This window comes from Streptomyces sp. LMG1-1-1.1 (genome assembly GCF_040815545.1).
GTDB lineage: Bacteria > Actinomycetota > Actinomycetes > Streptomycetales > Streptomycetaceae > Streptomyces.
Genome location: NZ_JBFPNH010000043.1, coordinates 166334 through 222945, shown reverse-complemented (window position 1 = coordinate 222945; position 56612 = coordinate 166334). Strand labels below are relative to the sequence as shown.

Genomic DNA, 56612 nt, shown 5'->3' with positions numbered 1-56612 from the left:
CCACCGCACACCGCGCCGAAACGGGCGGGGAAGCCTGCCCCCGGGACGTCCGGTACCCGGGCGGCCACACCCCGTACTCCGCAGCGGAACCGCACCGTTCCCTCGGGCCGTCAGCAGCGGACGACCGGCCTGCCGCCCGAGATGCGCCGACTCTGCCGTGAGGCCGAGGGCATCCAGGCGCCCATGGGCGCCGCCGACCTCTGCCGCGGGATGTACGGCCGCTGACCTCCCGGGCCGAGAGGCTCAGCGCCCGGCGAAGCTCCAGGAACGGATGTCCCGGTAGCGGATCGGCCCGGGCCCGCGGCCGAAGTCGCTGCCGACCAGGTGGAGGCGCTCGGTCGGCCAGGGGCGGCCGGCGAAAGCGGAGAGACCGGCGGCGGCCGCCACCACACTCGTCGGGTCGTCGCGGCGGGCGCGGGCCAGCGTGAGGTGGGGCCGCAGGGGACGCTCCTCGAAGGGGATGCCGCACTCCCTGACCACGGCGCGCACGCCGGTGGCGAGCCGGTGCAGCGCGTCGAGCTCTCCGTCGATCCCGCTCCACAGCACCCGCTCGTCGAAGTGCCCGCCGCCGCGCAGCGACAGCTCGACCGGGGGCAGGGACGCGGCGAGGCCGGCCAGCGGTGCCTGGAGCCGCGGTACGACCTCGACCGGGAGCTCCCCGAGGAACGCCAGGGTGATGTGCCAGTCCTCGATGCGGTTCCACCGCATCCGGGGGTACGCGTCGTAGGCGGGGCGCAGCGCCCGTGCCAGCTCGTCCTTCGCCTCGTCGGGCGGGGCGAGGGCTATGAACACGCGCGCGGTCGACGCCCGGGGGTCCTCACCCGGGCGGAGATCCTGGCGGACGTCGGGGCGGACGTCCGGGCCGAGGGCGGTGCGACGCTCCGTGTCGCTGCCCGGCAGATCGGTCATCGTCCGTTCCCTACTCGCGGTGCCACCGGCACCGTGCGCGGTGAGCCGTGATGAGGCGAGCGTATGCCGTGGCCGGAGGGGGCCGTGCGCCGGGGCGCGCATCGGCCGACCGACGGGGCCGGCCGGCCGATGCGGTGGAGCAGGCGCCGGGGGCGTCAGCGCCCGGTACGCCCTCAGGCGATGTCGAACCGGTCCAGGTTCATCACCTTGTCCCACGCCGCTACGAAGTCCTCCACGAACTTCTCCTTCGCGTCGTCGCTCGCGTAGACCTCGGCGACCGCGCGGAGCTCGCTGTTCGAGCCGAACACGAGGTCGGCGCGGGTGCCCGTCCACTTGACCGCGCCGGTGGCGGTGTCGCGGCCCTCGAAGGTGCTCTGGTCCTCGGAGGTGGACGTCCACTCCGTGCCCAGGTCGAGCAGGTTGGCGAAGAAGTCGTTCGTCAGCCTGCCGGGCGTCTCGGTGAGGACACCGAGCGAGGACTGCTGCTGCGTCACGCCGAGGACACGCAGGCCGCCGACGAGCACCGTCAGCTCCGGGGCGCTCAGGGTGAGCAGGTTCGCCCGGTCGATGAGCAGGTACTCGGCCGGGAGGCGGTTGCCCTTGCCCAGGTAGTTGCGGAAGCCGTCCGCGGCCGGCTCCAGGGCGGCGAAGGACTCGACGTCCGTCTGCTCCTGGGAGGCGTCCACGCGGCCCGGGGTGAACGGGACCTCGACGGTGTGGCCGGCGTCCGCGGCGGCCTTCTCGACGGCCGCGACGCCGCCGAGGACGACGAGGTCGGCGAGGGAGACCCGCTTGTCGCCGGTCTGCGCCGAGTCGAAGGAGTCCTTGACGCCCTCGAGGACGCGCAGCACCTGCGCCAGCTCGTCCGGGTTGTTGACCTCCCAGGCGCGCTGCGGCTCCAGGCGGATGCGGCCGCCGTTGGCGCCGCCCCGCTTGTCGCTGCCGCGGAAGGAGGACGCGGCGGCCCAGGCCGCGGAGACCAGCTGCGTGACCGTGAGGTCGGAGGCGAGGATCTTCTCCTTGAGGGAGGCGATGTCCCCGGCGTCGACGAGCCCGTACGTGCGCGCCGGCAGCGGGTCCTGCCAGAGGAGCTCCTCGGACGGGACCTCGGGGCCGAGGTAGCGCGCCACCGGGCCCATGTCGCGGTGGGTGAGCTTGTACCAGGCGCGGGCGAACGCGTCCGCGAACTCCGCCGGGTTCTCGTAGAAGCGCCGCGAGATGGGCTCGTAGACCGGGTCGAAGCGCAGCGACAGGTCCGTGGTGAGCATCGTCGGGAGGTGCTTCACAGCCGGGTCGTACGCGTCCGGGATGACCGCCTCGGCGTTCTTCGCCACCCACTGGTGGGCACCGGCCGGGCTCTTGGACAGCTCGTACTCGTACTCGAAGAGGTTCTTGAAGAAGCCGTTGCCCCACTGGGTCGGCGTCGTGGTCCAGGTGACCTCGAGGCCGCTGGTGATGGCGTCGGGGCCCTTGCCGGTACGGAAGGAGTTCTTCCAGCCGAGGCCCTGCTGCTCCAGCGGCGCCGCCTCCGGGTCGTCGCCCACGTTCTCCGCGGGACCGGCGCCGTGGGTCTTGCCGAAGGTGTGACCGCCCGCGATCAGGGCGACGGTCTCCTCGTCGTTCATCGCCATGCGGTGGAACGTCTCGCGGATGTCGCGGGCCGCGGCGATCGGGTCCGGGTTGCCGTTCGGGCCCTCGGGGTTGACGTAGATGAGGCCCATCTGGACCGCGCCGAGCGGGTTCTCCAGCTCGCGGTCGCCGGAGTAGCGCTCGTCGCCGAGCCAGGTGGTCTCGGGACCCCAGTACACGTCCTCGTCGGGCTCCCACACGTCCGCGCGGCCACCGGCGAAGCCGAAGGTCTCGAAGCCCATCGACTCCAGGGCGACGTTGCCGGTGAGGATCATGAGGTCGGCCCAGGAGATGTTCCGGCCGTACTTCTTCTTGACCGGCCACAGCAGTCGGCGGGCCTTGTCCAGGTTGCCGTTGTCCGGCCAGCTGTTCAGCGGCGCGAAGCGCTGCTGGCCGGCACCGGCCCCACCGCGGCCGTCGCTGATGCGGTACGTGCCCGCGCTGTGCCAGGCCATCCGGATCATGAACGGGCCGTAGTGGCCGAAGTCGGCGGGCCACCAGTCCTGCGACGTGGTGAGGACCTCCTCGATGTCCCGCTTCACGGCGGGGAGGTCGAGGCTCTCGAAGGCCTCGGCATAGTCGAAGTCCTCGCCCAGCGGGTTGGCCACGGCGGGGTTCTTCGCGAGGATCTTCAGGTTGAGCCGGTTGGGCCACCACTGGCTGTTGCCGCCGCCCTGGGTCGGATGGGCGGCGCGGTCGTGCGCGACCGGGCAGCCGCCCCCGCCCTCCGTCTTCGCGTCTACGACGATTGCGTCGTGGTTCTCAGCGTTCTCAGACATGGGAATCCTTCCGGACCAGCCGCGGCCTCGTCGACGCGGGACCGGTCGTATGGGTGGGACCAGTCGTATGGGGACGGCCCGTCGCGCGGGCGGGGGCCACTCCGAGGGATCGGTCCTTCACGTCTCCGTCTCCCGCCGTGCTGGAGTCTTCCTGTCCCTTGGCCATCAACGAAACCGATCCTACGATGGACGTAGTCCAAGTCAAGAACCACGCCAAACTCCTGTCCGAGAACCGCCGAATCGACGAGGTGAACCGACGTGAACGACTTGCTGGAGCGACTGCGCGCGCGGGGCTGGCGGATGACGTCCCAGCGGCGGGTCGTCGCCGAGGTGCTCGCCGGTGACCATGTGCACCTCACCGCGGACGAGGTCCACGCGCGCGCGGTGGCCCGCCTCCCGGAGATCGCGCGGGCGACGGTCTACAACACCCTCGGTGAACTGGTCGCCCTCGGCGAGGTCGTCGAACTCGCCCTGGACGGGCGCGCCAAGCGCTACGACCCGAACGCGCACCGCCCGCACCAGCACCTGGTCTGCTCCGGCTGCGGGATCATCCGGGACGTCCACCCGGCGGGGGACCCGCTGGACGCGCTCCCGCCCACCGGGCGGTTCGGCTTCGCCGTCTCGAAGGCCGACGTGACGTACCGAGGGCTGTGCCCGGCCTGCGTCTGACGGCGGGAGGCCCAACACGACGCGAGGAGCCCCTCCACCGTGTGCCGGTGGAGGGGCTCCTCGCGTGCGCCGCGGCCGTGGCCGCGGGTGACTACTTCAGGACCGCGAGGGCCGCGTCGTAGCTGGGCTCCTCGGCGATCTCGCCGACCAGCTCGGCGTGCAGGACCTGGTCGTTCTCGTCGAGGACGAGGACGGCGCGGGCGGTCAGGCCGGCCAGCGGGCCGTCCGCGATCTCCACGCCGTAGTTGGTGTGGAACTCACGGCCTCGGAGGGTCGAGAGGTTCTTGACGTTCTCGAGGCCCTCGGCACCGCAGAAGCGCGCCTGGGCGAAGGGCAGGTCGGCGGAGATGCAGAGCACCACCGTGTTGGCCAGATCGCCGGCCTTCTCGTTGAACGCGCGGACCGAGGACGCGCACGTCGGGGTGTCGACGCTCGGGAAGATGTTGAGGACCTTGCGCAGGCCGGCGAAGTCCTTCAGCGACTTGTCCGCCAGCCCCTCGGCGACGAGCGTGAAGTCGGGGGCCTGGCTGCCGGGAGCGGGCAGGGCGCCGTTGACCTGAACCGGGTTGCCCTTCAGCGTGACCTGGGCCATGGAAATCTCCTTCGGACGGTGTAAAGCGCAACGTGGTAACCGGGGGAATCGTACGGCGTACGGACCTGCGGAAACGAAACGGGCACCACCGGAGAGTCACGGCCCCGCACGCAGAGGCGCCGGCCCCCGGGGGCGGACAGGGGTGCCGCAGCCCTTGACGCCCCTTTAATTCACTCCTTAAATCATGGGCGCGATGAAGTGGCTCGACCCGTCCCCCCACACCCCACGGAAGAGAGAGTCATGCCCTCCTCCCGCACGCGCCTGCGACCCCTGACCACCGCGGTCACGGCCCTCACCCTGGCCCTTGCCGTCGCGGCGCTCGGCCCGGGCCCGGCCGGCGCGGCAGGCGACGCCCCCGCCCGGGCGGCCGCCCCCGCCGCCGAGGCCGCCGCCGTCACCTTCTCCGACGACTTCGACGGACCGGCCGGCTCCGCCGTGGACGGCACGCGCTGGCAGATCGAGACCGGCGACAACGTCAGCAACCACGAACGGCAGTACTACACCGCCGGCAACCGCAACGCCGCGCTCGACGGGCAGGGCAACCTGGTCATCACCGCCCGCAAGGAGAACCCGGGCAACTACCAGTGCTGGTACGGCAGGTGCGAGTACACCTCCGCCCGCCTGAACACCGCCGGCCGCTTCACCACCCGGTACGGACACGTCGAGGCCCGCATGAAGGTGCCGCGCGGCCAGGGCATGTGGCCCGCGTTCTGGATGCTCGGCGACGACATCGGCCAGGTCGGCTGGCCGAACTCGGGCGAGATCGACGTCATGGAGAACGTCGGCTTCGAACCCTCCACCGTCCACGGCACCCTCCACGGACCCGGATACTCGGGCTCCGGCGGCATCGGCGCCGCGTACACCCTGCCCGGCGGACAGGCCTTCGCCGACGCCTTCCACACCTTCGCCGTGGACTGGTCGCCGGGCCGCATCACCTGGACCGTGGACGGCGCGGTCTACCAGACCCGCACCCCCACCGATCTCGGCGGCCGGACCTGGGTCTTCGACAAGCCGTTCTTCCTCATCCTGAACCTCGCCGTCGGCGGCTACTGGCCCGGCGACCCGGACGGCTCCACCGCCTTCCCCCAACAGCTCGTCGTCGACCACGTCCGCGTCACCACCACCGACGGCCCCGCCGCCTCCGGCCCGATCACCGGCATCGGCGGCAAGTGCGTGGACGTCGCCGGCGCGAACACCGCGAACGGCACCCCCGTCCAGCTCTACGACTGCAACGGCACCGCCGCCCAGCAGTGGACCGTAGCGGCCGACGGCACCATCCGTGCCCTCGGCAAGTGCCTCGACGTCACCTCCGCCGGAACCGCCGACGGCACCCCCGTCCAACTCTGGGACTGCAACGGCACGGACGCCCAGCGCTGGACCGCCACCACCGCCCGCGACATCGTCAACCCACACTCCGACACATGCCTCGACGCGACGGGCAACAGCTCTGCCAACGGCACACGCCTCCAGATCTGGACCTGCGGAGGCACCGCCAACCAGAAATGGACGGTGACGCGCTGACCGGCCGGCCCGCGGCCGGTTCACGTACGGCCGGCGGCTCCCGCCGGGGCGCCTGCACGGCGAGCCGCGCGACCCCTTCGAGGCCGTCCGGAGCTGAGCGACGACCGGGGTCTCACGCCCGGTGGGCGGTGCGGCTCGCCCCGAAGCGGGACGGGGGGAGACCGAAGGCGCGCGTGAAGGCGGCGGTGAAGGCGGCGGGGGAGGCGTAGCCGAGGCGCCCGGCGACCTCGGTCACCGACGCGGTACGGAGCAGGGGGACGGCGGCGAGGAGCCGGGCGCGGGACCGCCACACGGCGGGGCTCTCGCCGGTCTCCGCACGGAAGCGCCGGGTGAAGGCCCGTTCGCTCTGGGAGGTACGGGCTGCCCAGTCGGTGTTGGTGACGGCGGCGTCCGGCGAGCCGAGGTACGCGCGGCACAGCGCCGCGAGGTCCTCGGAGGCGGGGATGCCGACGTGGAAGGGCAGCGGGGCGCGCGCGGCGATCTCGTGCAGCAGCAGGGTCGCGACGGCGCCCTCCCGCCCGGCCACGCTGTACTCCGCCGGGAACTCCGCAGCGGAGAGCAGCAGTTCCCGCAGGAGCGGCGGGACGTCCACGACCGTGCAGCGGGCCGGCCACCACGGAACGGCGCCGGGTTCCACGTACAGACTGCGGGTGCTCACGCCCAGCATCCGCACCCGGTGGAGGGTGGCGGCCGGGATGAGCACGGCCCGCTCGGGCGGGACGGTCCAGGAGCCGTCGGCCGTGTCGACGACCATCACGCCGGTCGCCCCGTACAGGAACTGCGCGCGCCGGTGCTCGTGCCAGTCGAGGACGTGGCCGGCCGGGTAGTCCGTGCCGATCGGCAGGACGGCCCTGTCGACGTGGTCGACCTCGTCCAGCGGGATGTTCTTCACCGGCCCACCGTAGGCCCTGTCCGGAAAGTCGGCCTGGCCGAGACGCGAAGGAAGTCCGCCGACCATCGCATGCGGGCCCGACCGGTGAACTGGTGGGCTTGGCCCCATGGACACGGACATGGTGGTACTGATCGCGATCGGGCTCCTCACCGGGGCGACGACCGTGCTGTTCGGGTTCGGCGGCGGCTTCGTCGCCGTCCCCGTCGTGGTGTGGGCGGACACCGCCCTCGGCACGGACGCGATCCGCGTGGCCACGGCCACCTCGGCCCTGGTCATGCTGGTCAACGCGGCCTTCGCCACGGCCGTCACCCCACGCCCCGTCCTCCGCACCCTGCGCGGCACCGGGCCGCTCCTGCCCCTGCTCGCCACCGGCGCCTGCCTCGGCGCCTGCGCCACCCGCTTCGCCCCACCCGCCCTCGCCCGCTGGGCCTTCGTCGGCTACATCGCCCTCACGGCCCTCGACCTGCTGCTCCGCCCCGGCTTCCTGCGCCCCTCCGCCGCGCCGCGACGCGAGGCGGGCGGGGTGGACTCGGCGACACGAGCCGGAGAGGGCGGGGCGGACCCCGCGACGCGACCCGAGGCGGGTGAGGGAGACGCCGGTCGGCCGCTGCCCGCCACCGCCGGGCTGCCCATCGGCGCCGTCGCCGCGTTCCTCGGGGTGGGAGGCAGTGTCATGACGGTCCCCGCCATGCGCAGGGCCGGCCACCCGATGCGGCGCGCGACCGCCCTGGCCAACCCCCTCACCCTCGCCATCGCGCTCCCGGCCGCGCTCGTCTCCCTCGTCGGCTCCCCGCCCCTCGCCGCCACGACGGCGCACGCCGGCCTCGTGGGTCTGGTCGACCCGTACGCCGCGGCGGCGCTGCTCCTCGGCGCCGTCCCCGTCATCGCGCTCCTCCGCCGCCGCCCGCCCCGCATCCCGGACCGCACGCACGCCTGGTCCTACATCGGCCTGCTCGCCGTCGTGGCGCTCGCGATGCTGCTGCCGGACCTGGCACCCCGCGCGGGCGTCACCGGCTGAGCGGGCCACGCCCCGCGGCGTTGTCAGTGCCGTGGGCAAGGATGATCCCCATGACGATCACCTCCGCCGAAGAGGCGCGCTCCGGCCTGCCCGGCATCTCAAGCCCCGCCGCGTACGAGGCCGCCGTCGAGCGGCTGCGGGAGGCGTCCCGCACCTACTTCGGCGCGGGCTACAGCCTGATGGACGACGCGACCTACGACCGGCTGCTGGTGACGGTGAAGGCGTGGGAGGCGGAGCATCCCGACGCCGTCGCCGAGGGTTCGCCGACGGCTCGCGTGGCCGACGGTGCCGCGCCGGTCGGCGACGTCGCCCACACCACGCGCCTGCTCAGCCTCGACAACGTCTTCACGCCCGCGGAACTGGAGGCGTGGGGCGCCTCGTTCCGGCGCCGCCTCGGACACGAGCCGACGGGCGGGTTCACCGTCGAGCCGAAGATGGACGGTGCGGCGGTCGCCGCCCGCTACCACGAAGGCCGACTGGTGCGGATCATCACCCGGGGCGACGGTACGCAGGGCGAGGACGTCAGCCACGTCATCGGCTCGATCGTGGGCCTGCCCGAGCGGCTGGCGGAACCGCTCACCTTCGAGGCCCGCGGCGAAGTCCTCTTCACCCAGGAGCAGTTCGACACCGCGAACGAGGTGCGCACGGCGCACGGCGCCGGGGTCTTCGCCAATCCGCGCAACGGCGCGGCGGGCACCCTGCGGGCCAAGGACCGGCCCTACCGCCTGGAGATGACGTTCTGGGCGTACGGCGCGGTCGGCCTCGACGGCGGCGTGTTCCCGCCCGCCGGGGCCACCCACGCGGAGACCCTGGCCGCGGTCGAGCGGGCGGGAGTGCGGACGACGGCCGCGACTCCCGCCGGACTGCACGTGGTGGCCACCCTGGCCGAGGCCCAGCGGAAGGTCGACGCCGTCGCCGCGATGCGCGCCGCCCTGCCGTTCGGCATCGACGGCGTCGTCATCAAGGCCGACAGCGCGGCCGAGCAGGCCGCCGTGGGGCTCGGCAGCCGCTTCCCGTACTGGGCCATCGCCTTCAAGCTTCCCGCCGTCGAACGGCAGACCGTGCTGCGTGACGTGATCTGGGAGGTCGGCCGTACGGGCGTGCTCGCGCCCACCGCGATACTCGAGCCGGTCGAGCTCGACGGCTCCACCGTCACCCGCGCCACCCTGCACAACCCCGCCGACATCCTCCGGCGCGACCTCCACCTCGGCGACACCGTCACGGTCCACAAGGCCGGCGACATCATCCCGCGCGTCCAGGCCGCCGTCGTCGAACTCCGGCCCCAGGACGCCGTACCGGTGCCGCTGCCGGAGGCGTGCCCCCACTGCGGCGGCGAGATCGACCGGAGCCAGGAGCGGTGGCGCTGCGGAAAGGGCACCGCCTGCGCGCTGGCCCCACTGATCGAGTACGCCGCGGGACGCGACATCCTCGACATCGACGGCCTCGGCAGGAAGTACGTCGACGCGCTGATCGCCGGTGGCGAAGTGCGGGACGTCGCCGACCTGTTCACCCTCACCGAGGAGCAGCTCGCGGCCGCGTCCGGCAGCGCCAAGCGGGGCGCGAAGCTGGCCGAGCAGATCCGGCTCGCCAAGTCGCGGCCGCTCAGCCGCGTCTTCTGCGCGCTGGGCATACCGGGCACGGGACGGAGCATGTCCCGGCGCATCGCCGCGCACTTCGGCACGATGGAGGCGATCCGCGCGGCCGACGCGGCCGTCCTCCAGGACGTCGAGGGCATCGGTCCGGAGAAGGCGCCGGTCGTCGTCGAGCAGGTCGCCGCGCTGGCCCCGGTGATCGACAAGCTGATCGCCGCCGGGGTCTCGATGACGGAGCCGCGACAGCAGGGCTCCGAGGAGCCGGTCGAGGGACCCCTCACCGGGAAGACCGTCGTGGTCACCGGGAAGATGACCGGCCCGCTCGACGGCTGGGGGCGCTCCGAGATGGGCGCCCTGATCGAGAAGGCCGGCGGGCGCGTGGGCAGCGGCGTCAACTCGCGGACCACGTACCTGGTCGCCGCACCGTCCGCGAGCGGCAAGCCGAGTTCGAAGGCCGTCAAGGCCCAGGAGCTCGGCGTCGAGGTCCTCACCCCGGAGGACTTCGCCACCCTCGTGGCCGCCTGCCTGGACTGAGCCGCTGCGTGTCGCCGACGGCCTGGACGGAGTCGCTACGCGTCGCCGACGGGGCCTCGCGCCGCCCTGAGCAGGGCGGCGATCTCGGTGAAGCCGCGGCGTTCCGCGTGGTGCAGCGGTGGGACGCCGTCGGCGTCCGCGAGGGCGGCGTCGGCCCCGGCGGCCAGGAGGAGTTCCACGACCTGCTGGTGCGACCGGCCGCCGTCGCCGAGGATCACGGCCTCGAGGAGAGCCGTCCAGCCGAGGTCGTTCACGTGGTCGACGTCGACGGAGGTCTCCCGCAGGAGCGCACGGACGTACGGGACGTGGCCCCGCTCGCTCGCGGGGATCAGCGAGATGCCGCCGAAGCGGTTGCGCAGGGTCGGATCCGGGCCCGCCGGCAGCAGGGTGCGCATCATCTCGACGTTGCCGGTCACGCCGGTGACGAGCCAGGCGCTGTCGTGGCGGCGGTCCTGGGCGTCGGGGTCGGCTCCGGCGGCCACGAGGACCCGGGCGGCCTCGACGTGGCTGCCGAGCGAGGCGAGGAGCAGCGGCGAGCGCAGTTCCTCGTCGCGTGCCTCGACGGAGGCACCCGCCTCCAGGGCGGCGCGGACCTCGTGGGCGTCACCCCGGCGGGCGGCCGCCAGCAGGCGGCGGTTGCGGTCGCTCATCTCGGTCCTCCAGGTCCGTCATGCCGATGCCCGTCGTCGCCGTGCGGAGGAGCCGGCGGCACCCGTACGGGGGGACGGGTGCCGCCGGCGTTCGGGGGGCGCCTACTTGCCGAGGGTGGCGGCGCCGGCCTGGGCGAACTTCTCGTCGAGGTCGCCGGAGGGGGCGCCGGCGACGCCGATGCCCGCGATGGGGGCGCCCTTGGCGGTGACGGGGGCGCCGCCGGCGAGGAAGAGGGTGCCGGGGATGTCCTTCAGGGTCGGGGCGTTGGCGAGCCGGCCGGCGAGGACGGAGGTCGGGGCGTTCCAGGAGACGGCGGTGTACGCCTTCTTCTCCGCCGACTCGTAGGACTGCGGGCCGGAGCCGTCGCCGCGAAGGGTGACGAGGGTGTTGCCGTTGCGGTCGACGACGGCGACGGAGACGCGCTGGTTCTCCTTCTCGGCGGCGTCGAGCGCGGCCCGCGCGGCCTTGGTCGCGGCCTCGATGGTCAGGTGCGTCGACTGCGTCGTGTTCGTGTTCGTGTTCGCGGCATCGGCGGTGACCGCGGTGGGGGCGGCGGCCGGAGTGGCGGCGTTGGCGGAGACGGCGCCGAACGTTCCGGCGGCGAGGGCGCCGGCGGCGACGGTACCGGTGAGGACACGGGTGCGCAGGGACAGCTTCTTCATGGGTTTTCAGCTCCTTGGTGATCGCCCCTCGGGGCCCGGGAAGCCTCTGCGTTCCCGCTCTGACATCCATCGTGGGGCGGGACGCGGTCCGCTCCGGTCCGCCTGGAGGCTCCGTCCGGCGCGCCCGGCGGAGGACACGAGGGTCAGCCGATCGGTTGATACGGAAGAGATCATTCCGGATAACCTGGCTCCGAGGACACGGCCGGAGACGAGGAGCGAACGGTGCGGACGAACGAGCGGTCGCCCCTGGGCACGGAGGACGCCGACCCCGACGCCGGCTGGCTCGCGACCGTGATGCACGTGGCGTTCTTCGTCCTCCTGTGCTCGTCGCTGACCCGCTACCTGATGGTCCACCCCGGCGCCCCCGCCACCCCCTGGGTGGTCGTCCTCGCCGCCGCGCTGGCCCTCCTCTACGTCCTCGGCCCCATCCTCGGCCCCCGGCGGACCCCCGCCCCCGGCAGACGCAGCGCGACCCACGGACTCTGGCTGGCCGCCGTGATCGGCTCGTGGTTCACCCTGGTGGTGCTCGCGCCCAGCTTCGCCTGGTGTGCCGTGCCGCTCTACTACACGGGCCTGCGGTCCCTCCGCACCCGGTCCGCGATCCTCCTGGCCGCCCTGATCACCGCCTGCGTCGTGGCCGGACAGATGAAGCTACGGCTGCGCTTCGGCTTCGACCCCAACCTGCTGTTCGCGCCTCCGGCGGGCGCCGCCGTCGCCACGGCCGTCTTCGTGTACTCCCAGCGCCAGGCGGACCGGCTGCGCACGGTCATCACCGACCTCGTCCGCACCCGCAGGGAACTCGCCGCGACCGAGCGGCGCGAGGGCACGCTCGCGGAACGGCAACGGCTGTCGATGGAGATCCACGACACCCTCGCGCAGGGCCTGTCCAGCCAGCAGATGCTGCTCCAGGCCGCCGACCGGCTCTGGGACGGCGATCCGGAGGCCGCCCGCCGCCACGTCCGCACCGCCGAGACCATCGCCGAGCGCAACCTCACCGAGGCCCGCCGCTTCGTCCACGACCTCGCCCCCGCCGACCTCGCCGACGGGCGCACCCTCGACGACGCCCTGCGCGGCCTCGCCGACCGGGAGGCCTCCGACACGCTCCGCGTCCACTTCCACCAGGACGGCGTCCCCGTCAGCCCGCTGCCCGAGCGGGTGCGGTCGGCGCTGCTGCGGATCGCCCAGGGCGCCCTCGCCAACATCCGCGAACACGCCGGCGCCGAATCCGCCGCCCTGACCCTCACCTACCTCGACGACCAGGTCGTCCTCGACATCGCCGACGACGGCCACGGCTTCGACCCCGCCGACACCCCCGGCGGCGTCCGCGGCCACGGCCTGCCCGCCATGCGCGTCCGCGCCCGGCAGCTCGGCGGCACCCTCACCGTCGAATCCGCCCCCGGCGAGGGCACGGTCCTCTCCGCCGCCATCCCCCTCACCCCCTCGACCTGACCCGGGCCCGGCGCGGTCACCCTCCCCGTATGGACCGGATCACCAGTTCCGCCCCGCGTCGACCAGCAGATCGCGGACCCGGACGACATCGGGGTTGTCCGGCCGTCCGGGGCGCTGGACGAGATAGCCGGTGTTGATGGGCGGTTCCTCGGGCTCGTACAGCGGAACGAGGGCGCCCGAGGCGAGTTCGGCGTCGCAGAGGTAGCGCGGCAGGACCGTGAAGCCCGCCCCGGCGACGACCGCCGCCAGGACGCCGCGCAGGTCGGGCACGGTGACGGCGGCGGGGCAGGACAAGCGGCTGCCGAAGACGTGCCGCCAGTAGCGGCGGGCGATGGGCACGTCCTCCGCGTACGTGACCAGCGGTACGGCGTGCAGTGCCGCCGGCCCTTCGCCGGTGAGGCCGTGCCCGAGGCGGTCGGCCCAGACCGGGGCCGCCACGAGCACGAACTCCTCGTCCATCAGCGGGACGGCGACCAACGTCCGGCCGCGCGGCCGGAACGTCGCGATGACCAGGTCGTGCCGACCTGCCCGCAGCTCGTCCAGGAGGGGTTCCGTCAGCCCCGGCGCCACCCTCAGCCGCACACCCTCGGCGGCCAGCGGGGCGAGCGCGGGCAGCACCCGCGTACAGAGCAGCTCGGCGGGCCCGGCGAGATGGACCGGCGCGGCCCGTTCGTCACGTGCGTCGTCCTGCCCCGTCGCGGCGGCGAGCGCGTCCAGCGGCGTGGCCACGCGCGCCGCCAGGTCGTGGGCGACCGGCGTCGGCGCGACACCCCGCGGCAGTCGCGCGAACAGTTCCCGGCCCGTCTGGCGCTCCAGCGAACGGATCTGCGCGGTCACCGTCGGCTGCGACAGACCGAGCAGCCCCGCCGCGGCCGTGAACGAACCGGAGCGGTAGACCGCCAGGAACGTGCGCAGCAGATTCAGGTCCGACACGGGAGCGATGCCGGACAGTGGCACCGCCACGGTGTCATCGGAATTCATATGCGCCACCCCGTCACCCTATCGATCCCTCTATGGGTGCGGGGCGCGCGCCGCGGACGATCCGGCCGGGAGGCGTCGCCCCGGTCAGCCCAGCATCTTGACGACCTCGGCGGCGAGCGGCGCCGAGGAGGCGGGGTTCTGCCCGGTGATCAGGTTGCGGTCGACGACCACGTTCGGGGCCCACGGCTCGCCCGCCCGCACCCGGACACCGGCCTCGACCAGCCGGGACTCCAGGAGCCACTTCGCCTTGTCCGCGAGCCCCGCCTGCGTCTCCTCGGCGTCGGTGAACGCGGCGACCTCGTACCCGGCGAAGGCGTTGCCGCCGTCGGCCCGCGTCGCCGCCAGCAGGGCGGCCGGCCCGTGGCAGACGACCGCCAGCGGCTTCCCGGACTCCAGCGCCTCGACCAGCAGCCGCCCGGACGTGGCGTCCACCGCCAGGTCCTCCATCGGACCGTGCCCGCCCGGGTAGAAGACGGCCTCGTACTCGCCCAGCTCCACGTCGTCCAGCCGGATCGGCTTCTTCAGCTCCTCCATCGACGCGAGCACCGCCGCGATCCTGTCCGCCGCCTCCTGCCCGCCGTTGGCCTCCGGCGCCAGGCTCCCCTGGTCCACCGTCGGCACCACGCCTCCCGGCGTCGCCACGACGATCTCGTGCCCCGCGGCCGTCAACGCCTCGTACGGCGCCACCGCCTCCTCCGCCCAGAAACCGGTCGGGTGCTTGGTGCCGTCCGCCAGCGTCCAGTGGTCGGCACCGGTCATCACGAAAAGAATCTTCGACATGCTCTCGCTCCAAGGGAATACGGGCCCGAATGCGGGCCCTGCGGGCCCGGGGATCACCACCGCCCACCCCGACGCATCCCCTCGGGACCGTCAGCGCGGCGATGTCCTCGAACGTAGACCCGCCACGAACAACCCACCAATGGAGAACCCGATGCCCGCCATCGGGATTCCGATGGGTCGACGGGGAATACCCCTGGTCCGACCGCACCCCCCTGGTTGGCCCGGTCCAGGCGCGGTAGCCGGCCCGCGGCAGCCGTCCGCTCCTCCTCGCGACGCCTACCCCGCCAGCGCGCGGCGCAGGGCGGCGGCGAGTTCGGCGTTCTGGCGCTGGGAGACGGCTGCGGAGAGGAGGGCTTGGGAGCCGTGGAAGGTGCCGGGCCAGTGGTGGAGTTCGACGGGGACCCCGGCCTGCATGAGGCGCACGGCATAGGCGATGGCCTCGTCGCGGAGGGGGTCGAACTCGGCGGTGGAGACGTAGGCCGGTGGGAGGCCGGAGAGGTCGGTGGCACGGCCGGGCGCGGCATACGCGGTGGCGGGCTCGGAGCCCAGGTAGTGGCGCCACATGACGGTGAGCCTGTCGCGGTCGTGCCAGGGGGTGTCGGTGAAGTTCCGCTGGGACCACGTGTCCTGGCGGTCGTCGAGCCCCGGCTGGTTGAGGAGTTGGAAGCGGATCGGCGGCCCTTGCTCGTCGCGGGCCCGCAGCGCGACGCCGGCCGCGAGTCCCGCGCCGGCGCTGTGGCCGCCGACGGCGATGCGGGCCGGGTCGACACCGAGTGCGGAGGCGTGTTCCACGGCCCAGCCCAGCACGGCGTAGGCGTCGTCGAGGGCCGCCGGGTAGCGGTGCTCCGGGGAGCGGCGGTAGTCGACCGAGAGGACGACGGCGCCGGAGGCGGCGGCGACGCGGGCGGCCCAGGGATGCTCGGTGTCCAGGTCCCCGAAGACGAAGCCGCCGCCGTGCAGCCAGACGACGGCGCCCTGGGCCCGGCGCGGCCGGTAGATCCGTATCGCCACGTCGGGAGCGGCGGGCACCGTGCGGTCCTCGATCTCCAGGTCCGTGGTGTCCGGCGCGGGCCGCGCGGCGGCCAGCGCGGCGAACGTCCTGCGGGTGGCGACCGGGTCGGTGGGGTCGGTCTGCGGGAGGAACGGGATGAACGGTTCGAGTTCGGGGTCCATGACGGACATCCTCACCGGCCGCCCCCGGCGCGTCACCCGCCGACCGTCGCGCGTCCCCCACCGATCGCGCGCCGACCGGCGCCCCCGAGCCAAGCCGCGGAACCCTATTCTCCTGGCATGGAGGCACTGGCCGAACGACTGTCGCAACTGGACCCGCACAGCGAGGGCGCGATCCGCGTCGTCGCGTTCTACGACACCCTGATGCGCCGCCGGGTGGACCTGCCGGCGCTCGCCCGCGCCTCGGCGGGTCTCGCCGAATGCGTCGCCGGCATCAGGCTGCACGGCACGGGACGGTCGATCCGCGTCGCACCCGACGGCAGGGACGCGCCAGGACCGCAGACGGCCGCGTCGGCGTCGGTGCCGATCACCCTCGACGACGAGGAGATCGGCACGGTCTGGGTGGAACGCCCGGGCCCACCCGGCGTGTTCGACGACGTCCTCCTCGACCGTCTCGCCCTCGCCGCCGCGGCCGTCGTCGAGCGCTACGGCCCCGCACGGACCACCATGGCCGACCCGGCCCTCGTCGAACTCGTCGTCAGCACAGGCTGCGACGAGGCGGGACGGGCACGGGCCCTCCGCCTCCTGGGCTTCGCCCCCGACCTGCCCGTCCGCGTCGTCGCCGTACGCTCACCGCTTCCGCTCGACCGGATCGGCGCCCTGATCTGCCCCGCCCGCCCGGTGAAGGCGGCCCACGTCGCCGACGTGGGCGTCATCCTGGCGACCACCGTCGCCCAGGACGCCTTCCCCTCGGGTGTACGCGCGGGCATCGGCGCCGCCGAGACACCCGACCGCTCCTGGCGGCAGGCCCGCACCGCCCTCCGCTTCACCACTCCCCGCCGACCCGTCGTCCCCCACGACGCCCTGGGAGCCCTGGCCCTCCTGGCCGAGGTCCCCGAGGCCGCCATGCGGGCCAACCCCGACGTGACCGCCCTCGCCCACCTCGCCCGCAACCCCGAGGACCTCGAAACCCTGGAGGCCTACTGCGCCACCGGCTCCCTCCGCCGCGCCGCCGACTCCCTCCACCTCCACCACAGCACCGTCGCCCGCCGCCTCGACCACATCGGCTCTTCCCTGCGCATCGACCTCTCCGACCCCACAGAACTGACCCGCGCCAGAGTCGCCCTGACGACCTGGCAGCTCCTCGACGACGGGGGGTGACCGCGGCGGCTGCCGCAGGTCGCGCTGTCGCGGCGTCGTGACGTCGTGGCGAACGCTGCCGGGTCAGCGGCGCACGGACCAGGTCAGCGGCGCACGGGCGCCGGGTCAGGAGCGGGTGGACACCGGGTCAGGAGCGGGCGGGCCGCTTCAGTCGCACATCGCCGTCCGGTACAGCGTCCTCAGCGCGCCGTCGATGGGGTGGGGCTGCGGGCGGCCCGAGGCGTCCGGCTTGTTCCAGCGGATGAGATTGATGGCCACGGACATCTGGCGGGTGCCGTCCGGGCTGGTCATGGTCATCGTGCCGGCTCCCCAGACGGTTCCGTCGTGGCCCCAGAAGGTGCCGCAGCCGGGGAGGGTGAACCGGTGGATACCGAGGCCGTAGTCGACCGTCGATCCGTCGAGGGCGCGGACCGGGATGGTGCGCTGCATCTCCGCCAGCGATGCCGGCCCGACGATGCGCCCGGCGAGCAGCTCGGCGTAGAAGCGGTTGACGTCCGGCATGGTCGAGACGAGGGCGGCACCCGTCCCCACCCAGGACATGTCGTAGACGCTGAAGTCGCGCGGCGGGTCGATGACGCCGTAGAAGGCCTCGTACATCCGCGAATGCGGTCCCTTGACGCGGGGGCCGGTCGGGAACTCGGTGTGGCGGAGGCCGGCCCGGGCGATGACGTGCCGGGTGATGTACTCCTCGGCCGGGGTTCCGGTCACCTGCTCCAGGAGTTCGCCCAGGAGGAGGTAGTTGGAGTTGGAATACACGCCGACGGGGCCACCGGGCGCGCCGGTGGGCGGCGCCGCGAGTCCCATCGCGATGAGCTCCGCCGGCCGGAACCGCCGGAACCTGTTGTCGTCCAGGCTGTCGGCGGAGACGTCCGCCAGGGACGGGAAGCCCTTGAGGGAGGGGAAGGCGTACGGGAGGTAGTCGGGGATGCCGCTCGTGTGGTTGAGCAGCATGCGCACCGTGATCTTCCTGCCGCGCTCTCCCGGCACCAGGTGGGGCAGGTAGTCGCCGATCGGCGCGTCGAGGCGGATACGGCCCTGTTCGACCTGCTGCATCACCGCGGCCGCGGTGAAGGTCTTGGTGATGCTGCCCACGCGCTGCCGCATGCCGGGCCGGACGGGACGGCCCGTGGCGACATCGGCCACTCCCGAAGCACCGCGCCACGTCCGGCCCGCGTCCCGCACCTCGCCGAACACGCCCGGGATTCCCGCGTGGTGGACGGCGTCCATCGCGGACTGCAGGTTTCCGGGATCCAGCACGGCCGGCCCCGGGTTCGTGCCGCTCGTCGCCGGGCTCGTGCGGTTCTTCACCGGGCTCGTGTCGCCCGTCGGCTCGGTCGGCGGTCCTCCGGGAGCGGGGACCGCCGCCACCAGGCCGGCACACGCGCTGAGCGCGGCCACACTTCCGCGCAACACATGTCGGATCTTCATGATGTCCGTCCTTTCGGGGCGGGTGGGGAAGGGGGGAGGACGGGAGTCGTCCCATCCTCGGAAGGGGGCCGGGTGTCCTCCCGTCCCCGGAAGCGGGACGGGTGTCGTCCCGTCGTCGTGCGTGTCGGGGCCGCTGGCTCACTCGGACAGCGCGCGGCGCAGCGTGGCGCCGAGTTCGGCGTTCTGCCGCTGGGACACCTCGGCGGAGAGGATCGCCTGGGAGCCGTGGAACGTGCCCGGCCACTGGTGCAGTTCGACCGGCACGCCGGCGCGCATGAGACGGAGGGCGTACGCGATGTCCTCGTCGCGGTTCGGGCAGAGTTCCGCGGTGGCGATGTAGGCCGGCGGCAGACCGGAGAGGTCCGCGGCGCGCGCCGGGGCCGCGTACGGCGTGGCGGCCTGGGTACCCAGGTAGTGCCGCCACGCGGCGGCGGCCTTGTCCCGGTAGAACCAGGGCGTGTCGGTGAAGTTCCGCTGCGACCAGGTCTCCTGCCGGTCGTCGAGCCCGGGCTGGTTGAGCAACTGGAAGCGGATCGCAGGCCCTTGGAGGTCCCGCGCCCGCAGGGCAACCGCGGCCGCGAGGCACCCGCCGGCGCTGTGCCCGCCGACCGCGACCCGCGCCGGGTCGACACCGAGCTCGTCGGCGTGTCCGGCGACCCAGGTCAGGACGGCGTACGTGTCGTCCAGGGCCGCCGGGAAACGGTGCTCGGGGGAGAGCCGGTAGTCCACCGAGACCACCACGGCTCCTGAGGCGGTGGCGATCCGGGCCGCCCACGGGTGTTCGGTGTCCACGCCTCCCATGACGAAGCCGCCGCCGTGCAGCCAGACGACGGCTCCCCGCGCCTCGGCGGGGCGGTAGATCCGTACGGCCACGTCGGGGTCGCCGGGCACGGTGCGGTCCCGGATCTCCAGGCCGGTGACGTCGACCGGTACCGCGGCGGCCAGTTCGGCGAACCTCATGCGCGCGGCGAGCGGGTCGCTCAGGTCGTTCCGCGGGAACCACGGGACGAACGCTTCGAGTTCGGGGTCCATGACGACCATCCTCACCGCCGCCGCCGGTGAGTTCACCCGCCGACCGTCGCGCGTCCGACCCCGATCGCGCACCGACCGGCGGCCGGGGCCGGGCGCACCGACCGGCGGTTGGGGCTCCGGTTCGCACCGACCGGCGGCCGGGCCCCGGGCGCACCGGATCGGAGCAGACGCGCGGGGCGGCCGGATCGTGGCGGGTCAGCCGCCGTCGCCGGGCCGTCGCTGCCGCGGGACGCGCACGCCGTACGGCTGCCGGGGCGGACCGCTGAAACGGACGGGGACGCCGGGGGAGTACAGCACGCTGACGGGCTCGCCGAGGGGGCGGGGGAGTCCCGCGGCGGTGAGGAGGCTCTCGTCCAGGGAGACGAGCCGGGCCCGGTGCAGGGGCCACCGCGGGTGGGTGTTGGGGAGGTAGAGGGGCCGCCCGAGGAGGGAGCTGTGCATGCCCCACCGTGCGGTCAGGAAGTGTTCCAGCGCCGTGGGCTCCTCGACCGGTGGTTCCCCGACGTCCACCGTGATCGCGCTGTGCGCCCCGCGCGGCCCGGGCCACCGCCGCCTGCTGAGGTACGTCACGGTGGAGCCGTCGCGCCGGACGCTCATCCTCGACCAGACGTAGGGGATCCGGAACCCCCATCGGCCGATGGCCACGGGAAGCAGCCGGGACGCGTCGAGCGAGCGGAACACCACTCCGCGGCGCCCGTGCCCGTCGACGGAGTACAGCCGGACGTTCGTCTCGGGGAAGGTGCCGAGGTACGGGATCCCCGGAAGCCGGAACCAGCCGACCCGGTGCATCCGGAACGCCACGAGCCCCACGTACGTGACCCCGTCGAGGGTGTCCGGCGCCGTGCCGGCCGGCAGCAGCGGCGCGACTTCGGCGGGCTCCACCGGCCAGTGCAGGAACGCCAGGTCGAGCCAGGACTGGGTCAGCAGGGTGCGATCCGTGCGGTGCGGAGGGTCCGCCGATATGGGTTCGGACTCCACGGGAGGCGGCGTCTGCTGCATGGCAGCAGTATCCAGGATCGGCGCCGGGACGGGGCCGCTCCTTGGGGCCGCCCCGGCGGCCGCTCCCGGGGCGGGTCCTCCGCGAGCCCGCGTGGCGCGGCGGGACAAGCCATTTGACCAGGGAAGATGACGAAATGTGCGGCGCTGGTGTGATGAGAGACGGGCGGACCTCCGCGGCGGGGCTTCCCGCCCGGACCTTCGGTGACGGCCTCGGACGACGGCACGTCCCGGGCCTCGGTCAGGGCTTCGCGCGGCGGCCCGGCGGCCGGGGCGCACCCGGTGCGGCGGGGGCGCGATGAGCCCGGCACGGGCGCTGGACCCGAAGCTGTTCGACGCGACGATCGCGGCGGTCGCGCTGCTCGCCGGGCCCGAGCACCGGCTGATCTACACCAACGAGGCCTTCACCAGGATGTTCGGCTCGCGGCCGGTGGGACGGCCGGCCCGGGAGGCGTTCCCGGACCCGGACTCGGGGCGGTTCCTGTCGGTGCTCGCCGACGTGCGGGCCACGGGGCGCGCGCGGCAGGTCACGGGCGCCCGGGAGATCGATCCGGGGGCCGTCGACCAGGCGGCGCGCTTCGTGTACTCGTGCAGTCCCGTCAGCACCAGGGACGGTTCGGGGATCCTGGTGGTGGCGATGGACACGACGCCGGAGAGTCGTGCGCTCCAGCGGTACGAGGCGCTCGTGTCGGCCGTCTCGCAGATGGTCTGGGTGCTGCACGCCGACGGATCCATGGAGGAGGTCGTGCCCGGCTGGGAGCAGCTCACCGGGGCGCCGTGGGTCGGCCGGGCGGACGAGGACTGGTACGCGTTCGTGCATCCCCGCGACCGGGAGAGGCTCGGCGGCGCGTGGCGTGCTGCCGCCGGGCCCGGCGGCAGCGGCGTCTTCCAGTGCACGTTCCGGATCCGGGCGGCGGACGGCTCGTACCGCCACCTGTCCATGCGCAGCGTCCCCATCCTCCAGGAGGGCCGCGTGACGGAGTGGATCGCGGCGACCGCCGACGTGGAGGACACGTGGGGCACGCACCTGCGGGAGAACCTCCTCGCGCAGGTGGCCGCGGCGTCGGGCGGGAGCCCGGAGGAGGCGTTCGCCGCCGTGGTGGAGGTGGTGGTGCCGGAGCTGGCCGACGCGTGCCTGATCCTGCTGCTCTCCCACGAGGAGTGGCCGCTGCCGGCGAACGCCGCGGTCACCGCCCGCCGCGTGGCCTCCGCCACCCGCCCGGGCCTGCCCGCCCCGCCGGCGCTGCTCGGCCAGCGGGTCACCGTCACCGAGACGGTGCGCGAGGTGCTGGAGCGGGGGGTGCCGCGGACGTTCCCGCTCCCGGAGGGCGGGCCCGTGCCGCCCGACCTCGTCCCGGCGGTCACCGAGCGGTGGCTCGTCGCCTCGGGCGCGACGAGCCTGACGCTCGTCCCGCTCGTCGTCGAGGACATCGTCCTCGGGTACGCGGCCACCAGCACCAACGGCGACACGCCCCTCCCGGCGGCGGCCGACGTCGAGCTGCTGCGGGAGGTGCTGCACCACGCCCAGCGGCCGATCCGCAAGGCCGTCGACCTCCAGCAGGCGCGCCGTACCGCCCTCGCCCTCCAGCGGGCCCACCTCACCCGGCCGCCCGACGTGCCCGGCGCCGACCTGGCCGCCTGCTACGAGCCCGCCAGCTCCTCACACGAGATCGGCGGCGACTGGTACGACGCGATCGTCCACCCCGACGGCACCCTCGTCCTCGACATCGGCGACGTCGCCGGCCACGACCTCGCCGCGGCCACCGCCATGGGCCAGCTGCGCAGCATGCTCCGCGCCCTCGCCTGGCACAAAGGCCCCGACCGCACCCCCGCCACCGTCCTCTCCATGCTCGACGACGTCGCCGAAGGCCTGGCCGGCGCCCCCTTCACCACAGCCGTCCACACCCACCTCCGCCGCCGCCCCGACGGCACGTGGCACATGACCTGGTCCAACGCCGGCCATCCCCCGCCCCTGCTCGTCCCGGCCCATGGCAGCCCCCGCTTCCTCACCGGCAGCGGCGAGGACCCGCCGCTCTGCGTCGGACCCCGCATCGCCCGCACGAGCCACCACCACACCCTCGAACCCGGCGACACCCTCCTCCACTACACCGACGGCCTCATCGAGTCCCGCACCTCCTCCCTCGCCGACGGCCAGCGACGCCTCGCCGAAGCCGCCGCCCACCACCGCGACGAGCCCCTCCCCGCCCTCCTCCGCCTCCTCGACGAACTGTCCGACCAACGCGACGACACCGCGATGATCGCCTTCCGCGCGGGGCCCGCCCCGACTCCCCGCGGCCCGTCCGGGCGCGCTCCCCGTAATTCCGTCGACACAGGTCACGGTGATCGGGGACCCTTCGCACGATGACCAGAATCGATGACACGCCCGCCGCGTGGGACGAGCGCACCCAACTCACCACGTTCCTCGACTACACCCGGGACACCGCCCGCGCCAAGTGCGCCGGCCTCTCCGAAGAGGACGCCCGCAAGGCGCTCCTGCCCGGCTCACCGCTGATGACCATGAGCGGACTGATCAACCACCTCCGCTGGGTCGAGTACTACTGGTTCCAGGTCGTCTTCCTCGGCGAGGACGACCAGGGCCCCTGGACCGAGGAAGACCCCGACCGCGAAATGCGTGTCGCCGTCGACTTCCCCCTCGCCCAGCTCCTCGACGAGTACGCCGACCAGAGCGCCCGCTACCGCGACCTGGTCTCCGCCCACCACCTCGACACCCAGGCGAAGCGCCCCGTCCGCAACGGCCTCCACGTCGACCTCCGCTGGATCCTCCTCCACCTCACCGAGGAGACGGCCCGCCACAACGGCCACCTGGACATCCTCCGCGAAATGCTCGACGGCACCACCGGCTGAGCGCCCTCCCGCCCCGTGATCGAGGTGCTCTGCCGCGGGCACCTCCGACGCGAGGCCCCGGGGGTGGAACCGTCGCGGCCGCTCCCACCGCGGCCCCCACCGACGGCGGCGGAACGCGCCCAGGCAGCCCAGGCCGGCCGGGCCCCGGCGCCGGGGCGCAGGACGGTTGACGGTCCTCAGGGGGTGGGCCGTCAGGAGGCGGCGAGCTCCGTGGCCACGGCGTCGGCGCCGAGGGTGATCATCCAGGTGAGGGGGAGGTCGGGGGCGAACTCCTGGAGGCGGCGGTCGAGTTCCTCCTTGGCGGACTGGGTGAGGGTCGGTCGGCCATCTGCGAGTTCGCGGACGGTCTCGCGGTAGTGGTGGAGGTATCGGTGCTGCGCGGCGAGCACCTCGACGCCGGTAGGGGTGCCGTGGCCGGGCAGGAGGGTGCGGGCGTCGGCCAGGTCGGTGGTGAGGGCGTCGAGCGCGTCGAGCCAGAGCGCGCCGTGGCCGTCGGCCGTGTAGGGGTGGGTTCCGTGGAAGGCGAGGTCGCCGATGAAGGCGGTGGGCGCGCCGCCGTCGACGGAAGCGAGGAAGTAGCTGTCGGCGTGGCTCTCGGCCGGGCCGACGTGGCGGGCGGTGAAGGTGACCCCGCCCAGCTCCACGGTCTGTCCGTCCTCGAGGAGGACCGTCGGGTACGCGGTCACCGCGGGCCACTCGGCGCCGTACACCGGCCCCCACTGCGCCCGCTTCGCGTCGGCGATCTCGACGATGGCCTTGCCGACCGCCTCGGTGGCGTACACGGGGATGTCGCGGCCGTCCACCAGCGCGTGGACGCCGTTGAAGTGGTCGGGGTGCGCGTGGGTGACGAGGACGCCGAGCAGCGGCTTGCCGAACGCGGCGACTTTGGCGACGAGTTCGGCGATGTCGGAGTTCAGCAGGTTGGTGTCCACGACCACGAGGCCGCTGTCGGTCTCCACGATGTAGGAGTTCACGAAGAGGCCGGCCTCGGAGCCGGTGTGGGTGTGAATCGTCAGGTCGGACACGGGAGTTCCCCCAGTTGGTTCGAGTGTGATCGCGACGAAACCTAACCCGTATGTGAGGTTCTGTGAAGTCCGTTGTGAAGAAACTTCACACGACTATGCTGTGCCTGCGATGGGCATGCCAACGGATGACGAACGGCTCCTGGCGTTCGCGGAGATAGCGCTGCACAACGGCTCGCCCGGCGAGGCGCTCGACGCCTTCGCCCGCCTGCCGGGCCCCGCCGCGCGGTACGGCGAGGCCAGGGCCCTGGAGGCCCTTGACCGGCACGCCGAAGCGGCGACCCGCTACGAGGCGTTGTGGCGCGCGGCGGAAACCGGCTCGACCGAACGGGCCGAACGGGGCGTCGCCCTGGTGCGGTGTCACACCCAGTACGGCGACCTGGGAATCGCGGCGGCCCGCGGCGAACGGGCCCTGGCCGACTTCACCGACCACGGCCACCCCTGGCACGAACAGGCCGTACGACTCGGAGTGACGCTGGAGGGCGTCTACGGCAGGCGCGGCGAACTGCGCCGAGCCAACCGCCTGTTGCGCAGACTCCAGGCCGTCGCCGACGAGTTGGGCGCTCCCGGGGCCCGAGGTGCCGTGTTCTGGAACTACGCGATCAACGCCTACTGGCTCGGCCGGCCCGAGGAGGCGTGCGAACTCTCACGGCAGGCACTCGCCCTCTTCGGCGAGACCGAGCACCACCTCAACATCGCCACGGTCCGCGGGATCCACGGCCGGATGCTCGGCCGCGCCCACCCGGACCGGTGGGAGGAGGCGCTGACCCTCCTCCTGCGCGCCCACTCCGAACTGTCCGAACTCAACCAGGGCTACCTCCTGATCGACTGCGAGACCGAGGTCGCCGACCTCCTCGTCCGCGCGGACGAGCCCGAGCGAGCCCTGCCGTACGTGCGGACCGCCCTCGCCCGCCCGCAGACCCCGGCCACCCTCGCCATGGCCGACAGTCGTCTGGTCCTCGCCGAGGCCCTCCTGGCGGTGGGCGACCGAGTCGGCTGCGTGGAGGAGATCGCCCGCGCCACCGCGATCCTCGACGCGACCCATGGCGCCCAGCGCGTACTGCTCGCCCGCGAATGGCACCGCACGGCCGCCCTCCACCGCGCGTGCGGATCCGTGGACGCCGCGCTCCACGCGTACCGGCAGGCCCTGCTGATCGCTGATCACGGCCCGTCCGTCTGGAGCTGAGTCCTGTCCGGAAGCGGCGCCGTCCTCGCCGGTCAGGCCTTGCGAGCCGGCGGGACTTCCCGGAGAGCGCCGGGGGTGTCCTGTCCGTCTGGCCGAGTCAGGACGCGGTGCCGGACGCGCCGGGTCCGGTCCGATCGGGCCGGAGGCACCGAGTCCGGTCCGATCGACGGGACACCCTCTAGGATCGGTGGACATGACCCCCGACGAGCAGACAGGCAGCCGGATCCGCACCCTGCGGGTCACCCAGGGCCGCTCGCAGGCCGACCTGGCCGGCCCCGGCATGTCCGCGAGCTACCTGTCGATGATCGAGTCGGGGTCCCGGGTGGCCTCGCCCGCCGCGCTGCGCCATCTCGCCGCCCGGCTGGGCGCGACGGTCGAGTTCCTCGCGCAGGGGCTCCGGGCCGACACCCGGGCCGAGTCCGATAGCACGGTCCGGATCGGCCTGCTGGCCCTGCGGGCGGGCCGCCCCGAGGAGGCCCTGGCCCTTCTCGACGGCCTCGACGACCCGGCGGCGGCAGCGGGGCGACTGCGGGCCCTGGAAAGCCTGGACCGGCTGGACGAGGCCACCGACGGCCACGAGGAGTTCCTCGGCGACGCGGAGCCCGGCTCGCTCCCGTGGGCGGACCGGGCCGTCGGCCTCGTGCGCTGTTACCTGGCAGGCCGCGACCTGTTCTCGGCGGCGGAACTCGGCGAGCGGGCCCTCGCCGTGTACGAGGAGCGCGGACTGCTGTGGGCCGACGAGGCGACACGGCTGGCGTTGCTCCTCGCCGAGGTCCGCGCCCAGCAGGGCGACCGGGACGACGTCGGCGCCCTCCTGGACCGGATCGGGCGGGCCGCCGCCACCAGGTCCACCCCCAGGGCGCGCGCCGAGGGGTACGCCGACGCCGCCCGGCACGCCCACGAGCAGGGCCGGTTCCGCGAAGCGCACGCGCTCTCGACGCGGGCCCTGGCGCTGTTCACCGAGACGGACCGGGCACTCGACGCCGCCAACCTGCGGGCCCTGACCGGCGTCCTCCTGGCCGAATCCCGGCCCGACCGCCTGGGCGAGGCCGTCCGGCTCCTCGACGAAGCCCGCACCGACCTCCTCGGGCACGACGCCCCGTCCGACCTCTCGCGCTGCGAACTCGCCCTCGCCGGCCTCCTCGTCCGCGCCGACGACCCCGCGCGGGGACGGCTCCTCGCCCAGGCCACCCTGGACCGCGCCCCCGAAGCCCACGGAACGCAGCGCGCCCACGCGCACATCGTCCTTGCGGAGGCCTCGTACGCCGACGAGGACCACTCCGGCGCCGCCACCGCACTCGCCGCGGCCACCGACCTCCTCGCCGCCCTGCCCACGGGCGACGAGCACGCCACCCGTTGCTGGCACCGCGCCGCGCTCCTCCACCAGAAGCTCGGGTCCCCCGAGGACGCCATGCACGCCTACGACCAGGCCCTGCGCGCCGCCGGCCACACCCTCGCCCCGCCCACCCGCGCCAGGACGACGGCGTAGGCCCCTGAGCCCAGGCCGCGCGGGCCTCTGCGGCAACAGGTCGACTTTCGGCAGCGGTCCGGGGCGTCGCACCGGCCTTCGTCGGCCAGTCGCCTAGTCTCCCGACACCGATGCCTCGTCACCCAGGGAGAACCGCCGTGCCTTCTCGCCTCAACCCGTACATCAGCTTCGACGGCAACGCCCGGCAGGCGATGGAGTCGTACCGGAGCGTCTTCGGCGGGAACCTGACGCTCAACACGTACGGCGACTCCGGCCAGTCGGACGCCGGAGACATGGCCGACAAGATCATGCACGCGATGCTGGAGACCGACAGCGGCTTCACGCTCATGGCCGGCGACGTCCCGCCCGGCATGGACTTCAACCCCGGAACCAACATCGCCGTGAGCGTCAGCGGCGACGACGACGCCGAACTTCGCGGCTACTGGGACAAGCTCTCCGGCGGCGGCACGGTGTCCGTCCCCCTGGAGAAGCAGATGTGGGGCGACGTCTTCGGCATGTGCACGGACTCCTTCGGCATCAACTGGATGGTCAACATCAGCGAGCGGCAGGGCTGAGCGCCCCTTCGCCGCGGCTGGCCGGGGACGAGCGCGGAGGGGTATCGCGACCAAGCTACTCAGCGGTAATCTGCGGGCCCGGTCCGTGGCTCGTGGGGGAGTGGTATGAGTACCGTCACTGCGTTCGATCCCGTCGCCGAACACGAGAGGACCCGCGCCGCGCTGGCCGGCGTGGTCCCGCGGCTGGTCCGGCTGTTGCGCGCGGTGCCGGACCGGAACGCGGCATCCGGCGTCCCCGTCTGGACGGTGGGCGACGTCGGCGCGCACGTGGCCGCGGTGTACCTCGCGTACTGCTCCCTCGCCTTCGACGACAAGTCCGTGGACTGGGACAGCGTGCTTCCACCGGGCGACGGGTCCCTCGGCGAACGCATCACGGCCATGAACGCCACGGCCATCAACCTCTTCGGCGACGACGAACGCGCGCGCCTGGGCGACTTCGTCGCCGAGCGGGGCGAGACGTTCCTCCGGGGCACCGAAGGCCTCCCCCCGGACACCCCCGTCGCCGTCCCCTGGTTCGGACGGGAGCTGACCCTCGCGGTCCTGACCGGCCTGATGCTCAGCGAGAGCCTCGTCCACGGCCTCGACATCGCCCGCGGCGCGGGGCTCCCCTGGCCCATAGCCCCGGAGGAGGCCCGGCTCGTCCTCGGCCAGACGATGCCGACGATGATGGCCCTGGCCCTCGACACCGCGAAGGCGCGGGACGTCACCCTCGCCCTCGACCTCGTCGTCAAGGGCGGGCCACGGCTCGCCGTCGTCATCGACGACGGCGCCATGACGGTCACCCGCGACGCGCCGCCCCGCGCCTACGACTGCCGCCTCACCGTCGCACCGGTCGCCTTCCTCCTCGTCTCCTTCCGGCGCACCCCGATCTGGAAGGCCGTCGCCCGCGGCCGGATGCGCGCCGGCGGACGCCGACCCTGGCTGGCCATGCGACTCGGCGAGCTCATCGCGAACCCCTGACGGTCTGACGGGCTGACGGGCTGACGGGCTGACGGGCTGACGGGAGTCGGGAGTCGGGAGTGGGGAGTCGGGAGTGGGGAGTCGGGTCCAGAGGCCGGGACCGGGGCCGGTCGGAGGCTTCGCGCCGAGTCGTCCCCGCACGACCGACGGCCGTATTAGCGTGGGCCGATGACCAAGTCACTCGCTTCCGGAGCCGGAGCCCGGACCGGGAGCCGGACCGGGACCGGAGCCGAGCTCGGTGGCAGTGTCACCGGCACCAGCAGCAGCACCGGCACCAGCACCAGCACCAGCACCACCCCCGGTCCCGGTGCCCCGAAACGGCCGGGCGCCGCCGCGGCCCTCACGCGTACGGCGCGGCACACGCTCGTCGACTCGCTCTACTTGCTCACCGCGCCGGTCACCGCCGCGGCGGGGCTCGTGGCCGTGCTCGCCGGAGTGCCGGGCGCGACGGCCGGCCTCCTGCTGCCCGGGGGTACGCCGGCCGTGGCGTGGGCGCTGGAGCCGGCGAGGTGGTGCGCGAACCTGGAGCGGTGGCGCATCGCCAAGGTGGCGGGGGAGTCGCGGTACGAACCACGGCGGAGGCCGACGGGCGAGGGTGCCGCGCTCGCTCCGGGGGCTTGGCTCGACGCGGTCCACGCGGTGGTGGTGCCGCCCGTCGTCCTCGTGACGGCGGTGGTGACCGCGCTGTGGTGGTTCGTCGGCCTCGCCTGCGTCACGTGCGTGCTGCGCTACGAGGACGCGCCGCGCGGATCGCTGCGGCCCCTGTCCCTGAACGTCGGCGACGCGGCGTCGCACGTCACCGTGAGCCTGGGACTGTCGTCGCCGGCCGTGCGGGTCGCCTTCGGCACGGTGGCCGGTCTGGTGCTGCTGTGCACCCTGCCGCTGGTCACCCGGGCGTGTGCCACCGCCCAGGCCCGGCTCGGGCAGGCGCTGCTCTCCGACGCGTCCGCGTTGCACCGCAGGATCGGCGGGCTGGAGCGCGAACGGGACACCGCCCGCGCGCAGACCGTCGCCGCGGTGGCGGCCGAGGCGACCGCGCTGCGCCGGCTGGAGCGCGACATCCACGACGGGCCCCAGCAGCGGCTGGTCCGCCTGGCCATGGAACTCGGGAGGGCGCAGCGCTTCCTCGACACCAGGCCCGAGACGACCCGGGCCGCCCTCGCCGACGCGATCGTGCAGGCCCAGGAGGCGCTGGACGAGCTGCGGGCGCTGTCGCGCGGCATCGCGCCGCCGATCCTCGCGGACCGTGGCCTGCCCGAGGCGCTGACCGCGCTGGCGGCGCGCTCCACCGTCCCCGCCGTCCTCGATGCCGTACCCCTGGACCGTCGGCCGGACGCCGGCGTGGAGACGGCCGCGTACTTCGTGATCGCGGAGTCGCTGACCAACGTGGCCAAGCACAGTCACGCGCACCGGTGCGCGATCGGACTACGACACGGCGAGGGAACCTTGAGGGTCTGGGTGACGGACGACGGGGTGGGCGGCGCGGCGCTCGGCAAGGGACACGGGCTGCGGGGGCTCGATGACCGACTGCGTGCGGTCGGCGGCCGGTTGCGGGTCGAAAGCCCCGTCGGGGGCCCGACGACGATCACCGCCGAGATGCCGTGCCCGTGACCCCGCCCGGACGGGTGTCCGTGCCGCCGTCGGAGCCCGCGCCGCTCCGCCGCCCCCTGCGGATCGTCGTCGCCGACGACTCGGTGCTGCTGCGCGAGGGGCTCGTCCGCCTGCTCGTCGAGGACGGACACGAGGTGGTGGACGCGGTCGGGGACGGCCCCTCCCTGATCGAGGCGGTGCTCGCGCACCGTCCGGACGTGTCCATCGTCGACGTACGGATGCCGCCGACGCACGCCGACGAGGGGCTGAGGGCGGCGATCGTCGTCCGCTCGCGGCTGCCCGGAGCCCCCGTGCTGATGCTCAGCCAGTACGTGGAGGCCTCCTACGCCGGGGACTTGCTCGCGGACGGTTCCGGCGCCGTCGGCTACCTCCTGAAGGACCGCGTCGCCAGGATCGACGAGTTCCTGGACGCGCTGGACCGGGTCGCCCACGGCGGGACGGTGCTCGACCCCCAGGTCGTCGCCCAGCTGCTCGCCGAGCGGCGCCGGGACAGCCCCGTCGACACCCTGACCCCACGGGAGCGGCAGATCCTGGCGCTCATGGCCGAGGGCTGCTCCAACACGGCCGTCGCCCGTCAACTGGCCGTCTCCGCCAGCGCGGTGGAGAAGCACATCGGCAACATCTTCGCCAAACTCGGCCTCCTCCCGGACGACGCCCAGCACCGAAGGGTCCTCGCCGTCCTGGCCCACCTCAGGGGCTGACGGCGTCGTCCCGACGCCCTCGGGGGGTATGGCCAGCCACACCCCCGGAGGTGTGGCGGGCTCCGGTGACCACGCCGCCGTCCGTACGCGACGGTGAGCGGCATGACCTCAGCACCCGGCCTCACCGGCCCCACGGCCCCGTCGCGACCGGCGGGCGTCCCCCGTCGCGCCCTCGCCGTCCTCGGCACCTTGGCCCCGGCCCTCGTCGCGGCCTTCGTCCTCGTCCCCCGTACGGTGGCGGCGACCGGCACGGACGGAGCCCTGGCCGACCGGCGCGGCCTCGCGCGGGAGTTCCGCGAAGCGTTCGTCGCGTACTGGAGTTCCGGCGACCGGGATCCCTCCCCTGACCTGGCGAGGGTGATCGACTACTGGTTCCGGTTCCACGTGACCAAGGCCGTGATCGCCGCGCTCCTGCTGCTCACGTGCGTCGCGCTCGCCGTCCTGCTCCGGAAGTCCGTCCCGAAGGCCGGCGGGCCTGGCGTGGAATGGAGGTCGGCCGGCGGGGCTGGCGTGGAAAGGAGGTCGGCCGCCGCGTCGGCCGGCGGGCTCGGCTCGGGAAGAAGGCCGGCCCCCGCGTTGGCGGGCGTTCTCGTCGCCCTGTTCGCGGTGGGCTCCCTCGCGGTCGCGTCGCTCGCGGTGGTGATGGCCAACCTCCAGGGTGCGGCCGCCCCGTTCGCCTCCCTGCTCCCGACGCTGCCGACCGGCGCGACCGCCGACGGCCGGCTCGCCGCCACGCTCGCCGAGGTGAGGGAGCGGCTGGCGGCCTCCTCGGACACGGCTGGCGCGACCCCGCCCGCCCTCGACGTGATGGTCGGTGACTTCGCCCGCTATCACGCGGTGATGGCCGTGATCGCCGCCGTCGTGGCGGTCGGTCTCCTCGGCGTGAGCGTGACGGCGTGGCGGAGGCTGCGGAACACGGTGGCGTCCGACCGGCCGACGCGGTTGCTCCGGTCGTCGTTCGTGGTCCTCTCGGCGTCGTCGTCGCTGGTAGCGCTGGTGGTCGCGGTGGCGAACACGACCACCGCGGCGGACCCGCGCCCCGCGCTCCTGGCGTTCTTCGACGGCGGATGGTGAGACGCGCCCCACCCGGGCCGGGCGCGTACGAGCGGCGCGACGACGGGGTGCGGTCAGCGCCCCGCGGTTCCTGTGTACGACGTGGAACGGTGGGCGTCCCGGCCCGTCGCTCCCGCCGCGGGCGACTGGTCGGCGCCCCCTCGATGCACGGTCGTCGCGGGCCCGGGCCCGGGCCCGGGCCCGCGACCAGATCCAGTCCCAGTCCCAGTCCCGAGACCGACGCCGAGACCGACGCCGACGCCGACCGCGTGCGCGGGCAACGACCGTTCCGCGCACAGGAGTACCGCGGCGCCGGTCAGGACCAGCAGGGCGAGCACGGTCCACAGCTGCCACGGCCCTGCGTCGAGCAGGAAGCCGAGGAGCAGGGGTGCGACCGTGCGGCAGACCGACCAGGACAGTTGGTACACCGACAGGTACCGCCCTCGCAGGTGGTCGGGGGCGGCCTGGACGGAGAGGCTCTGCGAGGGGGCGGAGTGGACGAGTTCGCCGGCGGTGTAGAGCACGGCGACCGCCAGGACGGCGACGAGGGCGTTCGCGCCGCCGACGAAGTGGGGGAGGGCGGCGAAGGCGGCGAAGGAGAGCGCGAAGACGACCGCGCCTAGCGCGGCGGCGCGGGTGCGCCGGGCACGGAGGGTCAGGCGGGTGGCGGGGACGCCGAGGAGGGCGACCAGGGCGGTGTTGACGGCGAAGACGGTGCCGGCCAGGGCGTCGGGCAAAGCGATGTCTCGGGTGAGGAAGACCGGCAGGGCCATGGCCTGGGTGGTGTAGCCGAAGGCGACGAGGAAGTTGGCCGTGGTGACGAGCAGGTAGGGCCGGTCCGCGAGGACCTGCCGGTAGCCGCCACGCGTAGTCGGCCGTTGGGCCGGACCGCGGACGTGGGGGATCCGGGCGACGAGGAGCGCGGAGAGGGCGAAGACCGCGGCCAGGGCCTCGGCGGCGACGACGAAGCCGGTCGTGCCGTTCCACGCGAGCATGCCCGCGGCGGCCAGGCTGCCGCAACCCATGCCGGCGTTGCGCAGGCTCCGGTCCCAGGCCAGGAGCCGGTCGCGCTCGACGCCTCGGGCGAGGTCGCCGATGAGCGCGTGCTGGCTGGGCGACGAGGCCCACATCCCCACCGCGACCACCAGGGCGACCGTCAGGAAGGCGGGGTAGGTGTGGGCGAACGGGTAGGCGGCGAAGCCGATCGCGCGCAGCGCGAGGACGCCGATGAGCACCCGCCGGCCGCCGAACCGGTCGATGAGGACGCCCGTGGCGGGCATGAACGCCAGCGCGCAGAGCCCGGCGACCGTGAGTCCCGCGCCGATCGACGTGAGGGAGAGGCCGGTGAGCGAGTGGAGGAACAGCATCGTCAACGGTACGTAGATGCCGTCGCCGATCGAACCCGCCAGGCTCGCGGAGACGAGGCGGCGGCGCGTACGGGCGTCGGTCCCGGAGGACGGTACGGCCGCCGTGTCGCCCGACCGGACAAAGGTATCTTCCATGGAAGATAATTTATCATCCGTGGAAGATAGAGTGAAGGCATGCAGTCCGACGCCATCGCCGCCATCGTCGAACAGTGGCAGCGGGAACGCCCCGACCTCGACACGACGCCCATGCTCGTCGTCGGCCGGCTCTTCCGGCTCACCCACGCCCTCGACCAGCGCCTGCGCCCGCCGTTCGCCGCCGCGGACCTGGGCAGCGGTGACTTCGACCTGCTCGCGGCGCTCCGGCGTGCCGGGGAGCCCTACGCGTTGTCCGCGGGCGACCTCAGTCGTACCGTCCTCGTCACCACCGGCGCGATCACCAAGCGCGTCGACCGGCTCGAAGCCCGAGGTCTGGTCGCCAGGACCGTCGCCGAGGCCGATTCACGCGGGCGCCTCATCACCCTCACCGCCGAAGGCGTCGCACTCACCGACGAGCTCATCGCCGTCCACCTGGACAACCAGCGCCGGCTCCTCGCCGGGCTCGGCGCCGACGACCAGGCCCACCTCGCGGACCTGCTGGAACGACTCGCCCTCACGCTGCCCGCGGGCGACGACTGACAACCCGCGCCGTCACGGCGCAGGCTCGTCGGCGATCCGGTACCCCACCCCGGTCGTCGTCGTGATGACCGGCGGGCTGCCCAGCTTGCGCCGCAGTCGGCCGACGGTGACGGTCACGGTGTTGGTGAACGGGTCCGCGTTCTCGTCCCACACCCGCTCCAGGAGGTCCTCGGCGCTCAGGAACCCCGGACTGGCACGCAGGAGCGCCTCCAGGACGGCGAACTCCTTGACGGACAGGGCGAGTGGGCGGCCGTCGCGGAGCACGGTGCGGAGCAGCGGGTCCAGTGCGAGTCCGGCGGCACGCAGGGTGCGGGCCCGGGCCGTCGGCCGGCGGCGGGCCAGTGCCCGGACGCGGAGGACCAACTCGGGGAAGTGGAAGGGCTTGGCGAGGTAGTCGTCGGCGCCGAGGGTCAGCCCGCTGACCCGGTCCCCGGGTGCACCCGCGGCGGTCAGCATCAGCACCATGGCGCGGTCGTCCCGCTCCGTGATCATCCGGCAGAGCGCGTCGCCGTGGATGCCGGGCAGATCCCGGTCGAGGACGACCACGTCGTACCGGTTCAGGTCGAGCTTCGCGGCGGCCGCCAAGCCGTCGTACGCGACGTCGACGGCCATCCCCTGGTCCCGCAGCCCCTCCGCGACGACCTCGGCGAGCGACCGCGCGTCCTCGACGACGAGGATCCTCACGCCGTCCCCCGGGCCTTCGCGGCCTCGACCGTACGGCCCAACGCGTCAGTCCGGCCGAACGCGTCTGTCCGGCCGGCCTCGTCTGTCCGGCCGGCCTCGTCCGTCGCGTCCGCCTCGTCCGTCCGGTCGGCCTCGGACGGCAGCGCCACCATGACGCCCAGGCCCCCCTCCGGCCGCGCTCGGAGCGAGAGGCGGCCCCCGTGTGCGGCGACGATCGCGGCGACGATCGACAACCCCAGGCCCGAACTCCCCTCCGGTCCCGTACGGGCGGCCCCGAGCCGCTCGAACGGCCGCTCCAGCCGGTCCACCTCGCCCTGGTCCAGGACGGGCCCGCCCGTCTCGACGACGAGGCGCGCCTCGGTGCCGTCGTCGTCCGTGGCGACCCGGATCCAGCCGCTCGCCTCGTTGTGCGTGATCGCGTTGTCGACGAGGTTCCGCACCGTCCGCGACAGCAGCACGTCGCTCCCGCGCGACCAGGCGCCCGCCCGCACGTCGGCGTCGAGCGTCAGCTCCTTCGCGGCGATGTCGGCGGCCCGGTCCGCCAGCGCTTCCCGCGCCAGCTCCGCGAGCGACACGGGGGTGCGGTCGGAGAAGGCGCCGTGCTGCGCCCGGGCGAGGACGAGGAGGCCGTCGAGGAGGTGGTCGAGGCGGTCCAGTTCGGTCCGCAGCCGACCGGCGAGCACCAGGGTCTGCGCGGCGGGCTCCGGCTTGGCCACGGCGACGTCCAGCGACGCCCGGAGCGTCGCCAGGGGCGTACGCAATTCGTGCGAGGCGTTGCCGACGAACCGGCGCTGCGCGTCGAAGGACGCCTCCAGGCGTTCCAGGAGACCGTCGACGGTGTCGGCGAGCTCCTTGACCTCGTCGGCCGGTCCGGCCACGGCGAGCCGCTCGTGCAGGTTCTCCGCCGAGATCCGCCGCGTCGCCGCCGTGATCAGGCGCAGCGGGCGCAGGACCCGGTCCGCCAGGAACCGGCCGAGCAGGAGCGAGAGCCCCACCATGACCACCAGCGCGATCAGCGCGCCGAGGAGCATCCGATGGTCCCGCTGCCCGTGCACGTTCGCGAGCTGCCCCTCCAGGTACCGGATCCGCTCTTCGGCGGCGGCGAGGCGTGGCTCGCCGGTCGGAACGGACGCCGGTGACTGTCCGGGGGCGGCCGTGCTCAGCCGCACGCCGGACATGAGATAGGTCAGCGCGAGCAGCACGATCCCCGAACCGAGGAACCCGGCCGCATACAAGATCGTGAAGCGCCGTCGCACCGTTCCGCCCCGCAGCCTGCCCATGGTCCTCTTCCCGTTCGCATCCGGCCGGACCCAGCATGCCGTGCCGCACCTAACAGCGGCATGACAGGCGGGGAACCGCGCACCCCCGCGCCGTCACCCGCTACGCGACGCGCGCGCGTGCCGACGTCGAGCGGAGGAATTCGACCAATCGCCCATCCTCTGATCGAAACTCGATCAATCGACAGCATCGCATTGACTCGATCATCGAGCGCACCTAGCTTCTGGCGGCACCGGACCGTCAGAAAGGTGTCGCGTTTCATGACCACCAGAGCATTCCCCGTACGGCAGTTGGCGGGTCGCGGCCTCCTCGCCGCGGCCCTCGCCCTCGGCGGCACCGTCGCCCTCGCCGACGCGCCCGCCTCCGCGGCGGGCACCACCACCTACGTCGACTGCTCGCGGCCGTCCGCCGGCGACGGCAGCCAGACCTCGCCCTTCAACAGCATTGCCCAGGCCAACGGAAGGGCGTACGGCCCCGGTGACACGCTCGCCTTCGCCTCCGGCACCGCCTGTACCGGCTCGCTCGCCCCGCAGGGGAGCGGCACCGCCGCCGCCCCCATCACCCTCACCCGCTACGGCACCGGCACCCTGCCCGTGATCGACGGCGGAGGGGCGGCGAGCGCCGTCACCCTGACCGACCAGGACCACTGGCGGATAGCCGACCTCAAGCTGACCAACCCCGCCTCCACGCTCGCCCGCCGCACCGGACTGCGGATCTCCGCCACCGACGGGACGGCGCACCGCGGTTACGACATCGGCCCTCTCGTCATCGACCGCGTCGCCGGCCAGACCAGCAAGAACAGCCCGACCACCGAGGACTTCGTCCAGTCCGCCGGCATCGTCACCGGGGCGAGCGGCACGAACTCGACCCTCAACGACGTCCACGTCCACGACAACCAGATCAGCAACACGGGCGGCGGCGGCCTCAAGATCCGCGTCGGCGCCATGGCCGTCAAGGGCACCGGAGTGCTCATCGAGAACAACGTCATCAAGGACGTCGGCGGCGACGGCATCATCGCCAGCTACGCCGACGCGCCCATGATCCAGTACAACAACGCCTCCGGCGTCGGCAACGGCGTGTACCCGTTCTCCGGCGGCAACTTCGCCGGCATCTGGGTGCTCGGCGACCACGACCCGACCATCCAGAAGAACGCCGTGTACGGCATCACGCGGATGTCCGTGGCCGACAGCCAGGCGTTCGACTGCGACTGGGGCAACACCGGAACCTGCACCGTCCAGTACAACTTCAGCCGCGACAACATCGGCGGCTTCTTCCTCGACTGCGACGGATGCGGCACCATCGGCGCCGCCAAGCAGGTCATCCGCTACAACATCTCCGAGAACGACTGCCGCATGAGCAGCGTCAGCGCCGGCCGCTCCGCCCTGCACATGTACAACAACGTCCTGTACTGCACGGACAAGAAGTTCAGCATCACGCTCCCCGACGAGAGCGTCGTCGAGAACAACGTCTGGGTGGGCACCGGCGACTCGCGGCTCCCCACCGGCCCCGGGATCTCCTGGCTGTGGAACGTCTTCCAGGGCGTCCCCAGGCCCACCGCCAACGGCATCGCCGGCGACCCGCAGTTCGTGAACCCCGGAACCGGCGGCGACACCCTCCAGTCCGCCGACGGCTACAAGCTGCGCGCCACGTCCCCCGGCCTGAACAACGGTTCCGTCGTCAGCGGCAACGGAGGACGCGACTACTGGGGCAACCCGGTGTCCGCGACCACGAAGCCGCACCGCGGTGCCTACAACGGCCCGGGGCTGTAGCCCTCCCGGTGGACGTGTGCGTTTCAGGGAGGAGTTCGCGGGAGGAGGTGTGCGGCGTGGAGGCGATGCGGAGAGCTTTTTAAGAAAGCTTGTTGAATAACCCGTACCGCCGGTTCGCACTTGATTTGCTCCTGCCAACCCGCACAGGGTTCTCTCGAACGTTTGACGCCCCACACGTCAACACGAGGAGAGAACCACTTTCATGGCAACTCACAAGCGATCCCACGGACTTCGCAACGCGGCCATAGCCACAGGTGTGGCCGGAGCGGCCGCCGCCGCGCTGTTCGCGTCCAACCTCGCCGGGGCCGCCGCCCCGGCCGAGGGGACCGTGCACGGACTCGGCGCCCCCGGCGCCGTGGACGGCAGCTTCGTCGTCATCCTCGACGCATCCGCGAACAAGGGGGACCTCGCGAAGAAGTACGGCGGAACCCTCCAGCGCTCCTACGGCTCGAAGGTCAACGGCTTCTCCGCCTCCGGCCTGACCGTCCAGGAGGCCAAGCGGCTCGCCGCCGACCCCGCCGTCGAAACCGTCGTGCAGAACAAGCGGTTCAGCATCAACGAGACCCAGGAGAAGCCCCCGTCCTGGGGCCTGGACAGGATCGACCAGGCCGAGACCGCCGGCGACGACAAGTACACCTACCCCGACGGTGGGGGAGAGGGCGTGACCGCGTACGTCATCGACACCGGCGTCCGGATCTCGCACCAGGACTTCGGCGGCCGCGCCACCCACGGCTTCGACGCCGTGGACAACGACGACTCGGCCGACGACGGCAACGGCCACGGCACCCACGTCGCGGGCACCATCGCCGGCGCCTCCCACGGAGTCGCCAAGAAGGCGAAGATCGTCGCCGTGCGGGTCCTCGACGACAACGGCTCCGGAACCACCGAACAGGTCGTCGCCGGCATCGACTGGGTGACGAAGAACCACACCGGCCCCTCCGTCGCGAACATGAGCCTCGGCGGCGGCGCCGACGAGGCCCTCGACGCGGCCGTCCAGCGCGCCATCGCCTCCGGCGTGACCTTCGCGGTCGCCGCCGGCAACGAAACCTCCGACGCCGGCCAGGGCTCGCCGTCCAGGGTCCCCGAAGCCCTCACCGTGGCCTCGAGCACCAAGGACGACGAGCAGTCCGACTTCTCCAACTTCGGCGCGGTGGTGGACCTCTACGCCCCCGGATCGGACATCACGTCCGACTGGAACGACAGCGACACCGGAGTCAAGACGATCTCCGGCACCTCTATGGCCACGCCCCACGTCACGGGAGCCGCGGCCCTCTACCTGGCAACCAACCCGACCGCGACCCCGGCCGACACCGCCGCCGCGCTCACCGGCGCGGCCACAGCGGACGCCATCAAGAACCCCTCTGCCGGCACCGCCAACAAGCTCCTCAAGATCACTCCCTGACCCCCGCGGCACACCCCGCAGCACACCCGGCGAACGGACGGCCCCCCACATCGTGGGGGGCCGTCCCCGTTTTTCCGCTTCCCTCCCTTTCCCCGGGAACCGGCCGTGGCGAGAATCTGTCCCTGTGGACGAAGGCGGCCACGGCGCCGAGGGGGAAGCGAATGAGCACATGGGTGGTCCCGGGATACACGGAGTCCCGGGAACTGGGCGCGGGCGGCAGCGGTCGCGTCGTGCTGGCCAGACACGACGCGACCGGGATGCCGGTGGCGGTGAAGTACCTGGGCGAGCGCCTCCGCTCGGACGAGGCGTTCGTCCACGGCTTCCGCTCCGAGGCCCGCCTCCTCGGCGCCCTCGACACCCCGTACGTCGTGGGGTTCTACGAGTACGTCGAAGCCCCCCAGGGGGCGGCCATCGTCATGGAACTGGTCGACGGCGTCGCGCTCCGCGCCCTCCTCGCCCGGGAGGGGTCGACCGGCCCCGAAGCCGCCCTCGTCGTACTGAAGGGCTCGCTCCTCGGCCTCGCCGCCGCGCACCGGGCGGGCGTCGTACACCGCGACTACAAGCCCGAGAACGTCCTCGTCGCCGCCGACGGCGCCTCCAAACTCGTCGACTTCGGCATCGCGACCGGACGGGACAGCAGACCCGGCATCGCCGGAACACCCGCCTACATGGCACCCGAGCAGTGGAACGGCGCCCCCGCCACACCCGCGGCCGACGTCTACGCGGCGACCGCGACCTTCTTCGAATGCCTCACCGGCCGCAAGCCCTTCGCCGGCGACAACTTCGCCGAACTCGCCCTCCAGCACCTGGAGGCACCCGTACCCGACGGACAGGCGCCCGAGCCGCTGCGCCCGCTCATCCGACGCGGCCTCGCCAAGGCCCCGGAGGAGCGGCCCGAGAACGCGGCCGCCTTCGTCACCGAGCTGGAGTCGGTCGCCACGGCCGCCTACGGACCGGACTGGGAGGAGCGCGGACGCGGCCGACTCGCCGCGCTGGCCGCGCTCCTGCCCCTCCTCTTCCCCTCTTCCGGAGGCACCGCGCAGGGCACCACCGCACTCGCCACGACGACCCTCACCCCGCCTCCCGCGCCGCGCCCCCGCCGGCGGTTCCCGCGCGGCCTGCCCGCGGGAGTGGCCGCTCTCGTCCTGGCGCTCGTCATCGCCGTCGCCGCACGAGCCGGGAGCGAACCGTCGGACGAGGACCGGGCCGCCGAGGCGTTCGCGACGACGAACACCACACAGAGCGCGGCCCCGCCGGATCCGACCACCTCCCCACCGCCGACCCCGACCCCGACGGCGACGACCACCGGGCCCGAACCCTCCGCCTCGTCCGACACCCCCACCCCGACCGGGACCACCGCCCCCACCCCGACCGACGCCACCACGGAACCCACCACCACGCCCCCGACCACGCCACCGCCCACACCCACCACGACCCCGCCCACCACCCCGCCCACGACCCCGCCGACCACGGCCCCGACGACGCCGCCGCCCGTCTCCGTCAGGGCCGTCTCCGTCACGAGCCTCCGCCAGATCGGGCCGACCGCCGCCGAGGCCACCATCGAGATCACGACGGACGGCACCGGACCGGTGACGCTCGTCGTCGCCTGGTCCACCGGCGACGAGCAGGGCTCGCCGGGCGTCTCCGACGGCTCCGACACCTTCCGGCGCCAGGGAGCCACCCGGTACACCCTCACGGTTCCCCACACCGTCCGCGGCGCCGGCTGCTACTGGGGAGCGCGCGCGACCACGAACCCGGCCGCCGGGAACGGCGGTTCCTTCCAGCAGGTCTTCATCCGACGGTGTGTGATCACATGAACGACGACGACTACAGCGCCACCGAACTCGGCAGCCACTGGTTCGAAGGCCCGACACCCGACCCGACCCCCGACCGCGTGGAGGGCGACGTCCTGCGCTTCGGGCCGGGCGTCACCGCGGTCGCGGCCCGCCGCGCCGAGAACACCCCCACCGCCGTCGAGATCTGGCACGGCACCCTGCCCGGCGCCCCGCCGCCGCCCCCGCCCCGCCGGCGACGGCCGCGGCGGTACGCGCTCGCGGCCCTCGTCCTCGTCGCCGTCCTGGCCTTCCTCGCCTGGCGGGAGTACGGGCCCCGGGTCGCGGTGCGGGCCGTCGCGGTCACCGCCCCCGAGCGGACGCTCGACTGCGACGGAACGGCGAACGTGGTCGGCGTCGTCCGGACCGACGGCCGCCCCGGCACCCTCACGTACCACTGGGAGCGCAGCGACGGCACCCGGTCGGCACCCCTGCGCGAGACCCTGACCCGCGGTCAGCAGGAGGCGCGCCTGCACCTCCTGTGGACCTTCCACGGGCCCGGCTCCCACCAGGCCGTCGCACGCCTCGTGATCACGTCCCCCACGTCCCACGCGGCCGAGGGGGCCTTCACGTACAGCTGCGGCTGAGCCCGCCCCGGGAAAGCCCCGGGAGGGGACTCAGTACGCGTGCCCCACGTGCGCCAGCGCCTGCTTCAGCAGGACGCCACGACCGCCCGGCATCTCGCCCTGCACCGCCGGCGAGGCAGCCTCCTGCGGGCTGAACCACACCAGGTCCAGCGCGTCCTGCCGGGGGCGGCAGTCGCCGGTCACCGGCACGACGTACGCCAGCGACACGGCGTGCTGACGCGGGTCGTGGTACTGCGTGACCCCCGCCGTCGGGAAGTACTCGGCGACCGTGAACGGCTGAAGGGAGGCGGGCACACGCGGCAGCGCCACCGGGCCGAGGTCCTTCTCCAGGTGACGCAGCAGCGCGTCACGGACCCGCTCGTGGTGCATCACCCGACCGGACACCAGCGTCCTGCTGATCGTCCCGTCCGCGCCGATCCTCAGCAGCAGGCCGACGCTGGTGACTTCCCCGCTGTCGTCCACGCGCACGGGCACGGCTTCGACGTACAGGATCGGCATCCGGGCCCTGGCGCTGCCCAGTTCATCCGTGGTCAGCCAGCCGGGCGTGGTCTCAGTCATGTCGGACATCGCCTGATCATACTTTCCGGGCCCCGTCCCGGCCCAGGCCGCGTGTCTGCCAGCCGGGTGGCACTTCTCCCCGCCCACGGCGCGCCGACGAGGCGGACCGGAGACGGCCCTTCCCGTCAACGCCGGGCGAGCGCGATGACGGCGATGTCGTCGATCAGGCGGTGGGTCCAGTCGCGGACGTCGTCGTCGAGGTGGCGGACCAGGGCGTCCGGGGTGTGCCGTGGCGCGTCGGCCACACGCCGGGTGACCGGATAGAACTCGCCGGTGGAGTTGCGCGCCTCGCTGAGGCCGTCGGTGTGGGCGAGGAGCGTCGCCCCAGACGTCAGGGGCACCGGGTGCGGGCGGACGGCGGCGCCACTGCCCAACGCGCCGAATCCCAGGGGGAGTTCGGCCGAAACGGACAGCTCGCGGGTTCCGGCCGCGGTGACCTCCACGGGATCGAGGTGACCGCAGTTGACGGCCTCCAGCTCGTGCCGCGTACCCGGGTACTGGAGGAGGAGGGCCGTGGCGAAGAGTTCGTCGTCGCCCCGGGCCTCGGCGGCGCGCCGCACCTGGCGGTCCAGGCACGCGGCGACCCGCCCGAGGCACTCCGTCTCGTGCGCCTGGCTGCGGAAGCAGCCGAGCAGGTCGGTCACGGTCTGCACGGCCTGGAGCCCCTTGCCGCGCACGTCGCCGATGAGGATGCGCGTGCCGTGCGGGGTGTCGAGTGCTTCGAGGAAGTCGCCGCCGACGGCGGAGCCGACCGTCGCCGGCCGGTAGAGACCGGCGAGCCGCAGGCCGCCCAGTGACCTGGGGATGGGATGCAGCACGGCGTGCTGGTGCGCGCTCGCGGTCGCCCGCGTACGGCTGAGGCGCTCGGTCTGCTCCCGGCGCGCCCACGCCGCGGAGCCCGCGACGGCCCCGACGGCCAGCGCGACGACGACACTCACCGACGGGCTCGTGTCGGCGTCCACCATCAGGTACTGGAGGGCCGCGGCGGCGGCCACGGCCAGCGCGACGACGGGGCGGCCGAGCGCCAGTGCGGCCACCGCGACCACGACCGTACCGATCCACAGCAGCTCCCGCGCCTCCTCGGGCAGCGGCACGACCCCGCTCGCCGACGTGTACGGCGTCGCCTGGGCCGCGGCCACCCCGACGAGAACGGCCGAGGGCAGCAGAGCGGCCTCCACGCCGAGATGCGGGCGCGGGACGGCGGCGAGGAACCGCGCCATCTGCGGCGTCATCGCGAGCATGATGCCGAAGCCGATCAGCGCCACGGTCGCCAGCCCACCGGCCAGCGCGTGGCCACCGCGGTCGAGGAGGACGTGCAGCAGGGGAAGCCCGAGCGCCGCGAGCGGCAGGCCGAGCGAAGCCCCGGCCAGCGGCGACACGTTCCGGTGACGGACCACGAGACACCCCGCCGCGCCACCCGCGCCGAACGCGGAGAGCACCAGCGCGCCGCCCTCGGCGGAGGCGCCCGCCGCCGCCGTGAGCGTCGGGACCGCCAGCGTGAGCACGGTCTGCGTGAAACCGAGAGCGAGTCCGGCGACCAGCGTCGCGCCCCGGACCGCACCGGCCACGGGCGACGCCCCGTCCCGCCCGGCGTCCGCGCGAGCCTCCGCAGCCGAGCGGCCGCGCAGGCCAGTACGGCCACCACGAGCAGAACCCCGATCCGGACGTCCCGCCACCCCCACAGCGGCGCGAGCTGCAACGCGGCGGCCAGCGTCACCGCACAACCCACCCGGAGCACCGTGCGCACGGGGTCGTGCATCGCCTCCGCGTCCGGCCTGGTCGCGGGCAGACAGCGGCGTACGAGCACCAGCGCCGCGAGCGCCGCCACGCCGAGCAGCGCCATCAGCGGCCGCCACCCGGCCAGCCGGGCGGCCCGGGGGAGCAGCGCGACCGCGAGGACGAACCCGACGGACATCGCCGCCAGCCATCCGCCCATGACCCTCCGGATCCGCCCCGGCATCGACGCGGACGCCAGGAACGCCGGACACGACACGAACAGCGCCGCCAGCGCCCCGGCCACGGTCACCCGACCGAGCACGTACACCCACGGGCTGAACGCCACCGCGAGGAGCAGCCCGCCGCCGCTCTGCCCGACCAGCGACCCCGCCAGCACCGACCGCCGGCCCCACACGTCCCCCGCCCGCCCGGCCGCCGCCAGCACCGCGATGGCCAACGACAGACCCACCACCTGCGCGGCCGCCCGGTGCCCGGCGGTCAGCCCGAGGTCGGACTCCACGAACGGCGTCACGGCCGCCTGCAAGACCGGCGTCGCCACGTACAGCACGGCGACCACAGCCAGGAGCGGACCGGCCACGCGCGGCAACTCCTGCCGCCCCGCGTGCGCCACCACGGTCGCGCCCGCGGCGTGTCCCTGCCCGATGGTCCCTCTCACGAAGACGCCTCCCTGACGGTTCCCCCGTTGCTTCCCGCCCCTCAGCCTCGCCGCCGGTCGCTGGCACGTGTAAGTACCCAAGGTCCCAAAGGTATGACTTATTCGTTTTGTGTCGAACTAAATGGATTCCTGCCCAACGGATCCCTGCGCGGCGGGTCCTTGCCCAACGGACCCTTGCCCAGCGGATCCTTGCGTGGTGGATTCCTGCTCGATGGGTTCCTGGCGGAGGTACGTGTCCAGCTGGGCGGCGCCGGTGAGCATCGCCCGGCCGCGCGCGGACAGCCGGGCGTGCCAGTCGCCCAGCGTGGCCTTGAGCGGCTCCAGGCCGCCCGCCGTCCGCACCTGGGCGATCAGGGGCGCGATGCGGTCCAGGGGGTAGCCGCCGCGTCTGAGCTGGTGGGTCAGGCGCGCGTCGCGGACGGCGGCGGGGTCGTAGACGCGGTAGCCGGTCCGGGGATCGCGAGGGGGGCGGACCAGGCCGGCACGCTCCCAGACCCGGAGCGTCGCGGGCCGGATCCCGAGCTGGTCGGCGAGCGGCCCGATGAACGTGTCGCCGGGCCCGGCCGCCCCTGCGCGACGGGTCCCTGCGCCCTCCGCGCCCGCGCCGGATTCCAGGTCTCGCAAGGCGACTTCCACGGCCTGGAGGGTGCGCCGGTCGTCGAGCAGTCGGGCGTGGCTTTCGTCGATGAGGCGCAAGGCCTCGTCGACCGCGCCCCGGGTGGCGGCCCGCATGATCGCTGTCGCCGTCGGGTGGCCGTGGCCGGGGACGAGGGCGAGGAAGGTGCGGAGGGCCTGGGCGTGGCGAGGGGTGTAGGTGCGGTAGCCGTGGGGTGTGCGACGCGCGGCCGAGAGGATGCCGGCGTCTTCGTAGTTGCGGACCGCTTGGGTGGACAGGCCGTGCTCGCGCGCCAGGTCGACCGGCCTGAGCCGATCTCCGCTTTGAAGGTTTCTCCCCATGGGAACCACGATATCGGGGCCAAGTCTCAACCGAAGCTTCAACGATACCGTTGAAGGCATGGCGACGAATGACATCAAGGACACCCTTCACGCGATCGAGGCCGCCGCTGTCATGGGGCTGCTCCCGGCCCGGCCGAGGGTGCTCGCACTGGGCGAGCCCACGCACGGCGAGGAGGCGCTCCTGGAAGTACGGAACGACCTGTTCCGGCAGCTTGTCGAGCAGGAGGGGTACCGGACGATCGCGATCGAGAGCGACTGCCTGAGGGGCTTGGCCGTGGACGACTACGTCACCTCCGGCAAGGGGACCCTCGACGAGGTCATGGAGCACGGGTTCAGCCACGGGTGGGGAGCTTCGGCCGCCAACCGCGAGCTCGTCCGGTGGATGCGCGCCCACAACGCCGAACGGCCCGCGTCCGAGCGCGTCGGCTTCGCCGGCTTCGACGGGCCTCTGGAGATCACGGGCGCCGAGAGCCCCCGACAAGCCTTGACCGCGCTCCACGGCTACCTCGCGGGCCGGGTGGACGCGGACCTGCTTCCCTGCACCGCGGACGCGCTCGACGACCTGCTCGGCACGGACGACCGGTGGACCGAACCCGCCGCGATGAGGGACCCGTCCCGCTCCGTCGGGCAGTCCGCCGACGCCCGTCGACTGCGCCTGCTCGCGGACGACCTGGTGGCACTGCTCGGCGCGCACGAGCCGCACCTGGTCGCGGCGACCTCGCGCGACGACTTCGACCGGGCGAGCCTGTACGCGCGCACCGCCGTCGGGCTGCTGCGCTACCACCACTGGACGGCCGACGGCTCGCCCGCCCGCCTGACCCGTCTGGTGGGCCTGCGCGACCAGATGATGGCCGAGAACCTCCTCGCCGTCGCCGCCACGGGCCCGGTCCTCGTCCACGCCCACAACGCCCATCTCCAGCGGCACGAGAGCTCGATGCGGATGGGCGGGAACCAGCTGCGCTGGTGGAGCGCCGGTGCGCTCGTCAGCACCCGACTCGGCGCGGAATACGCCTTCGTGGCCACCGCCCTCGGCACGATCCGCCACCAGGGCGTGGACGCACCCCCGCCGGACACCGTCGAAGGACTCCTCTACGCGCTCCCGCGCGACCGCTTCCTCGCCGACGGCCCCCGCCTGGCCACCGCCCTCCGCGACACGCCACCCGCGCCCCGGGTATCCCCCTGGTTCGGCTACGCCCCGCTCGATCCGGCCCACCTGGCGGACAGCGACGGCATCGTCTTCCTCAAGGACATGCCACGGACCTGATTCCGTCCTGCGGGTCCGCCCAGCCCCCCGGCCCGGGGGCTCCCCACCCCCCAGCGCGGGTCCGCTCAGCCCTTCGGCCCGGGTCTGCCTCGGGCGGACCCGGGTGTCAGGCGCCGATGACCCCGTAGAACAGGAAGCCGGTCGCCACCGGAATGCCCAGCGCGGCGACGACGCCGAGCGCACCGGGCCGGGTGCGAGGGTCGACGAACGCGGCCGTCGTCAGCAGTAGGGCAGCGGGCATGAACAGGAACATCCCCAGGATCAGGCCCACCACCGTCCAGGCCAGCAGGCCCGTTCCGATGATGAGCGATCCCCAGGCGAAGTTCTGTGGCTCGCGCCGCAGGAAGAGGGGGATGGCGACCGGCATCGCGGTCAGCAGGAAGATCCCCGCGAGGGGGGTCGGCAGCCCGATGGCCAGGCCCGGCAGCGTGGACACGGCAGCGGCTACGGCGAGCGCGGACTGCCCCGTACGTACGAGTTGATTCTCCATCATGAACCCCCGAGATTGAACGCGTTCAGTTTGAACGCGTTCAAGATAGCGGCCGCAGGGGCCGCTGCCAAGTTCCCCACCGGAACGGCGAAGGGCCCCGGACGCCGAAGCGCCGGGGCCCGCAGGGGATTTGGGGACATCAGGTCATGAGGAGGAGCTGCGTGTTCGGGACGAGCTTGCGGTTCACGCTGGTGCTCTGCACGAAGATCGTGAAGTCGTCGTTGTGGTCCGGCTTGACGCGCACCTCCACGTCCGGGAGGCCGAGCAGGGCCCGGGCCTCGGGCCCCGTGTACACCCGGGCCGTCTTCTTCTCCAGGACCGCGATCTGCTTCCGCGCCTGGACCTTCTCCGACTTGCTCAGCTGGTAGAAGGCGCAACCGGTGCGGTAGGTGTGCCCGCTCTCGACGACCCACTCCCGGATCGCCGCGTCACGGGCGACCGGGATCAGCTGGTACGCGGACTGCTCGGCCGGGGTGAGACCGGCGGCCTTGATGGTGTCCTTGTTGACCGCCTCCGCGCCCGCGGAGAACACCGCCCGCGATCCGCGGATGCCCTTCGTACGGCCGACCATGAATTTCTCGGTCGCCTCCCGAATGACCTGTCCGGCCTCTTCCAGGCCCTGCGTGCTCGTGGCGTCCCAGACGGCGACGTTCTCCTTCGGGAAACCGCACTGCATGGCCTCCCGCTTTCCCATCTGGTCCGGCACGAGGACGGCCAGCGTCCAATTGTCCTGCTGGTTCTCGATCATCGTGGAGACGGCCTTGACCAAGGCGCTCGCATTCCGGGCGGGAGAATCCGGGCAGCGGTGGCTCGCGTTCTCCTGACCGTCGGTCAGCACGAAGGTCAGGAAGCTGTGGTCGCCGTACAACTGGGCCGTCGCCGCCAGCTCGCGCTGCGACTTCAGTGCCGCCGCCAGCAGCGACGTCATGCCGCCGACGCGGTAAAGCTGCTTCAGGGACGGCATGCGCAGCACGTCCTTGTCGTAGATGACGCATTCCACCGTGTCCGCGAACACGTACACCGTGACACGGGTTTCCTGGTCCAATTCCCGCGAACGGCGGGCGAGGTACTCGATCTGCTGATCGGCCACGTCGACGACCTTGCGGCTCAGGTGCGACATCGACGAACTGGCGTCCAAAACGAGAGCAACGTGGTTGATGTAGTTCTGGTTTCCGGACATGGCGAATCCCCCTCATCCCGTTCCCGACTTGATACCCCTACCGTCTCATCCACCACTGACAATCGACCCCGGCTCCCGGACCGCCCGGCGAACCGTCCGAGGAGGCCCGCCCGAGCAAGCCCCCGAGGAGCCCCCGGCCCGCCTATCCGGCCTCGTCCGCGCGGAACGTGCGCCGGTAGGCGGCGGGCGTGGTGCGCAGCGCCTCGTGGAAGCGCCGGCGGAGGTTGACGGCCGAGGAGAGGCCGACCCGGCGGGCGATGGTCTCCACGGGGAGGTCGGTCTCCTCCAGGAGGGCCCGGGTGGCGGCGAGCCGCCGGTCGAGCAGCCAGCGCCCGGGACTGATGCCCAGCTGCTCGGTGAAGCGCCGGGTGAGGGTGCGGGGCGAGACCTGGCACCGGACCGCCATGTCGGCGACGCTGACCGGCTGGTCGAGCCGGCCGCCCAGCCACTCCAGGAGCGGGGCCAGGGAGTCGGCGACCGGTCCGGAGGTGGGCAGCTCGGCGTACTGCAACTGGCAGCCCTCGCGGTGCGGCGGCATCACCATCTGGCGGGCGATGCGCATCGCGTACGCGGCGCCGTGGTCGGTGCGCACCAGGTGCAGGCAGAGGTCCACGCCGGCCGCCGATCCGGCACTCGTGGCGACGTCGCCGTGGTCCACGTACAGCACCCCCGCGTCGACCCGCACACGCGGGAACAGCGCGGCCAACTCGGCTGCCTGCGCCCAGTGGGTGGCCGCCCTCCGTTCGTCGAGGAGTCCGGCGGCGGCGAGCACGAACGCGCCCGACGAGATGCCGACGATCCGCGCGCCCCGCCGATGCGCCCTGCGGACCGCCGCGACCACCGCCGGCGGCACCCCGCTGCCGGCCGGCCGCTGCCGACCCGGGACCACCACCGTGTCCGCGCGCTCCAACGCGTCCAGGCCCGCCGTGACCAACATGTCGTACCCGGCCTGGGTGCGTACCGGCCCCGGACGCTCGGCGCAGACCTCGAACGCGTAGCGCACCGGGATCGCCGGGCCGTGATCACCGAACACCTCCGCCGCACAGGCCAGCGGGAAGGTCTCCTGCGGGGACTGCAACAGGGCCACCACCCGGTGCGGCGCCGGGGGCTTCGGCAACGGACGAGGCGTCATGGCGCGAAAGTACCCCATCATGTCGTTCCGGACACTGGGGACGGTCGATTGGTGTAGACCAGGATGGCGAGCCGTGACCACCACGCACGATCAGCCCCAGCCGTCCCCGCATCGCGACGACTCGCCCGGCGACCGGGCCGCCGGTCCGTCCGGCGCCCCACCCGGCGATCCCTCCGGTAATCGTCCCGCCGCCCCCTCCTGCGACCGGCCCGCCACCGCGCCGAGTACCCCGCCCGGCATCGCACCCGGCACCGCGTCAAGTACCGCACCCGGCATCGCACCCGCCACCGCGCCAAGTACCGCACCCGGCATCGCACCCGCCACCGCGCCAAGTACCCCACCCGGCACCGCGCCAGGCAGTCCACCGCCCGTCAGGCCCCCCTTGTGGGACCGCCGCTTCACGCTCTACTTCACCGCCCGCACGGTCTCGCTCGTCGGCGACGCGATGATGCCCGTGGCCGCCGCCCTGGCGGTCGGCGCGCTCTACGGGATCTCCGGAGTCGGCCTCGTCCTCGGCGTCTGGACCGGGACGTTCGTCCTCCTGGTCCTGTTCGGCGGAGTGTTCGCCGACCGCTTCGGCGCGCGCCGCATGATGGTCGCCGCGGACCTGGTCAGGGTGCTCACGCAGGGCGTGCTCGCCGTGGCGTTCTTCGCGGGGCCGCCGCCGTTCTGGCTGCTCGTGACCATGGCAGCGGTGGCGGGCGCGGCCGTCGCGATGTTTCTGCCGGGCGTCAACGGCATGGTGCCGCTGGTCGCCCACGACCCCCAGCGGGCCAACGCCACGCTCAAGGTGGCCGACGCCCTCGCCCACCTGCTCGGCCCCGCCCTGGCCGGACTCCTCATCGCCCTGACCAACGCCGGGACCGTGTACGCGATCGACGCCGGCACCTTCCTGCTCAGCGCCCTGTGCCTGGCGCTCATCCGCCTCACCCCCGCCCGCGCCCCCTCGGACACCGTCACCGTCACCGACGCCGACGTCGACCCCGCCGCTCCGAAGCTCGGCTCACTCCGCCGCGACCTGCGCCAGGGCTGGCACGAGTTCCGGGCCCGCACCTGGATGTGGGCGGTCATCCTCATCTGGGTGGCGTACGGCGTACTGATCTTCGGCCCGCTCGTCCCCCTCAGTTCGGCACTCATCGGGGACAGGCTCGGCCCCGACGTCTACGGCCTCGCCGTCTCCTTCCTCGGCGTCGGCACCGTGCTCGGCGGACTGCTCGCCCTGCGCGTCCACCCCGTCCGGCCCCTGGCCGCAGGCGCCGTGGCCATGGCGCTCTACACCGCGCTGCCCCTGTCCGTGGCGCTCGGTGCCGGACTCCCAGGGCTCCTGGCGGGCCACGCCCTCGGCGGCGGCGGCCTCGCCTTCTGGTCGGTCATGTGGGCCACCAGCGTGCAGACCCACACCCCACCCGCCGTACTCAACCGGGTCACCGCCTACGAACTGGCAGGCTCCGTCTCCGGTATCGCCCTCGGCCAGATCATCGCCGGACCGGCCACCGCCCTCCTCTCCCCGCAGCGCTTCCTCCTGCTCTCCGCAGGCACCTGCCTGGCGGGCTGCGCGGCCCTCCTCGCGACCCCGGCGATCCGCACGCTCCGCCGCGCCGCCCCGCCCACGCAGGACGCTCCGATCAGCGGCTGAGCCGCAGCGTCACGGACGCCGACGTCGTCCCGGGGAACTCGAAATCGAAGTTGGTCCTCTCACCCACCCCGTCCGCCGTCACGAGCTTCCAGTGGTGCCCGCCTCCCGGCCACACGTCGACGAGCGCGCTGTGCCCGTCCGGGAGCGTGTCCTCGACCCACCCGTACACCTTGAGGGTGCCCCGGGAGCAGCTCAGCACCCATTCGGCCTTGGCGCCCCTGATGGTCGGCTTGGCGGACGAAGGGCAGCTCGCGGCGTGCGCCGGCGCCGCAGTGCCGAGTCCGAGGCCCACGGCGAGGGCGGTGGCGGAGGCGATCGTGGTGAGGGGTTTCCTGAATGCGGGCACAGCACCATCCTTCTCGTATACGGGAGTGATCACGAAGAAGGACGGTATGCCCCGCAAGAGGGCCTTTCAGGCAGGCCCTCCCCGAGAGTGAGGGGGCGCGTGGAAGCGCGTACAGCGTGCCCACGGGGCGCGGGCACGCCTCGACTTCACAGCTCAGCTCAACTCGGTGCCGCTCAGCTCAGCTCCGTGGCGTATGCCGCTTCCCGGACCTCCTGATCCGCGTGGCGGCGCAAGGCGACCACGACCTCGCGGCAGGCGTCCGGCCAACCCTGGCGGGCCCCGACGGTCGCTGCGAGAGCGACGGCCAGCAGGCCCTCCACGATGCCGCCGTCCCCGGCGAGAGCGCGGACCACGGCGAGGGCGGGGGAGGGGTCGGCGAGAGCGGCGCCGTACCGGTGAGCCTCCTCCAGATCCTCGGCCACTCGGACCGCGAGGACGGGACGGCCCTCGATGGCAGCAGTCAACTCGCGGACTGATCGCAGGAGTTCGGTTTCGGGGGATGCAAGATCGACGGCCCGGACGAGGAGAGCGATACGGGTCGCGATGACGGCCGGTTCGGATGCCAACCGGCGGGCCAGGACCGCGCAGAGCCGGGGGTCCCGGAAGGACGAGTCCACGAGGGAGTGCAGGCGACGACGCGCCGGGAGATCACCACCGCGCCCGCCGCCTTCGGGTTCGCCCGCCGCGACGAGCTCCAGCAGCCGGTCCACGACGTCGCCCAGGAGGCTGCCGGGTCCCACGCCGGCCGTCGGATGGGGCAGCTCGGACTGGGCCAGCGTGGTCAGCCCGTAGCTCGCCTGCCATGTGTTCAGCGGCGAGTCGAGGTCGGTATAGACGTCAGCCAGCGCCGCGCCCGCCGCCGGCGTGTACTGCGCCCAGTCCCGAAGGCCGAACAGGGCCTGCCCCGCCGTCTGCTCCTCGGCGACGAACGGCAAACGGGCGACCAGCTCCCCGTATCGCGGCCGGTCGGCCGGCGCCAGATCCGCCGGATCCGGGTCGAGGATCGCGCGCCGGGCCGCATCAGGCCCGTCGGCGACCGCCGACTCCAGCAGCGCCCACATCTCCTCGGCCGGCAGCAGCGTCGCCGCCAGCCCGACGACGGTGGCGTACACGTCCGGGTGGAGGCCAGGCGTGCGGCCCACGGCCGAAAGGAGCGCCGTAGCGGCTCCCTGGGGAAGATGGTGCGCGGCGAGCCGGACAGCCGCTTTCCTGACCGTCACCTTCACACCGCTCTCGCGGGTCAGGACATCACGGAGCAAGGCCGCCACCTGCGCGGGCCGGGCATGAGCGGCGGCACGCGCCGCGGCGGACCAGGCAGCGGCCGCCCGGTCGTCGCCGGCATGGTCGAGCAGGGTTCCGAGCGCCGAAGCCGGATCGTCGGTGTGGGCTGCCGCGTCCAGAGCGGCCGCCGTCAGAGCGGACTCGCCAGGGTCGGCGGGGGACCCCGACAGGGGCGCGGCGGAATCCGACGACGGCACGGTGGACTCCGAGGAAGACGCGGTGGCGGACTCCGACGAGGGCACGGCGGACTCCGGCGAAGGCATGGCGGACTCCGGCGAAGGCGCGGTGGCGGACTCCGACGAGCGTGCCGTGCCGGACCCCGCCGTGCCCTCGTGCCCCCTGGTGGCCTGTGGGGAAGCGGTGTACCGCCGGAGCAGCGCCCGCCCGTGCACCGGCACCGGCGCCACCGCGCGAAGCAGCGCGGCACGCTCGTCGACCCCCCGTCCGGGATCGCTGACGACGGCTGCGGCCAGCCGCACCGCCGCCTCCTGCTGCCGGGGCACCCACCGGTCCGCGTACCGGAAGGGAGGCAGTGGCCGGGCCGTGCCGGACACCGGGAACCGACCGCCGGAGGGCGGCAGTTCGACCGTCGCGTGATCCAGAAGGTCGGTTCGCTCCGCCGCCACTACGGCGAGAACGGGAGCCACGAAGACGGCGGACGGCTCCCACGCCACCAGCGCGGCCACGCGGTCGCCACGGGTCGCCCGGTCGGCCAGCCAGGCTGCGGCGACCTCCCCGAAAACGCCATCCGGACAGTCTCGCAACGCCTGTTCGAGGCGGTCCTGGAGCTCCGAGATCCGGTACGCGTGGTGTCCGCACGACCTGACCAGCCCGAGCAGGGGCACGAAGTCGCCCCGCACCGCCGCCCGGTCCAGCCACGGGCCGAGCGCGTCCACCACGGCCCGCGTCTCACGTCCGCGCAGGACGCCGCCCAGACGCCCGAGGTCCACCACGGCCCGCGTCTCACGTCCGCGCAGGACGCCGCCCAGACGCCCGAGGTCCACCACTCCGGTATGCGCCGTCAGAGCCTCCAGCACGCGTACGGCCATCCGGCGCGCGGCCGCACCCCCGACGCCGTCGGCCGGAGCTCCCTCCGGGCAGCCGGCGAGCAGAGATACGGCCAGACTTCGGATTGTGGCCCGGGTCCCGGAAGAGCAGTCCCGGGCCCGGAGGGCCTCCAGGCACAGCTTTTCCAGAGATAGGAACATGGCTTCGGGCGCCGCTTCGGGCATGGCCTCGGACGCGTGCCCGGCACGGCCCCCGGAGGACGTACCACCCCCGGAGGACGTACCACCCCCCGAGGCCGCTGCACACCCACCCCCAGCACCCGCATCCGCACCTGCTCCTGCTCCTGGGCCCGAGCCCGCCACGAGCAGAGCCGTAGGCAGCGCGGCGACGGCGGAGAGCATCTCCCCGCGTACGGAATCGCGGTCGTTCGTCAGCCGCCCGGCGGCCAGCGAGAGGACCTCCGCGACCTCTCGGGGATCACGAGTGAGGCCGGCGTTGACGACCAGCCGGTCCCAGATCGTGCCGCGCTCGTCGGCGTCGGCGCTGCCGAGGGCTGCCAGCAGCTCGGGGCGTGCCTCGGCGGGCGGCAGGAGGGAGAGCAGGCCCCAGAGGTCCCAGCCGGAGTGGCGTTCGGCGCGGATCTTCCCGATCGCCGTACGGGCACGGGCGTGGCGCTCGGCGGCCGGCAGCGGGGCGAGGGTCTGCTCGTGCGCGTGCAGAGGGTTGCGCGGGCCACCCGCGGCGATGACGGCGTCCACGAAATCCGCCCGGCGCGCCGGTGGCACCGACCGAAGCAGGACGCCGAAGGCCTCCCGGTGGAACCAGCGGGCCCCGACCCCGGGCAGGGACCGCGGATCCGCCGCCACCAGCTGTCGCATCACCGACCGGCCGGGTGTCCGCTCCCACCGCGCCGCCGCCCGACGGGGGTCGGTGATCCAGCGGGCGACCCGCTCGGCGTCCGCCGAGACCAGCAGGCCCAGCCGGTCGTGGACCGGACCGGGCAGGTTGTCGGGGCCGTACCGCTCCAGCAGGTCGACCACACGCGCCGGCGCGGTGGGCAGGGCGGCGGCGATTCCGGTGGCGTGCCGCCTCCACCAGGCATCGCGCAACCGCCGGGGAAGGTCCGCGAGTTCCCGTTCCACATGGTCGAGGACGGCGACGGGATGGCGCACGGCCACCGTGCTCCAGTCCTCGAACGCGAGCGCCCCGCCGAGGTCCGGCAGCAGCCGCGCGGTGAACTCCGTTGAGCAGCCCGGCAGCAGGCGCGCCGCGTCCCGCTCGCCGTACTCGGCCCGCACCCGGACCACCAGCCGCTCGGCGAGCCCGCTCCGCCGCCCGTCGCGCAGCAGGCGCGCGAGGTCCGCGCGTACCACCGCGGGAGCGTCGTCGTACGCCGCCTCGACGGCCGTGTCCGGGACCGCGAGCCGCCGGGCACCGCGCAGCGCATACCGCCGCACCACCGGGTCGGGATCGCCGAGCCGAGCCGCCAGATACGCGGCCTCCCCGGCGGTCAGAGCCGCCAACGCCGCGAGGCGGCGCTCGTACGGCCCGAGCCCGTCAAGGTCCGACAGCAGGGGCCGAAGTCCACCGGTGGCCGCCAACCGGCGTGCCGTGACGGCGGTGTATCGGAGCCGGGCGGCGTGTGACAAGGGTTCGACGGCGGCAAGAAACGCTTCTGCACGGGAGATCATCGCGCGCATTGTCCCCCACGCCCACGGCCTCGCCCCATCGAATTTCGACGGCCCTCACCCGCGCACGGTCGACGTGCTCCCCGAGCCGGGCCCGCCGCCGCCGTCGTCGTCGTCGTCACAGGATCCGATGCTCCGCCCAGAACGGTCGGAGGCCCTCCGCCGCCGCCGTCGTCGTCGTCGTCACAGGATCCGATGCTCCGCCCAGAACGGTCGGAGGCCCTCCGTCGTCACCGTCTGCGCCGCCCGTTTGAAGCCCTCGGCGGTGGCGATTGAAGTCCTCAGTGGTGGCGCTTCCATGCCAGTGGTCCCGCACATAGCCGCGCAACAAAGCTGCGCAGCATCGCCGCCATCGAGGGTCCGCCCAGCGCGCGTTCCAGTTCGTGCGGCGCGAAGGCACCACCCCTCCGGTTCGACACGAGGCACCCCTCCGGTTCGACACGGGCAGGAACGGCGACCGAGACGTCTTACGCGACACGCGACACGCGACACGCGACACGCGCCCGCGCCCCGTACGGCAGCGGCGCGGCCAGATCGACCCTCAGCGCCGTACACTCCACGGCCACGCCCGTGGCGTCCCTCCCTCCACCCCGTCCACCCGCGTCGGCGGACGGCCTCCCCACAGCCCTGCACCCGTCCGCGCCGCTGCCCCCAGCCGCACGTCGACCGAACGAAGCGGCGTATGGGCGGTATTGCGGACTGGCGTCACGGCGACAACCTCCCGCGCGACCGTGCACCGGGCACGTTCGCCAGGCCCTGCCCGGGCGATCAGGCTGCGGTGACGCGCCCAAGGCTGCTGTCGCAGGCCATCAGTAGGATTCGCGGACATGGGAGCGAGCAGATGGTCGTACTTCACGCCTTTCCAGTACAGCGAGCAGGATGCCCTGAACGACCTTCGCGAGACGGTCTTCGCCCGGGAGGCCGAGTACTACCGGGAAGAAGGAATCGAGACGCTGGCAGCACTGACGGCGAGCGGTTGGCTGGAGGAGGAGCCGGCGCATTCCGTGCTGGACGTCGAGCGCGTGGTCCGTTGCCAGGAACACATGGAGGAACCTGGTGACGTGAGGATGGTCGAGACGGCGGAAGTCGTCGAACTGTTCGGGACGATGCAGCCCGGACGAGAGGTCGTCGCACAGGCCCTGAAGCGGGCCGGAGACGGCTGGTTCCCTCCGTTCGACCGCGGCTCCGGCTGCTGCACGA

General features: G+C 73.4%; 49 protein-coding genes (2 of these 49 running past the window's edge). 24 read left to right on the top strand and 25 right to left on the bottom strand.

What is annotated here, in order from left to right:
- A protein-coding gene (locus MRBLMG1_RS25090) for a hypothetical protein (protein WP_367826358.1) crosses the window boundary here: on the top strand, positions 1-225 show its end. 333 nt of this gene lie to the left of the window's left edge; 225 of the gene's 558 nt are visible here — the last part of the coding sequence; the start codon falls outside the window, past its left edge; the stop codon is at positions 223-225.
- A gap of 18 nt (positions 226-243) precedes the next feature.
- Here MRBLMG1_RS25090 and thpR read toward each other — a convergent pair whose 3' ends face one another.
- Both thpR and katG read right to left on the bottom strand, forming a co-directional pair.
- A complete protein-coding gene (gene thpR / locus MRBLMG1_RS25085) occupies positions 244-909 on the bottom strand; it encodes an RNA 2',3'-cyclic phosphodiesterase (protein WP_367826357.1) in 666 nt (221 codons plus the stop codon).
- Between the two features lie 173 nt (positions 910-1082).
- Positions 1083-3317: a catalase/peroxidase HPI gene (gene katG, locus MRBLMG1_RS25080; protein WP_367826356.1), complete on the bottom strand. Its 2235-nt coding sequence runs from the start codon at positions 3315-3317 to the stop codon at positions 1083-1085.
- 258 nt (positions 3318-3575) lie between these two features.
- On the opposite strand from katG, the gene MRBLMG1_RS25075 reads away from it, so the two are divergent.
- Positions 3576-3986: a Fur family transcriptional regulator gene (locus MRBLMG1_RS25075; protein ID WP_367826355.1), complete on the top strand. Its 411-nt coding sequence runs from the start codon at positions 3576-3578 to the stop codon at positions 3984-3986.
- 91 nt (positions 3987-4077) lie between these two features.
- Here the strand turns inward: MRBLMG1_RS25075 and tpx are convergent, their stop codons facing one another.
- Positions 4078-4578, bottom strand: a complete 501-nt coding sequence (gene tpx, locus MRBLMG1_RS25070) for a thiol peroxidase (RefSeq protein WP_367826354.1) — start codon at positions 4576-4578, stop codon at positions 4078-4080.
- 240 nt (positions 4579-4818) lie between these two features.
- On the opposite strand from tpx, the gene MRBLMG1_RS25065 reads away from it, so the two are divergent.
- Complete coding sequence (locus MRBLMG1_RS25065; RefSeq protein ID WP_367826353.1) at positions 4819-6099, top strand: RICIN domain-containing protein; 1281 nt, start codon at positions 4819-4821, stop codon at positions 6097-6099.
- A gap of 112 nt (positions 6100-6211) precedes the next feature.
- Here the strand turns inward: MRBLMG1_RS25065 and MRBLMG1_RS25060 are convergent, their stop codons facing one another.
- Entirely contained in the window at positions 6212-6991 is a 780-nt protein-coding gene (locus MRBLMG1_RS25060) for an AraC family transcriptional regulator (RefSeq protein ID WP_367826352.1), read from the bottom strand.
- A 118-nt stretch (positions 6992-7109) separates the two neighbouring features.
- Between MRBLMG1_RS25060 and MRBLMG1_RS25055 the strand changes: the two genes are divergently transcribed.
- Positions 7110-8009, top strand: a complete 900-nt coding sequence (locus MRBLMG1_RS25055; RefSeq protein WP_367826351.1) for a sulfite exporter TauE/SafE family protein — start codon at positions 7110-7112, stop codon at positions 8007-8009.
- A 50-nt stretch (positions 8010-8059) separates the two neighbouring features.
- Entirely contained in the window at positions 8060-10135 is a 2076-nt protein-coding gene (gene ligA, locus MRBLMG1_RS25050; protein WP_367826350.1) for an NAD-dependent DNA ligase LigA, read from the top strand.
- A 35-nt stretch (positions 10136-10170) separates the two neighbouring features.
- On the opposite strand, the gene MRBLMG1_RS25045 is transcribed toward ligA, so the two are convergent.
- Both MRBLMG1_RS25045 and MRBLMG1_RS25040 read right to left on the bottom strand, forming a co-directional pair.
- Positions 10171-10785, bottom strand: coding sequence for an ankyrin repeat domain-containing protein (locus MRBLMG1_RS25045; RefSeq protein ID WP_367826349.1), 615 nt, complete (start codon positions 10783-10785; stop codon positions 10171-10173).
- Positions 10786-10887: 102 nt separating this feature from the next.
- Positions 10888-11448, bottom strand: a complete 561-nt coding sequence (locus MRBLMG1_RS25040; RefSeq protein ID WP_367826348.1) for a GlcG/HbpS family heme-binding protein — start codon at positions 11446-11448, stop codon at positions 10888-10890.
- 294 nt (positions 11449-11742) lie between these two features.
- On the opposite strand from MRBLMG1_RS25040, the gene MRBLMG1_RS25035 reads away from it, so the two are divergent.
- A complete protein-coding gene (locus tag MRBLMG1_RS25035; RefSeq protein ID WP_367826497.1) occupies positions 11743-12897 on the top strand; it encodes a sensor histidine kinase in 1155 nt (384 codons plus the stop codon).
- Between the two features lie 39 nt (positions 12898-12936).
- Here MRBLMG1_RS25035 and MRBLMG1_RS25030 read toward each other — a convergent pair whose 3' ends face one another.
- The 3 genes from MRBLMG1_RS25030 to MRBLMG1_RS25020 form a co-directional block, all read right to left on the bottom strand.
- The gene (locus tag MRBLMG1_RS25030) at positions 12937-13878 is read right to left on the bottom strand and encodes a LysR family transcriptional regulator (RefSeq protein WP_367826347.1); all 942 of its coding nucleotides are present in this window, start codon (positions 13876-13878) and stop codon (positions 12937-12939) included.
- Between the two features lie 84 nt (positions 13879-13962).
- Complete coding sequence (locus tag MRBLMG1_RS25025; RefSeq protein ID WP_367826346.1) at positions 13963-14658, bottom strand: type 1 glutamine amidotransferase domain-containing protein; 696 nt, start codon at positions 14656-14658, stop codon at positions 13963-13965.
- Between the two features lie 276 nt (positions 14659-14934).
- Complete coding sequence (locus tag MRBLMG1_RS25020) at positions 14935-15831, bottom strand: alpha/beta hydrolase (RefSeq protein WP_367826345.1); 897 nt, start codon at positions 15829-15831, stop codon at positions 14935-14937.
- Between the two features lie 117 nt (positions 15832-15948).
- On the opposite strand from MRBLMG1_RS25020, the gene MRBLMG1_RS25015 reads away from it, so the two are divergent.
- On the top strand, positions 15949-16989 hold the full coding sequence (locus MRBLMG1_RS25015; protein WP_367826344.1) for a helix-turn-helix domain-containing protein: 1041 nt from the start codon (positions 15949-15951) through the stop codon (positions 16987-16989).
- Between the two features lie 147 nt (positions 16990-17136).
- Here MRBLMG1_RS25015 and MRBLMG1_RS25010 read toward each other — a convergent pair whose 3' ends face one another.
- The 3 genes from MRBLMG1_RS25010 to MRBLMG1_RS25000 form a co-directional block, all read right to left on the bottom strand.
- Positions 17137-18216 carry a serine hydrolase domain-containing protein gene (locus MRBLMG1_RS25010; RefSeq protein WP_367826496.1) on the bottom strand — a complete coding sequence of 360 codons (1080 nt, stop codon included), beginning with the start codon at positions 18214-18216 and terminating at the stop codon, positions 17137-17139.
- Positions 18217-18555: 339 nt separating this feature from the next.
- The gene (locus tag MRBLMG1_RS25005) at positions 18556-19449 is read right to left on the bottom strand and encodes an alpha/beta hydrolase (RefSeq protein ID WP_367826495.1); all 894 of its coding nucleotides are present in this window, start codon (positions 19447-19449) and stop codon (positions 18556-18558) included.
- 195 nt (positions 19450-19644) lie between these two features.
- Entirely contained in the window at positions 19645-20448 is an 804-nt protein-coding gene (locus MRBLMG1_RS25000; RefSeq protein ID WP_367826343.1) for a YqjF family protein, read from the bottom strand.
- A gap of 295 nt (positions 20449-20743) precedes the next feature.
- On the opposite strand from MRBLMG1_RS25000, the gene MRBLMG1_RS24995 reads away from it, so the two are divergent.
- Together MRBLMG1_RS24995 and MRBLMG1_RS24990 are read left to right on the top strand one after the other, a co-directional pair.
- Complete coding sequence (locus MRBLMG1_RS24995) at positions 20744-22810, top strand: SpoIIE family protein phosphatase (RefSeq protein ID WP_367826342.1); 2067 nt, start codon at positions 20744-20746, stop codon at positions 22808-22810.
- Entirely contained in the window at positions 22807-23310 is a 504-nt protein-coding gene (locus tag MRBLMG1_RS24990; protein ID WP_367826341.1) for a DinB family protein, read from the top strand. The genes MRBLMG1_RS24995 and MRBLMG1_RS24990 overlap by 4 nt, the downstream gene beginning before the upstream one ends.
- Before the next feature lie 191 nt (positions 23311-23501).
- On the opposite strand, the gene MRBLMG1_RS24985 is transcribed toward MRBLMG1_RS24990, so the two are convergent.
- Positions 23502-24335 carry an MBL fold metallo-hydrolase gene (locus MRBLMG1_RS24985; RefSeq protein ID WP_367826340.1) on the bottom strand — a complete coding sequence of 278 codons (834 nt, stop codon included), beginning with the start codon at positions 24333-24335 and terminating at the stop codon, positions 23502-23504.
- Between the two features lie 109 nt (positions 24336-24444).
- On the opposite strand from MRBLMG1_RS24985, the gene MRBLMG1_RS24980 reads away from it, so the two are divergent.
- From MRBLMG1_RS24980 to MRBLMG1_RS24950, 7 genes are all read left to right on the top strand, one after another.
- The gene (locus MRBLMG1_RS24980) at positions 24445-25518 is read left to right on the top strand and encodes a hypothetical protein (RefSeq protein ID WP_367826339.1); all 1074 of its coding nucleotides are present in this window, start codon (positions 24445-24447) and stop codon (positions 25516-25518) included.
- Between the two features lie 193 nt (positions 25519-25711).
- Positions 25712-27007 carry a helix-turn-helix domain-containing protein gene (locus MRBLMG1_RS24975; protein WP_367826338.1) on the top strand — a complete coding sequence of 432 codons (1296 nt, stop codon included), beginning with the start codon at positions 25712-25714 and terminating at the stop codon, positions 27005-27007.
- Positions 27008-27144: 137 nt separating this feature from the next.
- Entirely contained in the window at positions 27145-27561 is a 417-nt protein-coding gene (locus MRBLMG1_RS24970; protein ID WP_367826337.1) for a VOC family protein, read from the top strand.
- Positions 27562-27666: 105 nt separating this feature from the next.
- Positions 27667-28521 carry a maleylpyruvate isomerase N-terminal domain-containing protein gene (locus tag MRBLMG1_RS24965; protein WP_367826336.1) on the top strand — a complete coding sequence of 285 codons (855 nt, stop codon included), beginning with the start codon at positions 27667-27669 and terminating at the stop codon, positions 28519-28521.
- Positions 28522-28689: 168 nt separating this feature from the next.
- On the top strand, positions 28690-30132 hold the full coding sequence (locus tag MRBLMG1_RS24960; protein WP_367826335.1) for a sensor histidine kinase: 1443 nt from the start codon (positions 28690-28692) through the stop codon (positions 30130-30132).
- Between the two features lie 56 nt (positions 30133-30188).
- Positions 30189-30833 carry a response regulator gene (locus tag MRBLMG1_RS24955; protein WP_367826494.1) on the top strand — a complete coding sequence of 215 codons (645 nt, stop codon included), beginning with the start codon at positions 30189-30191 and terminating at the stop codon, positions 30831-30833.
- Positions 30834-30935: 102 nt separating this feature from the next.
- Positions 30936-31907 (top strand): hypothetical protein, encoded by a 972-nt coding sequence (locus MRBLMG1_RS24950; protein ID WP_367826334.1) that lies wholly within the window; start codon positions 30936-30938, stop codon positions 31905-31907.
- Between the two features lie 53 nt (positions 31908-31960).
- Here MRBLMG1_RS24950 and MRBLMG1_RS24945 read toward each other — a convergent pair whose 3' ends face one another.
- On the bottom strand, positions 31961-33388 hold the full coding sequence (locus tag MRBLMG1_RS24945) for an MFS transporter (RefSeq protein ID WP_367826333.1): 1428 nt from the start codon (positions 33386-33388) through the stop codon (positions 31961-31963).
- Positions 33389-33427: 39 nt separating this feature from the next.
- Here MRBLMG1_RS24945 and MRBLMG1_RS24940 point away from each other — a divergent pair, with 39 nt between their 5' ends.
- Positions 33428-33928: a MarR family winged helix-turn-helix transcriptional regulator gene (locus tag MRBLMG1_RS24940; protein WP_367826332.1), complete on the top strand. Its 501-nt coding sequence runs from the start codon at positions 33428-33430 to the stop codon at positions 33926-33928.
- A 12-nt stretch (positions 33929-33940) separates the two neighbouring features.
- Here the strand turns inward: MRBLMG1_RS24940 and MRBLMG1_RS24935 are convergent, their stop codons facing one another.
- Positions 33941-34612 carry a response regulator transcription factor gene (locus MRBLMG1_RS24935; protein WP_367826331.1) on the bottom strand — a complete coding sequence of 224 codons (672 nt, stop codon included), beginning with the start codon at positions 34610-34612 and terminating at the stop codon, positions 33941-33943.
- A complete protein-coding gene (locus MRBLMG1_RS24930; RefSeq protein ID WP_367826330.1) occupies positions 34609-35892 on the bottom strand; it encodes a sensor histidine kinase in 1284 nt (427 codons plus the stop codon). Before MRBLMG1_RS24930 ends, MRBLMG1_RS24935 begins: the two co-directional genes overlap by 4 nt.
- 258 nt (positions 35893-36150) lie before the next feature.
- On the opposite strand from MRBLMG1_RS24930, the gene MRBLMG1_RS24925 reads away from it, so the two are divergent.
- From MRBLMG1_RS24925 to MRBLMG1_RS24910, 4 genes are all read left to right on the top strand, one after another.
- Positions 36151-37659, top strand: coding sequence for a right-handed parallel beta-helix repeat-containing protein (locus MRBLMG1_RS24925; RefSeq protein WP_367826329.1), 1509 nt, complete (start codon positions 36151-36153; stop codon positions 37657-37659).
- A gap of 202 nt (positions 37660-37861) precedes the next feature.
- Complete coding sequence (locus tag MRBLMG1_RS24920) at positions 37862-39061, top strand: S8 family peptidase (protein WP_367826328.1); 1200 nt, start codon at positions 37862-37864, stop codon at positions 39059-39061.
- Positions 39062-39222: 161 nt separating this feature from the next.
- Positions 39223-40878: a serine/threonine-protein kinase gene (locus tag MRBLMG1_RS24915; RefSeq protein ID WP_367826327.1), complete on the top strand. Its 1656-nt coding sequence runs from the start codon at positions 39223-39225 to the stop codon at positions 40876-40878.
- Positions 40875-41480, top strand: coding sequence for a hypothetical protein (locus tag MRBLMG1_RS24910; RefSeq protein WP_367826326.1), 606 nt, complete (start codon positions 40875-40877; stop codon positions 41478-41480). The genes MRBLMG1_RS24915 and MRBLMG1_RS24910 overlap by 4 nt, the downstream gene beginning before the upstream one ends.
- Positions 41481-41510: 30 nt before the next feature.
- Here the strand turns inward: MRBLMG1_RS24910 and MRBLMG1_RS24905 are convergent, their stop codons facing one another.
- The 4 genes from MRBLMG1_RS24905 to MRBLMG1_RS24890 form a co-directional block, all read right to left on the bottom strand.
- Positions 41511-42038: an NUDIX hydrolase family protein gene (locus tag MRBLMG1_RS24905; protein WP_367826493.1), complete on the bottom strand. Its 528-nt coding sequence runs from the start codon at positions 42036-42038 to the stop codon at positions 41511-41513.
- Between the two features lie 125 nt (positions 42039-42163).
- Positions 42164-43003: a PP2C family protein-serine/threonine phosphatase gene (locus MRBLMG1_RS24900; protein ID WP_367826492.1), complete on the bottom strand. Its 840-nt coding sequence runs from the start codon at positions 43001-43003 to the stop codon at positions 42164-42166.
- 290 nt (positions 43004-43293) lie between these two features.
- Positions 43294-44430 carry an MFS transporter gene (locus tag MRBLMG1_RS24895; RefSeq protein ID WP_367826325.1) on the bottom strand — a complete coding sequence of 379 codons (1137 nt, stop codon included), beginning with the start codon at positions 44428-44430 and terminating at the stop codon, positions 43294-43296.
- Between the two features lie 117 nt (positions 44431-44547).
- A complete protein-coding gene (locus MRBLMG1_RS24890; protein WP_367826324.1) occupies positions 44548-45387 on the bottom strand; it encodes a TioE family transcriptional regulator in 840 nt (279 codons plus the stop codon).
- 58 nt (positions 45388-45445) lie between these two features.
- On the opposite strand from MRBLMG1_RS24890, the gene MRBLMG1_RS24885 reads away from it, so the two are divergent.
- On the top strand, positions 45446-46651 hold the full coding sequence (locus MRBLMG1_RS24885) for an erythromycin esterase family protein (protein WP_367826323.1): 1206 nt from the start codon (positions 45446-45448) through the stop codon (positions 46649-46651).
- 106 nt (positions 46652-46757) lie between these two features.
- Here the strand turns inward: MRBLMG1_RS24885 and MRBLMG1_RS24880 are convergent, their stop codons facing one another.
- The 3 genes from MRBLMG1_RS24880 to MRBLMG1_RS24870 all read right to left on the bottom strand — a co-directional run bounded on the left by MRBLMG1_RS24880 (position 46758) and on the right by MRBLMG1_RS24870 (position 49453).
- Positions 46758-47144 carry a hypothetical protein gene (locus tag MRBLMG1_RS24880; RefSeq protein WP_367826322.1) on the bottom strand — a complete coding sequence of 129 codons (387 nt, stop codon included), beginning with the start codon at positions 47142-47144 and terminating at the stop codon, positions 46758-46760.
- A 136-nt stretch (positions 47145-47280) separates the two neighbouring features.
- On the bottom strand, positions 47281-48321 hold the full coding sequence (locus tag MRBLMG1_RS24875) for a vWA domain-containing protein (protein WP_367826321.1): 1041 nt from the start codon (positions 48319-48321) through the stop codon (positions 47281-47283).
- Positions 48322-48463: 142 nt separating this feature from the next.
- Entirely contained in the window at positions 48464-49453 is a 990-nt protein-coding gene (locus MRBLMG1_RS24870) for a GlxA family transcriptional regulator (RefSeq protein WP_367826320.1), read from the bottom strand.
- Positions 49454-49835: 382 nt separating this feature from the next.
- Between MRBLMG1_RS24870 and MRBLMG1_RS24865 the strand changes: the two genes are divergently transcribed.
- Complete coding sequence (locus MRBLMG1_RS24865; protein WP_367826319.1) at positions 49836-51089, top strand: MFS transporter; 1254 nt, start codon at positions 49836-49838, stop codon at positions 51087-51089.
- On the opposite strand, the gene MRBLMG1_RS24860 is transcribed toward MRBLMG1_RS24865, so the two are convergent.
- Both MRBLMG1_RS24860 and MRBLMG1_RS24855 read right to left on the bottom strand, forming a co-directional pair.
- Entirely contained in the window at positions 51079-51435 is a 357-nt protein-coding gene (locus MRBLMG1_RS24860) for a hypothetical protein (protein ID WP_367826318.1), read from the bottom strand. The two genes, MRBLMG1_RS24865 and MRBLMG1_RS24860, sit on opposite strands and share 11 nt — an antisense overlap.
- Positions 51436-51608: 173 nt before the next feature.
- Positions 51609-55415 (bottom strand): hypothetical protein, encoded by a 3807-nt coding sequence (locus MRBLMG1_RS24855; protein ID WP_367826317.1) that lies wholly within the window; start codon positions 55413-55415, stop codon positions 51609-51611.
- 824 nt (positions 55416-56239) lie between these two features.
- Between MRBLMG1_RS24855 and MRBLMG1_RS24850 the strand changes: the two genes are divergently transcribed.
- Positions 56240-56612, top strand: the 5' portion of a protein-coding gene (locus tag MRBLMG1_RS24850; RefSeq protein ID WP_367826316.1) for a hypothetical protein. The gene runs 62 nt beyond the window's last position; only the first 373 of its 435 coding nucleotides appear in the window; the start codon lies at positions 56240-56242; the stop codon falls past the right edge of the window.

Coding starts and splice junctions, on each gene's coding strand:
- MRBLMG1_RS25065 (WP_367826353.1), top strand. CDS start 4,819: ATGCCCTCCTCCCGCACGCGCCTGCGACCCCTGACCACCGCGGTCACG.
- MRBLMG1_RS24995 (WP_367826342.1), top strand. CDS start 20,744: ATGAGCCCGGCACGGGCGCTGGACCCGAAGCTGTTCGACGCGACGATC.
- MRBLMG1_RS25035 (WP_367826497.1), top strand. CDS start 11,743: ATGCACGTGGCGTTCTTCGTCCTCCTGTGCTCGTCGCTGACCCGCTAC.
- MRBLMG1_RS25015 (WP_367826344.1), top strand. CDS start 15,949: ATGGAGGCACTGGCCGAACGACTGTCGCAACTGGACCCGCACAGCGAG.
- MRBLMG1_RS24990 (WP_367826341.1), top strand. CDS start 22,807: ATGACCAGAATCGATGACACGCCCGCCGCGTGGGACGAGCGCACCCAA.
- MRBLMG1_RS24965 (WP_367826336.1), top strand. CDS start 27,667: ATGAGTACCGTCACTGCGTTCGATCCCGTCGCCGAACACGAGAGGACC.
- MRBLMG1_RS24960 (WP_367826335.1), top strand. CDS start 28,690: ATGACCAAGTCACTCGCTTCCGGAGCCGGAGCCCGGACCGGGAGCCGG.
- MRBLMG1_RS24890 (WP_367826324.1), bottom strand. CDS start 45,387: ATGGGGAGAAACCTTCAAAGCGGAGATCGGCTCAGGCCGGTCGACCTG.
- MRBLMG1_RS24975 (WP_367826338.1), top strand. CDS start 25,712: ATGACCCCCGACGAGCAGACAGGCAGCCGGATCCGCACCCTGCGGGTC.
- MRBLMG1_RS24940 (WP_367826332.1), top strand. CDS start 33,428: ATGCAGTCCGACGCCATCGCCGCCATCGTCGAACAGTGGCAGCGGGAA.
- MRBLMG1_RS24950 (WP_367826334.1), top strand. CDS start 30,936: ATGACCTCAGCACCCGGCCTCACCGGCCCCACGGCCCCGTCGCGACCG.
- MRBLMG1_RS24945 (WP_367826333.1), bottom strand. CDS start 33,388: ATGGAAGATACCTTTGTCCGGTCGGGCGACACGGCGGCCGTACCGTCC.
- MRBLMG1_RS25010 (WP_367826496.1), bottom strand. CDS start 18,216: ATGGACGCCGTCCACCACGCGGGAATCCCGGGCGTGTTCGGCGAGGTG.
- MRBLMG1_RS24880 (WP_367826322.1), bottom strand. CDS start 47,144: ATGATGGAGAATCAACTCGTACGTACGGGGCAGTCCGCGCTCGCCGTA.
- MRBLMG1_RS25055 (WP_367826351.1), top strand. CDS start 7,110: ATGGTGGTACTGATCGCGATCGGGCTCCTCACCGGGGCGACGACCGTG.
- MRBLMG1_RS24930 (WP_367826330.1), bottom strand. CDS start 35,892: ATGGGCAGGCTGCGGGGCGGAACGGTGCGACGGCGCTTCACGATCTTG.
- MRBLMG1_RS25020 (WP_367826345.1), bottom strand. CDS start 15,831: ATGGACCCCGAACTCGAACCGTTCATCCCGTTCCTCCCGCAGACCGAC.
- MRBLMG1_RS24920 (WP_367826328.1), top strand. CDS start 37,862: ATGGCAACTCACAAGCGATCCCACGGACTTCGCAACGCGGCCATAGCC.
- MRBLMG1_RS24870 (WP_367826320.1), bottom strand. CDS start 49,453: ATGACGCCTCGTCCGTTGCCGAAGCCCCCGGCGCCGCACCGGGTGGTG.
- MRBLMG1_RS24905 (WP_367826493.1), bottom strand. CDS start 42,038: ATGACTGAGACCACGCCCGGCTGGCTGACCACGGATGAACTGGGCAGC.
- MRBLMG1_RS25000 (WP_367826343.1), bottom strand. CDS start 20,448: ATGCAGCAGACGCCGCCTCCCGTGGAGTCCGAACCCATATCGGCGGAC.
- MRBLMG1_RS24875 (WP_367826321.1), bottom strand. CDS start 48,321: ATGTCCGGAAACCAGAACTACATCAACCACGTTGCTCTCGTTTTGGAC.
- MRBLMG1_RS24915 (WP_367826327.1), top strand. CDS start 39,223: ATGAGCACATGGGTGGTCCCGGGATACACGGAGTCCCGGGAACTGGGC.
- MRBLMG1_RS24980 (WP_367826339.1), top strand. CDS start 24,445: ATGGGCATGCCAACGGATGACGAACGGCTCCTGGCGTTCGCGGAGATA.
- katG (WP_367826356.1), bottom strand. CDS start 3,317: ATGTCTGAGAACGCTGAGAACCACGACGCAATCGTCGTAGACGCGAAG.
- MRBLMG1_RS25005 (WP_367826495.1), bottom strand. CDS start 19,449: ATGGACCCCGAACTCGAAGCGTTCGTCCCGTGGTTCCCGCGGAACGAC.
- tpx (WP_367826354.1), bottom strand. CDS start 4,578: ATGGCCCAGGTCACGCTGAAGGGCAACCCGGTTCAGGTCAACGGCGCC.
- MRBLMG1_RS25030 (WP_367826347.1), bottom strand. CDS start 13,878: ATGAATTCCGATGACACCGTGGCGGTGCCACTGTCCGGCATCGCTCCC.
- MRBLMG1_RS24855 (WP_367826317.1), bottom strand. CDS start 55,415: ATGATCTCCCGTGCAGAAGCGTTTCTTGCCGCCGTCGAACCCTTGTCA.
- MRBLMG1_RS25045 (WP_367826349.1), bottom strand. CDS start 10,785: ATGAGCGACCGCAACCGCCGCCTGCTGGCGGCCGCCCGCCGGGGTGAC.
- ligA (WP_367826350.1), top strand. CDS start 8,060: ATGACGATCACCTCCGCCGAAGAGGCGCGCTCCGGCCTGCCCGGCATC.
- MRBLMG1_RS24885 (WP_367826323.1), top strand. CDS start 45,446: ATGGCGACGAATGACATCAAGGACACCCTTCACGCGATCGAGGCCGCC.
- MRBLMG1_RS24910 (WP_367826326.1), top strand. CDS start 40,875: ATGAACGACGACGACTACAGCGCCACCGAACTCGGCAGCCACTGGTTC.
- MRBLMG1_RS24925 (WP_367826329.1), top strand. CDS start 36,151: ATGACCACCAGAGCATTCCCCGTACGGCAGTTGGCGGGTCGCGGCCTC.
- MRBLMG1_RS25040 (WP_367826348.1), bottom strand. CDS start 11,448: ATGAAGAAGCTGTCCCTGCGCACCCGTGTCCTCACCGGTACCGTCGCC.
- thpR (WP_367826357.1), bottom strand. CDS start 909: ATGACCGATCTGCCGGGCAGCGACACGGAGCGTCGCACCGCCCTCGGC.
- MRBLMG1_RS25025 (WP_367826346.1), bottom strand. CDS start 14,658: ATGTCGAAGATTCTTTTCGTGATGACCGGTGCCGACCACTGGACGCTG.
- MRBLMG1_RS24900 (WP_367826492.1), bottom strand. CDS start 43,003: ATGGTGGACGCCGACACGAGCCCGTCGGTGAGTGTCGTCGTCGCGCTG.